This window comes from Chromobacterium sp. W521, from assembly GCF_052805975.1.
In genome coordinates, this window is the sequence record NZ_JBRBAF010000005.1 from 1 (window position 1) to 56,884 (window position 56,884).

Below are 56,884 nucleotides of genomic sequence, written 5' to 3' on the forward strand. Positions count from 1 at the left end.
ACAACTGCGGGCCGCGCAGGGCAAACCCTTGATGCGGCAACGAATATCCATAAAGGGTATTTACCAACCCCCGCCCCATGTCCCGACTATCCATGAAAAACGGACCGGCGAAACGCCGGCCCGTTGTTGGATATACGTGCTTCCTCTAGTTTTTCACGCTCTCCGCCGGCTTTAGGTAAGGCAAGAAAGCATTGACCACTTCAGGATCATCCGGCTTGGTCCGCGTGCCTATGCTGACAACCTTGCTTGCGCCGGGCAGGATCAAATACTTGTGGAAGTTCCATACCGGAGCGTCGTCGGTGGCCTTGATCAAAGCTTTGAAGAACGGCTGCGCATCGGCGCCGCGCACATGCCCTTTTACAGCCATCGGAAAGGTCACGCCATAATTGGCTTCGCAGAACGCGCCGATCTCCTTATCGCTGTCCAGTTCCTGAAAGAAGTCGTTGCTGGGAAAGCCGACCACCATCAGACCGCGCTGCCCATAGGTCTGATACAACGATTGCAGTTGCTTGAACTGCGGCGTGAAGCCGCAGTGGCTGGCGGTATTGACCACCAGCAGCGGCCGATCCGCGTATTGGCATAGATTAATCTGGCCGCCCATCAGGCCCGGCACTGTGTAGTTCAACAAAGCCGGGCAAGCCGCCAGCACCGCCTGACTGCAAAAAATCAGCATTGCGCCCCATCGTTTCATTCGCGTCTCCTCGCTGCGCCATGTATTGATGGCAGACAAAATGATAAGGCAATGCTTGAAGCATTGCCTTATCTATTGTCCCGAGCACCGCATGCGGGCGTCTGCTGTCATTCCTGCTGGCTGGCGATGTCGGCCCGCACCTTGTCCATATCCAGTTCCCGCAGACCTTGAATCAACTGCTCAAACTGAGCGGCCATCATCGCCCCAGCCTGGTTGAATACCATGATGCCATCCTTGATGGCGATCAGCGTGGGTATGGAGCGGATATTGAAGTGGGCGGCCAGATCTCGCTCGTCTTCAGTATTGATCTTGCCGAACACGATGTCGGCGTGCTTTTCCGATGCGGCTTCAAAAGTGGGACCGAACATTTTGCACGGACCGCACCACGGCGCCCAAAAGTCGAGAATGACCAAGCCTTCCTCTTTCATATGGGCGTTGAAGTTGTCGGCGCTGAGGTTGATGTAAGCCATGGGGGTGTCTTTCGCTGTCTGAAGCGCCCGCCAACGGCGGGCTGTTGCAGCAAAGATAGGTACGCGCCCGCGGCATTGCAAGGCTATCGCCCAGTTGAATTTATCAATCCAGACGATAGCCGCTGTCGCCGCGATGCTTAGCCTATGAAGGGCAGCGCGAGGTAGAGCTTGATCACGATGGCGTTGACGATGTCAATGAAGAAGGCGCCAACCATGGGCACGACCAGGAAGGCCAGGTGCGAGGGGCCGAAGCGTTCGGTCACCGCCTGCATATTGGCGATGGCGGTGGGCGTGGCGCCCAGGCCGAAGCCGCAGTGGCCGGCGGCCAGCACCGCCGCGTCGTAATTGCGCCCCATCACCCGGAAGGTGACGAAAATCGCATACATCGCCATCGCCGCGGTTTGCGCCAGCAGTAGCACGAAGATGGGCAGCGCCAAGGCCGCTAAATCCCACAAACGCAGGGACATCAAGGCTAGCGCCAGGAACAGCGACAGGCTGACGTTGCCCAGCACCGATACTTCGCGCTCGAAGATTTGATACCAGCCCAAAGCCGCTAGCCCGTTGCTGATCAACACGCCGACAAACAGCACGCAGACGAAGGTGGGCAATTCCAGCGGCGTGCCTTTAAGCAGGCCGCCGAGAAAGGTGCCGCCCAACAGACAGACGGCGATCAGCGCCAGCGTCTCGATAAAGGAATGCGGAGTGATCAGACGTTGTGCGTCCGGCTGTTCGAAAGCCAGCGGCGGATCGTCGGCATTGTGCTCGGCGCCCGGGGCTTTGACTTTTTTGACCAGAAAACGCGCCACCGGGCCGCCGATTAGGCCGCCCAGCACCAACCCGAAAGTGGCGCAAGCCAGCGCCAGTTCCGACGCGGAGGCCAAACCGTACTTGGATGCAAAGGTGCCTCCCCAGGCCGCGCCGGTGCCATGGCCGCCGGACAAGGTAATGGAGCCGGCCAGCAGGCCCATCAATGGATCCAGGCCCAGCAGGCTGGCCAGAGCGATGCCAAGTGTGTTCTGCACCAGCAGCAGGCCAACCACCACCGCCAGGAAAACGCCAACTGTCTTGCCGCCCTGCCTCAGGCTTTTCAAATTGGCATTGAGGCCGATGGAAGCGAAGAAGGCCAGCATGAGCGGGGTTTGCAGCGAAGCGTCGAAGCGAACCTCGTTACCGGTCAGTTGACGGAACAGCAACAGCAGGGCGGCAATCAGCAAGCCGCCAACTACCGGCTCGGGGATATTGTAGGTGCGCAGCGCGCCGACATGCGCCACTAGTTTGCGCCCGAGCAGCAAAACCAGCGACGCGGCCACCAAGGTGCCGTAGAAATCCAGTTGAATCATCGAGTCTCCCTATTGTTTGATGAGCGAAGGCGCGCTTGATTCAGACTAGCAGCTGTCGGAATGTTGTCGCGCCCTGCAATACGATAGGCAACCCGGGGATAAAGTTCGGCCCCTAATTAATAGAGGCCTTATAGAGTGAATATCAACCGCTAGTCGCGACGAATCCGCCAGCATTGATGAATGGCGCGGTTGCGGAAGTCTTCCGGCACCGATTGCGCGCTGATGTCGCTGATGAGGTAATCGTCGGACAGTCTCTCGTCCAACTTGAAGCTGCGGAGATTATTGGAGAAGTACAAGGTGCCGCCCGGAGCCAGCAGCGCCATTGCGTAGTCAATCAGCCAGACATGGTCGCGCTGCACGTCCAGAATGTCGCGCATCTTCTTGGAGTTGGAGAAGGTAGGCGGGTCCATAACGATCAGATCAAACTGCTTGCCGGCATCCACGGCGTCTTCCAGGTACTGAAACACATCCGCCCGCACCAGTTCGTGCCGGGCAAGGTCCAGGCCATTGAGTTCGAAGTTACGGCGCGACCAATCCTGATAGGTATTGGACATGTCCACGGTTTCGGAGCGGATCGCGCCGCCGCAGGCTGCGTAGACAGTGAAGCTTCCGGTGTAGGCGAACAGATTGAGGAAACGCTTGCCGGCGGCTTCTTCCCTCACCCGCTTGCGGGTGTTGCGATGGTCCAGGAACAGGCCGGTATCCAAGTAGGCTTCGAGATTAACAATAAAGCGCTGACCGAACTCGTTGACGATAAAGTCGCAGCCCTGTTGCCCCGCTTTCTCATACTGGCTCACGCCTTTCTGGCGACGACGGTTCTTTAGCGTCACCGCCTCATGCGCAAGGCCCGTCACCGCGCACAGGCTGTCCACCACCGCGTTGATCCATTCGCGGTAAGCGTCGTCCTCCATCTCCCACCTCGTGTCGTACTCCTGCAGGTGGATGCGCTCGCCGTACACGTCCACCGCGAACGGGAACTGCGGCACGTCCTTGTCGTAGACTCGCCAGGCGTCCAGCCCCTGGCGACGCGCCCATTTGGCGTAGTGCTTGAAATTCTTGGCCAGGCGATTGGCGAATGGGCTGACGTCCAGCATGAGTCCTCGATATTGGCGATGGGCAAAACACAAAACAAACGCGCCGCTGACTGCAGGCGGCGCGCGAACGGATATCCAATTCTATTACAGCCGCGGCTATTCGGACGAATACATCTCGATCAGCTTGCTGTAAACCGGTTCCGGCAAGTATTGGCGAATCACGCTTTCCCAGCCCCTCGGCCCCACCAGGCCCTTGACCATCGTGGACGACACTTCGGCGTACTCACGCGGCGGCAGCAGGAAAATAGTGGTGATGTCCGGGTGCAGATCGGAATTGATATAGCGCATGGTGCGCTCGTATTCATAATCGCTGGCGGTGCGGATGCCGCGGATGATGTAGTTTGCGCCTATGCTTTGCGCGTAATTAACCAGAAACTGATTCTCGAACACATCCACCCGCAGCTTGCTGAAGCCGCCAGTGACGGCGCGCAACAAAGCCACTCGTTCCTCGACACTGAAGGTACAGTGTTTTTCCGGGTTCACTCCGACCGCTACGATCAATTCGTCAAACAGCTCCACCGCTTCACGAATCATCCAGAGGTGACCATTGGTCACCGGGTCGAAGCTGCCCGCGTACACGGCTCGCTTCAATTCTCGTTTTCCTTTGACTGTATGATGTGCCATGGCGAATGTATCGTGGTCGTTGGGGGCGGGTAAAGCAATTTTTGTGCATTGCGCAAAATGTTTCGCTTCCACCTGGACTATCCGCGGCAGAATCTGTCCATTTCACTCATTATCGGCAAAGCACCGCCAAAAAAAAGCAGGCCGCGCATGGCGGCCCGCTTACGGTCAAATCCTACCCAATCAGGCGTTGATCTCCTCGGCGCGATGACAAGCGATCATGCGCTGATCCAGTTCGCGTAATTCCGGTACCTCCTCCGCGCAACGCTGATTCGCGTGGGGGCAGCGCTTGTGGAAGGCGCAGCCCGACGGCGGCTTCAAGGGGCTGGGCAGCTCGCCCTCGATCTTGATCTTGATACGACGCTGCTCCGGGTGGATGGACGGCGTCGCCGACAACAAAGCCTGGGTATAAGGATGCAGCGGCCGCTCATAGACACGGTTCTTTTCCCCCACCTCCACCGCGCGCCCCAAATACATCACCATCAAGTCGTCGGCCACATGCTCAACCACCGACAGGTTGTGAGAGATGAACACATAGGCGGTTTTGAACTCGTCCTGCAGATCCATGAACAGATTGAGCACCTGGGCCTGGATAGACACATCCAGCGCCGAGGTAGGCTCGTCCGCCACAACGATCTTGGGGTTCAGCATCATTGCGCGGGCAATGGCGATGCGCTGACGCTGACCGCCGGAGAACATATGCGGATAGCGGAAAAAGTGCTCCGGCCGCAAACCAACCCGCTGCATCATACCGCGCACCTTTTCTTCGCGCTCCTTGGCGCTCAGCGAGGTGTTGATCAGCAAGGGCTCGGCCAGCTGACTGCCGATTTTCTGGCGCGGATTCAAGGACGCGTACGGGTTTTGGAACACCATCTGCACCTTGGTGCGCATGGCTTTCAATTCGGCCTTGCCAGCCTGGGCCGCATCCTGGCCGTCCAGCAGCAGAGAGCCCGAGGTCGGCGCTTCGATCAGCGTCAGCTGCCGCGCCAGGGTGCTCTTGCCGCAGCCGGACTCGCCCACCACCGCCAAGGTCTTGCCGGCCCGCAGTTCGAAGGAGACGCCGTTGAGCGCCTTGACTTGCGCCGAGGGCTTGAGAAAGCCTTGGGACACGTCGTAGTAACGGGTCAGATCCCGCGCTTGCAATACGGTGCTCATTTCGCCTCCTTGTCCAGCAACGGGTAGTGGCAGCGCACGGCGCCGCCCTCCACCGGGGTCAGGCCTGGACGCTGGGTCCGGCAGTTGTCCTTGACATAGGGGCAACGCGGCGACAACAGGCAGCCGCCGGGGCGGTCGTACTGCCCCGGCACAATGCCGGGCAAGGTGTTCAGGCGATGCGCGCCTTTGCTGTGTTCCGGAATCGACGACAGCAGCGCTTCGGTGTACGGATGGGCGGGATGATTGAACACGCCCGGCACCGCGCCCATTTCAGCCACCTGGCCGGCGTACATCACCGCCAGCCGGTGCGCCACTTCGGCCACCACCGCCAGATCGTGGGTGATCATGATCAAGGCCATGTTCTGGCTCTTTTGCAAGCTGACCAGCAGCTCCATGATCTGCGCCTGGATGGTCACGTCCAAAGCCGTGGTCGGCTCGTCGGCGATCAAGAGCTTGGGGCTACAGGCGATGGCCATCGCAATCACCACCCGCTGGCTCATGCCACCGGACAACTGATGCGGATAGGCGTTGAGCCGCGAGGCCGGCGCCGGAATCTCCACCAGTTCCATCAGTTCCAGCGCGCGCCGCTTCAGGGCCCCGCCGCGCAGGCCTTGATGCAGCTTCAGCACTTCCATGATCTGGTAGCCGACGGTGTAGCTGGGGTTCAGCGAGGTCATCGGGTCCTGGAAGATCATGGCGATATCCTTGCCGACGATCTTGCGGCGTTCGCGCGCGGAGATGGTCAGCAGGTTCTTGCCGTCGAAGCTCAGTTCATCGGCCACGATGCGCCCCTGACCTTCCAGCAGCCCCATCATCGCCATCATGGTGACCGACTTGCCGGAACCGGATTCGCCGACGATGCCGACGATTTCGCCCTGATTCACCGTCAGGTCCAGCCCTTCCACCGCGCGGAAGGGATTCTTTTCCGAACCGAACTCCACCGAGAGGTTCTTGATTTGCAGCAAACTCATTTCCATCCCCTCAAGCCGCGCGCTTCAGTTTCGGGTCCAGCGCGTCGCGCAGGCCGTCGCCCATCAAATTGATGGCGAGCACCGACAGCAAAATGGTCAGGCCGGGCAAGGTGACCACCCACCAGGCGCTTTCAATGTAATCGCGGGCCGATGCCAGCATGGTGCCCCACTCTGGAGTCGGCGGCTGCACGCCCAGGCCGAGAAAGCCCAGCGCGGCGATTTCCAGGATGGCCGAGGAAAAGCTCATCGTTGCGTGCACGATCAAAGGCGCCATGCAGTTGGGCAACACGGTGACGAACATCAGCCGCGGCAGGCCCGCGCCGGCCACGCGCGAGGCCGTAACGTAGTCGCGGTTCAGTTCGGTCATCGCTGACGCGCGAGTCAGCCGCACATAGGCCGGCAAGGCCACGGTGGCGATGGCTATCATCGCGTTCATCAGGCCGGGTCCGAGAATGGCCATGATGGCCACCGCCAGCAGCAGCGAGGGCAAGGCCATCATGATGTCCATCAGCCGCATGATCGCGCCGCCGAGGACCTTGGGAAAGAAGGCGGCCAAGAGGCCGAGCACCACGCCCGGCAGCAAGGCCATCAGCACCGAGCACAGGCCGATGAACAAGGACAAGCGCGCGCCGTGGATCAACCTCGACAGGATGTCTCGCCCCAGTTCATCGGTGCCGAACAGGAATTGCGTCGAGCCGCCGTCCACCCATGCAGGAGGCGTCAGCAAATGGTCGCGATATTGCTCGATTGGGCTATAGGGCGCCACCAGCGGCGCCAGCAGCGCACAGGAGGTAACGATCAACATGAAGATCAGGCCGGCCACCGCACCCTTGTTGTGGGAAAAACCCTGCCAGAACTCCTTGAACGGCGAGGGATAGGCCTGCGCCAGGTCCGGGCCGGCGTTGACTTGCGTAGTCTGAGTCATAAATCCACCTAACTGGCTGTTACTTGGCGTGACGGATGCGCGGATTGGCGATGCCGTACAGGATGTCGACGATGAAGTTGGTGAGGATCACCAGCGTCGCCACCATCAGGATGCCGTTCTGCACCACCGGATAGTCTCGGCGACTGATCGCGTCGATCAGCCATTTGCCTATGCCCGGCCAGGAAAAGATGGTTTCAGTCAACACCGCCCCGCCCATCAGCGTGCCCACTTGCAGGCCGATCACGGTCAGCACTGGAATCAGCGCATTGCGCAGGGTGTGGATGAAGATCACACGCGCCGGCGACAAGCCCTTGGCGCGCGCGGTGCGCACATAGTCCTCGCGCAGCACTTCCAGCATCGACGAGCGCGTCATCCGCGCGATGACCGCCAACGGAATCGTGCCCAGCACGATGGCCGGCAGAATCAGGTGCATCAAAGCGTTCTTGAAGGCGCCGGCGTTCACGTCCGGATCCGCGGCTTCCGCCATCCAGGAATCGATCAGCATGAAACCGGTATGCGGCGCGATGTCGAAGGTGAGGTCGACGCGGCCGGACACCGGGGTCCAACCCAGCTTGACCGAGAAGAACATGATCAGGATCAGGCCCCACCAGAAGATGGGCATGGAGAAGCCGGTCAACGAGATGCCCATCACGCCATGGTCGAACAGCGAGCCGCGCTTGATGGCGGCGATGACGCCGGCCAGCAGACCCAGCACTGTAGCGAAGATCAAGGCTGAAATCGCCAATTCCAGCGTGGCGGGGAACAGGGTTTTGAACTCGGTCCAGACTCCGGTCTTGGTGACTAGGGACTCGCCCAGATCGCCGTGCAGCAAATTGACCACATAGTCGAAGTACTGAGCGTACAGCGGCTTGTCCAGACCCAGGCGATGCAAGGCTTCGGCGTGCATTTGCGGATCGAGCGCGCGCTCGCCCACCATCACCTCCACCGGATCGCCCGGAATCATGCGGATCAAGCCGAAGGTCAGCAGCGTGATGCCGAAGAAGGTTGGCACCAATAAGCCCAACCTTCGCAGAATAAAGGAAAACATGAGGACTTCTCCCTTGCGCCGGCCCCGCTGGGCGACTGGGCGCAATACTCAACTTGAGACCCAGAGCGACGACGCTTTGCATGGCAAACAGCGCGCGACGGCTCTATTGCGTTTGGGGAGACGTTACCGGAATAGAACGGAGAAGAAGCAAGGAAAACAACAATGAAGAGCGCCGGAGCGATGGCATGCAACTGAACCACCCACCCACATCAGCTGCGCCACCGCTACGGCAAGTGCAAGATAGCACTCCTCGCCGCAAACGAGCTTGACCCAGGTCAAGCCTGACGCACAGCCTCTCCACGCTGTGACTGACTACCCTCTAACACCACCCAGTAGACGTTCCGCCGCCATCGGGCCCGCCGCCTCTTTGTGCGACTGGAAACCCAAGGCTTAGAGTAGCCGACAAAACCCCGCGCCGCGTCCTGGCGCGCCGGCGGCAGCTGCCGCCCGGCAACACATGCCAGTTCGCATCAGGGATTTCGCCAGCCGTTCTTTAATCAGGCAAAACATCGGGGGAACCAGCCCCCGATGTCGCTGTTTTTTTATTGTATTCCGGCTTACTTGACGCTAACGCCGTAGAAGGAGTTCAGGCCGAAGGGGCTGACCTTGAAGCCCTGTACCGATTTCAGCATCGGCTGATTCACGGTGGAGTGGGCAATCGTGGTCATCGGCACTTGCTGTTTGACGATCTCCTGAGCCTTCATGTACAGCTTGGTGCGCTCTGCCACGTTGGCGGTGCGCTTGCCTTTCTGGATCAGGTCTTCAAACGGCTTGTAGCACCACTTGGAGAAGTTGTTGCCGTTCATCGCGTCGCAACCGAACAGCACACCCAGCCAGTTGTCCGGATCGCCGTTGTCGCCGGTCCAGCCAATCAGCATGGAATCATGCTCGCCGGCCTTCGCGCGCTTGATGTACTCGCCCCACTCGTAGGAAGTGATCTTGGCCTTGACGCCGATCTTGGCCCAGTCGGACTGCACCATTTCCGCCATCAGCTTGGCGTTGGGGTTGTACGGACGTTGCACCGGCATCGCCCACAGGCTCAGTTCGAAGCCGTTGGGATAGCCGGCCTTGGCCAACAGCGCCTTGGCCTTGGCCACATCGTAAGGCGCGTCTTTCAGGCTCTTGTTGTAAGACCACTGGGTCGGCGGCATCGGGTTGGTGGCCGGCTGGCCGGCGCCCTGGTACACCGCGTCGATGATGGCCTTCTTGTTGATCGCCATGTCCAGCGCCTGACGCACTTCCAACTTCTCCAGCGGCTTGTGCTTGACGTTGTAGGCCAGGTAGCCCAGGTTGAAGCCCGGCTGCGCGGTCACCGACAGCTTGGGGTCGGCCTTCATCGCGGCCAGGTCGGTCGGACGCGGGTTGACGGTGATCTGGCACTCGCCGGCCTTCAGCTTCTGATAACGAACCGAAGCGTCGGTGGTGATGGCGAACACCAGGTTGTCCACTTTCGGACCGTCAGCCTTGTTCCAGTATTCTTTGTTGGCGGCGAAGCGGATCTGCGCGTCTTTTTGATAGCGCTTGAAGATGAACGGGCCCGTGCCTACCGGCTGCTGATTGATCAACTGCGGCTTGCCGGCCTTGAGCAGTTTGTCGGCGTACTCGGCGGATTGCACCGAGGCGAAGCTCATCGCCAGGTTCTGCAGGAAAGCGGCATCCAGGCTCTTCAGCGTGAACTTGACGGTGTTGGCGTCGACTTTCTCGACCTTGACGATATTGGTGTCCAGACCCATATCCGTGAAATACGGGAATTCGGTCGGATAGGCTTTGCGGAACGGATGGTTCTTGTCGACCATGCGGCTGAAAGTGAATACCACATCGTCGGCGTTGAATTCGCGGGTCGGCTTGAAGTAGTCGGTGGTCTGGAACTTCACGCCCTTGCGCAGGTGGAAGGTGTAGCTCAGGCCATCTGCCGCCACGTCCCACTTTTCGGCCAGCGCCGGCACAACCTTGGTGCCGCCGCGCTGGAATTGCACCAGGCGGTTGAACACGGTTTCGGCGGACGCGTCGAAATCGGTGCCGGTAGTGTATTGGCCGGGATCGAAGCCGGCCGGGCTGCCTTCGGAGCAGTACACCAGGGTGCCTGCGGCCTGAGCGGCCATCGCGGTCCCGGCGATCAGGCCGGCTGCCAGCAGCGCTTTCTTGACAGTTTGCATCTTTATTTCCTTTCCCTTGTACAGACTCATCGGTCTTTCTTGTCAACGGGACCTAAGCCCGCCATGGGGGGATACATTATGCAGAGAGGACGCTTTTGACAAGCGTCCTCTGCTTTTTTCTGCCAAGGGCTCTCCGCGCTAGGACTATTTTTTCCGGCTTATCAGATTTTCCTCAGCACAACGCTGCCCACCGAATAGCCCGCGCCAAAAGATGAAATGACGCCAACATCTCCGCCCGCCAGATCGTCGGAATGCAGATGGAATGCAATAACGGAACCGGCGGAACTGGTGTTGGCGTAACGGTCCAGAATCACCGGCGCCTCATGGTCGCCTGCGTCGCGGCCCAACACGCGCCGGGAAATCAGCTGGTTCATCGCCAGGTTGGCCTGGTGCAGCCAGAAGCGCGCCACCTCGGCAGGCGCGATGCCCAGGCTCTCCAAATGCGCGGCGATATGATCGCCCACCATAGGGCAGACTTCCTTGAACACCTTGCGGCCCTGCTGTACGAAAAGCTTGTCCGGCTGGCCAATTCCCGCCTCGTCGCAACGATTGAGGAAACCGAAGTTGTTGCGGATATTATTGGAGAACACCGTGGCTAGCTTGCTGCCCAACACCTCGTAGCGCTGCGCCGAGCTTGCCGCATCGGCTCGCTCCAACACCACCGCGGTGCAGGCGTCGCCAAAAATGAAGTGGCTGTCTCTGTCGCGGAAATTCAGGTGTGCGGAACAGATTTCCGGGTTCACCATCAACACCGCGCGCGCCTGGCCGCTGGCAATGGCGTTGACTGCGGTTTGAATACCGAAGGTGGCGGATGAGCAAGCCACGTTCATGTCGAAAGCGTAGCCCTGAATACCCAGCGCCTGCTGCACCTCGATCGATACCGCCGGATACGGACGTTGCATATTGGAGCAAGCGACGATGACCATATCGATGTCCGCCGCGCTTCGGCCTGCGCGTTCCAGCGCCTGCCGCGCGGCGGCCACCGCCATTTCCGCCTGGACCGACAGCTCGTCGTTGCCGCGCTCCGGCAAGCGCGGCGCCATTCTCGCCGGGTCCAACACCCCGCTCTTGTCCATGAGGAAGCGCTGCTTGATGCCGGAGGCCTTTTCGATGAACTCGGAGCTGGACTCGGCCAGCGGCTCCATCTCCCCAGCGGCGATCCGGTCCGCGTGTTGCTGATTGTGAGCGTGTACAAAGGCATTGAAAGCCGCGACCAGTTCCTGATTACTGACCGCGTGCGGCGGCGTGAACAAGCCGGTTCCGCTAATGACGACCTTGTGCATGAATTGTCCTTTTAGCCCCCCGTAACCCGGGTAAGTGTAGATTTTTGTTGCGGCGACGACAGTCCTTGCTGCCCCGCCCAAGCGGAAATAGCCCGCCCTGTCTCGGCCCGTCCTCGGACGATCCTTTCCGTCGCCGGATTCTACACCAAGCCCTTCATCTGAAAGTAATAAAACCGCAAACGCCGTCGCAGCGCGGCCCGCGGCCCTTCCCTCCTCTCCACGGCATGCGCCAACGGCTTTAATCGCCCCTCCCGCCCAAGTGGCGGCGCCCCGCCGGCCCCGTCGGCAAAACTACCCCTCCAACTAAAAACCGAGTAAAATGATCGGCTTTGCGCAAGCCGCCTTCTCTTGGCCCCGCCGATAATAGTTGACTAAAACAGTCGGATATTAGGTATAATCGTCTGCATCAGGAATTCATCCTCCTCCAAATACCCACTCTTGGAGACCAGAGACATGCGTTTAACCACCAAAGGCCGCTTTGCCGTCACCGCAATGCTGGACTTGGCATTGCGCGAGAGCGGCGGCCCGGTCACGCTAGCCGGCATTAGCGAGCGCCAAGGCATCTCGCTCTCCTACCTGGAACAACTCTTCGGCAAGCTACGGCGCGCCGAACTGGTGGACAGCGTACGCGGCCCCGGCGGCGGCTATACCTTGGCCAAGGCGCCGATCGATATTTCCGTGGCGGACATCATCACCGCCGTGGACGAACCAGTGGACGCCACCCAGTGCGGCGGCCGCGAGAACTGTCGCGGCAATCAGCGCTGCATGACCCACGATTTGTGGACCAATCTGAACGTCACCATTTTCGACTACCTGTCCAAGGTCAGCCTCGCCAGTCTGGTTGAGCAGCAAAAGGCCAAGGAAAACACTGTATTGCAGGATAAGCGCGAATGCAGCGTGGTTCACGCTTCTGCCGCCTCCAGCGCCCTGTAAGGCGCGGACCCATCTTCTTGTGGAGAATATAAATGAGCCAGCTCAAGCTTCCGATCTACCTCGACTACTCGGCCACCACGCCGGTAGACCCGCGCGTTGCCGACAAGATGATTCCCTATCTCTACGAAAAGTTCGGCAACCCGGCTTCGCGCAGCCACAGCTTCGGCTGGGACGCGGAGGAAGCGGTGGAGAACGCGCGCGCTGAAGTGGCCAAGCTGATCAACGCCGACCCGAAGGAAATCGTCTGGACCTCTGGCGCCACCGAGTCCGACAACCTGGCGATCAAGGGCGCCGCCCACTTCTACAAGAGCAAGGGCAAGCACCTGATTACCGTCAAGACCGAGCACAAGGCGGTGCTGGACACCATGCGCGAGCTGGAACGCCAGGGCTTCGAAGTCACGTATCTGGGCGTGCAAGACAACGGCCTGCTGGACATTGAAGAATTCAAGGCCGCCATCCGCCCGGACACCATCGTCGCCTCCGTGATGTTCGTCAACAACGAAATCGGCGTGATTCAGGATATCGAACAATTGGGTGAGATCTGCCGCGCCAACGGCGTGATCTTCCACGTCGACGCCACCCAGGCCCCGGGCAAAGTGGTCATCGACATGGAAAAACAGAAAGTGGACCTGCTCAGCCTGTCCGCGCACAAAGTGTACGGCCCCAAGGGCATCGGCGCGCTGTACGTGCGCCGCAAACCGCGCGTTCGCCTGGAAGCGCAGATGCACGGCGGCGGTCATGAGCGCGGCTTCCGCTCCGGCACCCTGGCCACCCACCAGATCGTCGGCATGGGCGAAGCCTTCCGCATCGCCCGCGAAGAGATGGACAGCGAGCGCGAACGCATCCGCATGCTGCGCGACCGCCTGTGGAACGGCATCAAGAACATGGAAGAGGTCTACATCAACGGCGACATCGACCAACGCGTGCCGCACAACCTCAACGTCAGCTTCAACTTCGTCGAAGGCGAAAGCCTGATCATGGCGATCAAGGAGCTCGCCGTGTCCAGCGGGTCGGCTTGTACCTCGGCTTCGCTGGAGCCGTCCTACGTACTGCGCGCGCTGGGCCGCAACGACGAAATGGCACACAGCTCGATCCGCTTCACGCTGGGCCGCTTCACCACCGAGGAAGAAATCGACTTCGCGGTGAATCTGCTAAACCAAAAGATCGGCAAGCTGCGCGAACTGTCCCCCTTGTGGGAAATGTTCAAGGACGGCGTGGATCTGAATTCGGTTCAATGGGCCGCCCACTAAGGGCGACAGCAATATCCAGCGCCGAGCCGGCAAGACCGGAACGGCGCTGAAGGAGACAATCATGGCATACAGCGACAAGGTAATGGATCACTACGAAAACCCGCGCAACGTGGGCTCTTTCGAAAAAGGCGACGACAGCGTGGGCACCGGCATGGTGGGCGCGCCGGCCTGTGGCGATGTGATGAAGCTGCAAATCAAGGTGAGCGAGGACGGCGTGATTCAGGACGCCAAGTTCAAGACTTACGGCTGCGGCTCCGCCATCGCCTCCTCCTCACTGGTAACTGAGTGGGTCAAGGGCAAATCGCTGGACGAAGCGCTGGAGATCAAGAACACCGCCATCGCCGAAGAACTGGCTTTGCCGCCGGTGAAGATTCACTGCTCCATCCTGGCCGAAGACGCGATCAAGGCCGCGGTCAACGACTACAAGCAAAAGCACGGCAAATAATCAGCGGGGACATCATCATGGCTATCACCCTTTCCGAACGCGCCGCCGCCCACGTCAGCGCCTTCATCGCCAAGCGCGGCAAGGGCTTGGGCATTCGTCTGGGCGTTAAGACCTCCGGCTGCTCCGGCATGGCCTACAAGCTGGAGTTCGTCGACGTGGCCAGCGACGACGACGTGACCTTTGAAAGCCATGGCGTCACCGTGTTCACCGATGCCAAGAGCCTGGCTTACATCGATGGTACCGAACTGGATTACGCCAAGGAAGGCTTGAACGAGGGGTTTCAGTTCAACAACCCCAACGTCAAAAACGAGTGCGGCTGCGGCGAAAGCTTCAACGTCTGACCCCGGCAGGCGGGCGCGCTTCGGCGCGGCCCGCCCGTCGTCCAACTGTAAGCTAGGTTTTCCGGCCCCGTCCCTATGAGCACCGATTTCAGCCAAGACTTCTTCTCCCTGTTCAATCTGCCGCGCCGCTTCGCCATAGACGGCTCGGCTCTGGAGCACGCCTGGCGCACCGCCGCGGCCCAGGTCCATCCCGACCGCTACGCCAGCAGTTCCGACGCTGAAAAGCGCAGCGCGCTGATGCAGGCCACCCGAGTCAACGAAGCCTACCAAACGCTGAAGTCGCCGTTGAACCGCGCCCGCTACCTGCTGACGCTCTCCGGAGTCGACACTCAGGAAGACACCAACACCCAGATGCCGGCCGCCTTCCTGATGGCGCAGATGGAGTGGCGCGAGAACATAGAAGACGCCCGCGCCGGGCGCGAACTCGAACGCCTGGAAACACTGTCGCGCCAGCTGCGGGACGAGAGCCGCGCGCATCAGACCGAATTGGAACAAGCGCTGGATCAGCGCGCCGACTTGGACGCCGCCGCGCTTCTAGTGCGAAAATTGCGGTTTTTGGAAAAACTGGACCAGGAAATCGGCGATGCCATCGAGGCTTTGCTCGACTGAGCTCCCGGCCGCCGGCCCTTCCCCGTCGTGGGGATCGCGCACCGGCCTGTCCTCCATATCCGCCTCCGCCGCAGCAGGCGGCTTACCTCGAACTGATTTGAACTGAATATGGCCTTACTGCAAATCGCCGAACCCGGCCTCTCCGCCGCCCCTCACCAACACCGATTGGCGATCGGCATCGATCTGGGCACCACCAACTCGCTGGTGGCCTCGGTGCGCAGCGGATCCGCCGCCGTACTCAAGGACGAGCACGGCCGCAGCCTGCTGCCCTCGGTGGTGCGCTACGCCGACGAAGGCGCCGTCAGCGTCGGCTACGAAGCCCAGAAAGAACAGAACAAGGATCCGCACAACACCATCGTCTCGGTGAAACGCTTCATGGGCCGCGGCCTGGCCGACCTGCCGGACGTCCGCAACCTGCCCTACCGCTTCGTCGACGCGCCCGGCATGCTGCAGCTGGTGACCCGCGGCGGCATCAAGAGTCCGGTTGAAATTTCCGCCGACATCCTGCGCACCCTGAAGCAACGGGCCGAAGCCAGCTTGGGCGGCGAACTCACCGGCGCGGTGATCACGGTGCCGGCCTATTTCGACGACGCCCAGCGCCAGGCCACCAAGGACGCCGCGCGCCTGGCCGGCTTGAACGTGCTGCGCCTGCTGAACGAACCCACCGCCGCCGCCATCGCCTACGGGCTGGACAACGGCAGCGAAGGCATATACATCGTATATGACCTAGGGGGAGGCACTTTCGATGTTTCCATCCTGAAACTGAGCCGCGGCGTGTTCGAAGTGCTGGCCACCAGCGGCGACTCCGCATTGGGCGGCGACGACTTCGACCACCGCGTCTACTGCTGGATGCTTGAGCAGGCCGGCCTGTCCGGGCTGGGCGCTCAGGACACCCGGCTGCTGTTGACCCGCGCCCGCGAAGCCAAGGAAGCGCTGACCGAGCACGCGGAGACCCAAATCACCGCTCTGCTGTCCGACGGACAGACCCTGAACCTGACCTTGGATCAGGACACCTTCCGCGGCATCACCAAGAACCTGGTGGACAAGACCCTGCTGCCGGTGCGCAAGGCGCTGCGCGACGCGGGCGTCGCGACGGACGAGGTCAAGGGTGTGGTGATGGTGGGCGGCGCCACCCGCATGCCGCAGGTGCAAAAAGCCGTTGGCGACTTCTTCCGCCAAGAACCGCTGACTAATCTGGACCCGGACAAGGTCGTCGCCTTGGGCGCGGCGATCCAGGCCAACGTGCTGGCCGGCAACAAGGGCGAGGACGAGTGGCTGCTGCTGGACGTGATCCCGCTGTCGCTGGGCATCGAAACCATGGGCGGCCTGACCGAGAAGATCATCCCGCGCAACAGCACTATCCCGGTGGCGCGCGCGCAGGACTTCACCACCTTCAAGGACGGCCAGACCGCAATGTCCATTCACGTGCTGCAGGGCGAGCGCGAACTGGTGGCCGATTGCCGCTCGCTGGCCAAGTTCACCTTGAGCGGCATCCCGCCGATGGTGGCCGGCGCGGCGCGCATCCGCATCACCTTTCAGGTGGACGCCGACGGCCTGCTGGAAGTATCCGCCCGCGAACAGACCAGCGGCGTGGAAGCCCGCATCGAGGTCAAGCCCTCCTACGGCCTCAGCGACGAGGAAATCAGCCGCATGCTGACCGAGTCCATGACCCATGTGCATGAAGACATCGAGGCGCGCAAGCTGCGCGAAGCCGTTGTCGACGCCACCAGCCTCAGCGAAGCCTGTCGCGTCGCGCTAGCCAGCGACGGCGACCTGCTGGACGCCGACGAGCGCAACGCGGTGGAACAGGCGCTGGCCGCCGTGGACGCGGCCATCGCCGCGGCACAGGCCGCCCGCGAGGTCAACGAGGCCTCCGGCCATCTCAACCGCGCTACCGAAGAATTCGCCTCGCGCCGCATGGACCGCAATATCCGGCGCGCGCTCAAAGGCCACAACATTTCCGATTTGTAAGGATCCGCCATGCCGCGAATCATCGTACTGCCCCACGCCGACCTCTGCCCGGAAGGCGTGGTCATCGACAACGCCGAACCCGGCCAGAACATCTGCCAGATATTGCTGGACCACGACATCGAGATCGAGCACGCCTGCGAGATGTCCTGTGCCTGCACAACCTGCCATTGCATCGTCCGCGAAGGCGGCGACTCCCTGAACGAAGCCGACGAGCTTGAAGAAGACCTGCTGGACAAGGCCTGGGGACTGGAAGCCCAGTCCCGCCTGTCCTGCCAGGCGATTGTCGCCGATGAGGACTTGGTGATAGACATCCCACGGTACACGATCAACCACGCCCGCGAACACCACTAGGAACACGCCCTAAAATCCCTGTAGCCGCGTTGCGCCGCCTTGCCGTACCTCATGTACTGTCTGCGGCGGCGCGCCTTGCTACAGCCGCTGCGCTGGATTTTATGAACGGTTCCCCGCTCTGGAGACAAGAAGATGAAATGGACCGACGTGCTGGACATCGCCATCGAACTGGCGGAAGCCCACCCGGAAATCGACCCCAAAACCGTGCGCTTCGTCGACTTGCACAACTGGGTCGTCGCGCTGCCGGATTTTGACGACGACCATAGCCGCGGCGGCGAACGCGTGCTGGAAGCGATTCAACAAGCTTGGATCGACGAGGTGGAATAAGCCTGCTCGCCCCCCTGTTTCGGCAAGGCCGCGTCTCCTGACGCGGCCTTTTTGCCGCCTAGCCTCAAAAAACTCGCAGCCGCCGCATAGGAAAAGCCGTGCCGATGGCGGTATCATCGGACAAAGGCTGCGACAGCCCGCCGGCAGCCTCCTCTTTCGAAACGGAGCTCCCTGATGTTTACCCTCATCATCGGCAATAAAAACTATTCCTCTTGGTCCCTGCGCCCCTGGCTGGTGCTGAAAATGCTGGACGAGCCGTTTGAAGAGCAGCAAATCGATCTTTACCTGTCCGACACCAAGGCCCGCATCCTCGCCGCCAACCCGGCCGGCAAAGTGCCGGTGCTGATAGATCGCAAGCTGCGGGTCTGGGATTCGCTGGCGATCTGCGAATACCTGGCCGAGTGCTTCCCCGCCGCCAAGCTGTGGCCGGACGACGCCGGACTGCGCGCGGTCGCCCGCTCCATCGTCGCCGAGATCCACTCCGGCTTCTCCGCCCTGCGCGAACACCTGGCGATGAATCTGACGCTGCGCCATATCAATTACCAAAGCACGCCGGCGGTGGAGTTCGATATCGCCCGCATCATCTCGCTATGGGAAGAGCATCTGCCGCGCCATCAGGCCAACGGCGAATTCATCTTCGGCGGCTTCAGCATCGCCGACGCCTTCTTCGCGCCGATCGCCACCCGCTTTCACACTTACAACGTCAAATTGCCTGAGCAGTCTCAGGCTTACGTCAACCGCCTGCTGGCTTTGCCGGCCATGCGGGAGTGGTATGATGCCGCCCAGGCGGAAGGTCAGCGCGGCCAATAGCGTCCGATGTAGCAATTAGAGTGGAAGGACGCGCCATAACTCATTAGAATGGCGCGTTTTTTTATCATTTTTACGCGTAGAAGGATAGTTTCATGACCACCCCGTTCATCATCGGCGTTGCAGGCGGCAGCGGCAGCGGTAAAACCACGGTGACCAATCAAGTGCTGGAAACCATTGGCTCCGAGATGGCGGCTGTGATCATTCAAGACTATTACTACCGCGATCAGAGCCATCTGACCTTCGAACAGCGGCTGGCCACCAACTACGACCACCCGCAAGCCTTCGATTGGCCGCTGCTGATCGAGCACATCGACGATCTACGCAATGGCCGCGCCATCGAAATGCCGGTCTACGACTTCGCCAACCACACCCGCGCCGAGGAAACCATTACCATCCAGCCGGCGCCGGTCATCGTCATCGAGGGCCTGTTCCCGCTGTACGACGCCGCGCTGCGCGACATGATGTCCTTGAAAATCTTCGTCGACACTGATTCCGACGTGCGCTTCATCCGCCGTCTCAAGCGCGACATCACCGAGCGCGGCCGCACCACCGATAGCGTAATCGAGCAATACCTGACCACGGTGCGTCCGATGCACAACCAGTTCATCGAACCGACCAAGCGCTTCGCCGACGTGATTCTGCCTCACGGCGCCAATGATCCGGCGGTGGATATTATCACCACCAAGGTGGCCAGCCTGATGGTACGCTAAGAGCGGGTAACAAAACCCCTGATGCTGCGTTGCGCCGACTTGTCGTACTCAAGTACTGCCTGCGTCGGCGCGCCTTGCCTCAGGTGCTCTACGAGCTTTTGCGAACCGCTCAGACTTAATGCGGCGGCGTCCGCGCCGCCGTCTTCCGCCCGCTCTTCCCAGCGGGGGCCAAGCACAGGAGTACTCCATGCACACAATCAAACCGCGCAATCCGCACGCTTGCGCGCCCATCATGAAAAAAGGCGGCGCCCACGGGCGGAGCCGCTCCGGACAGCGCCAGGCCGGACGCCAGGCCATATTGGCCGAACTGGATCTTGATCTGGACTGGAACGAAGCGGACGCCTACCCGCCGCAGGCGCAAGCCGCTGCCGACGATGAGCCGGCGGTTTTTGGCGACGTTAAAAACAAAGAGCCGCGCATTGCGCGGCTCTTTGTTTTTAACGGTGCCCTGCCAGCGGCTACGCCCCCGACTTCAACTGCAGCAAATCCCAGCGGTTGCCATACAAATCCTCGAACACCACCACGGTGCCGTATTCCTCCTCCCGCGGCTGCTCGCTGAAGCTCACCCCCGCCGCCGCCATGCGGCGGTAATCGCGCCAGAAGTCGTCGGTATGCAGGAAGAAACCGACGCGACCGCCGGTTTGCGCGCCCACGACGGCTTGCTGCCGCGCATTGCTCGCCTTGGCCAGCAACAGCGCACACTCGCTCGCCCCGGGCGGCGCCACGCGCACCCAGCGCTTGTCCTCGCCCTGACGCTCATCCTCCAGCAGCACAAAACCCAGCTTGTCCACATACCAGGCGATGGCCTCGTCGTAATCGGCCACCACCAAGGCGACCGAACCCAAAAACTGTTTCATCTCACGCTCCAAACAAAAACGGCGTCCCCAAGGACGCCGTGACGCGCTGAGCCCGCTCAAGCCCCAAGAGCCAAGCCGACAGCGCTTACTTGCCGATATGCGGCGCCAGCATGTGCAGCAGTTGCGCCAGCACTTTCGGATTGGCGGCGACGATATCGCCGGACTCCAGCCAGCCCTGCTCGCCGGACAAATCGGTAACGATGCCGCCCGCTTCCTGCACGATCAGGCTGCCCGCCGCGATGTCCCAGGGCTTGAGATTCAGCTCCCAGAAGCCTTCCACGCGGCCGCAGGCCACATTGCACAGGTCCAGCGAGGCCGCGCCTTCGCGACGCACGCCAGCGCTCTTGGCCAGCACGTCCTTGAGCATGCCCAGGTATTGGTCGATATAGCTTTGGTCGGACACCGGGAAGCCGGTGGCGATCACGCACTCATTCATCATGAAGCGCTTGGATACGCGGATGCGGCGATCATTGAGGAAGGCGCCGACCCCGCGCGAGGCGGTGAACAGATCGTTGCGGTTGGGGTCGAAGACCACGGCTTGCTGCACCTGGCCCTTGTGCGCCAGCGCGATGGAAATCGCGTACTGCGGGTGGCCATGCAGGAAGTTGGTAGTGCCGTCGATGGGATCGATGATCCACTCGTATTCCGACGAACCGATGCCTTTCGCGCCGGACTCTTCTGCTAGAATCGCGTGCTTGGGATAAGCTTCCAGAATGGAAGCGATGATGGACTCTTCCGCGGCGCGGTCCACTTCGGTCACGAAGTCATTGTGTTTCTTGCGCTCTACGCGCACCGCGTCGAGATTCAGCGACGCGCGCTGGATGACACTGCCGGCGCGGCGAGCGGCTTTCACCGCGACATTGAGCATCGGATGCATTGACGGCCTCTACACTTTCAACCATGACAAACGTCCGCCACATGACGCGACGTCTGCTAGTAACAATCTGGGTTAAGGAACAAGAAAAACCCGGCGCAATCGGGCAAGGCGGCATGCCTGCCCATCCGGCAAGCGCTGGCCTTGCGCGCAAAACGGCGCGCGGGCTTTTTCGATAAGCCGGCTATTTTAATGTGAAACTGCTGATGAATAAACCCCAAGTACCTGATTTTCTGAAAAACATTCGCGTGGTGTTGGCTCGCCCCAACCACCCCGGCAATATCGGCTCCGCCGCCCGGGCAATGAAGACCATGGGCCTGAGCCGGCTCTATCTGGTTGAACCCAAAGTGTTTCCCAGCGACGAAGCCAATACGCTGGCCTCCGGGGCGGTGGATCTTCTCGAACACGCCACCGTGGTGCCCAGCCTGGCCGAGGCGCTGCAAGACGTCACCATCGCCTGCGCGCTGACCAGCCGCCGCCGCGAGCTGACCACCCCGCTGTCCACCCCACGCCAAACCACGCCTGAACTAGTGGCCCGCGCCCGCGACGGCGAACAAGTGGCCCTGGTGTTCGGCAACGAAACCTTCGGCCTGTCGATCGAAGAAGTCGAGCAGTGCAACCGTCTGGTCACCATCCCCGGCAATCCGGACTACTTCTCGCTGAATCTGGCGATGGCGGTGCAGGTCATGACCTACGAGCTGTTCAGTCACACCGGCGTGGACGTCGATTATCTGCGCGCCGACAGCGACGCGGCGGCGCTGGGCGAGGTGGAGGGCTTCTGCGGCCATCTGGAACAGACCATGGACAAGATCGGCTACTTCCGCCGCCGCAACAGCGAGCGGATGATGCGCCGGATGCGCACCCTGTTCAACCGCGCCGGCATGCTGCGCGAGGAGATCGACATCCTGCGCGGCTTCCTCAAACAGGTGCAGCGCGCTGCCGACGGCGAAGTCCGTCGCGACGCGCCCGGACCGAATGGCGAATAGGCCGCCATTCACCCTGCCCTACGCGCATCCGGCGGTGCGCGATCTGGCTTTTCTTCTCACCGCGCCCTCCCCCTGGAAAAGCGGCGCGGACATTCCGCCGCACCGGCTGCTGGGCCCCGACGGCCCGGCGCTGCTGCAAGCGCTGGACGCTCATCCCGACGAGCTGCGGCACTGGCTGGCGCGCCAGCCCACCCGCCGCCTGGGTCATTACGCCGAGCGCTTGCTGTCGTTCTGGTTCCGCTTGGCGCCGCACATCGAACTAGTCGCCAGCAATCTGCCTGTGCGCGGTCCAGACGGCCGCACCGTCGGAGAATTCGACTTCCTTTTGCGCCTGGACGGCCAACCGCTGCATCTGGAAGCCGCCAGCAAGTTCTACCTGCAGCTGGGCCGCAGCGCCGATACGCTGACCGGTCCCAGCCTGCGCGACGCCTGGGCGCTGAAAGCCCATAAGCTGCAGACCCAACTGCGTCTATCCCGCCACCCCGCGGCGCAAGCGACGCTGCCGGAAGGCTTTGCCGGCTGCGCGGTCGGCGCCCGGCTCAGCGGCTGGCTGTTCCACGCTCAAGACACCTCGCCGGAACCGCCGCCCGGCGCCCTGCCGCTATACGGGCAATACTGGCCGCTGCGCGGCGACTGGCCTGCGTTGAACGCGGACTCCCGCTGGGCCTGGCTGCCCAGGCTCAGTTGGCTGGCGCCTGCGCGCCTCTCGCGGGAACACACCGCCGATGCGGCGGAACTGCGCGCGCGGCTGGAACAGGCAGAGGCACCGCAATTGCTTGCCGAACTGCAACCCGGCCCGGACGGCGACTGGCATGAAGTGGCGCGAGGCTTCGCCGTTCCGCCGGGATGGCCTCAAGAAGCGCCGTTGTCGCGCTTGTTGCGGCAAATCGCGGACTGCGCGCCGCCGCAATGAAAAAGGCAAGCCTCATGGCTTGCCTAAGAGGCTGTTCATAATCTGCTGCGCTTCGTGATACGCCCCACGGTGAGTACCGCTTCGAAATGCTCATGTACCACTTGACCATTCCGCTTTCTCAGCGGTTTTCGCCTTGTCTCGCTCTTGCTCGCTAGATTTTGAACTGGCTCTAAGAACCTGTTTACGATCCGCTTTCTCAGCCGTTTTCGCCTGACCTCCTCTTGTATCGCGAGATCATAAACACGCCTTGCGTCTTTCGAGGCTCCGCAGAAGCGGCGGGATCAATGACCGTTGGCGTGAGCGCAGCCGGAAATCAGCGCCTTCAACTCATCCACCATCACCAACTGGATGTGCTTGTGATCGACCGTGATCCAGCCTTGCTGCTGGAACTTGGACAACGTGCGGCTGACGGTTTCCAGTTTCAAACCCAGGAAGCTGCCGATTTCCTCGCGGCTCATGCGCAGGATGAAATCATTGGCGGCGAAGCCGCGAGTGGACAGACGCTGGGACAAATTGAGCAGGAAGGCGGCCAGGCGTTCTTCCGCCTTCATGTTGCCCAATAGCAACATTACATTTTGATCGCGAACGATCTCGCGGCTCATCAGTCGGTAGAAGTGGTGCTGCAAGGTGGGAATTTCGCGGCCCAGGCTCTCCATGCGGCTGAACGGCAACTCGCACACCTCGCTGTCCTCCAGCGCGATGGCGTCGCAACCGTGAACATTGGCGGAAATACCGTCCAAGCCCATTAGTTCGCCGGACATGTGAAAGCCGGTCACCTGCTCGCGGCCGTCCTGACTGGCCACGCTGGTCTTGAAGAAGCCGGTGCGCACCGCGAACAGCGAGCGGAAGCCCTCGCCGCTGCGGAACAGGTACTCGCCGCGCTTCAAACGGCGGCTTTGACGGATCACTGCGTCAAGCTGGGTCAGTTCCTCGCGGTTGAGCCCCACTGGCAGACAGAGTTCCTTCAGGCTGCAGTTGGAGCAGGAGACCTTCAGGTTATGCAAAGAGATATGGTTCTGATCGGACATGGCATGTTTAGTACAAGCTTGCGACGAAGCTTGACCCTTATCAAAGCGAAATTCGCAGGATTTCCGCAAATTTACCAGTCCACCAGAGGTTTTGCCATCCAAATACGACATGAAGACCACCCACCCATTTTCTCCTGCCCATTTTGAATTCGACCGCGCTCTGATTGAACGCCTCGACGGGACAGGTCCTAGATATACGTCATACCCGACAGCAGATCGCTTTACGCCGGGTTTTGCCGAAAGAGACTACATCCACTGGCTACGGCAGCGCAGCATCGGCGCCAACCGGAAACCTTTATCATTGTACGCTCATATACCTTTTTGCAACACTATCTGCTACTACTGCGGTTGCAACAAGATCATCACCAAGGATAGCGGCAAAGCCGACTTGTATCTGGACTACCTGGAAAAGGAAGTCCAGATGGTCGCCTCCTGTCTGGGGCGCCGAGAGCAGGTGATACAGCTGCATTTCGGCGGCGGCACCCCGACTTTCCTGTCCGACGCGCAACTGGAACGATTGATGACCTTGCTCAAGACTCATTTCGAGTTCTTGAAGGAGGGGGAGTATTCCATAGAAATAGACCCGCGCAAAGTCAGTGCGGCTACAATTTTCAAGCTGGCCGAATTAGGCTTCAACCGCATCAGCGTCGGCATTCAGGACTTCGAGCCCGCGGTGCAGCAGGCGGTGAACCGCGTGCAGTCCGAAGCGGAAACTCTAGAGGTGATCCAGGCGGCGCGCGACGCCGGCTTCAAATCCGTCAGCGTCGACCTGATCTACGGCCTGCCCTTGCAGACCCGTGAATCGGTGCGTCGCACGCTGGACAAAGTGATCGCCATAGGACCGGACCGGCTGGCGCTGTACAACTACGCCCATTTGCCCACCGTGTTCATGCCGCAACGCCGCATCAACGAGGCCGATCTGCCGTCGCCGGAAACCAAGCTGGACATCCTGCAGGACTCGGTGCAACGCCTGGCCGACGCCGGCTATGTGTTCATCGGCATGGATCACTTCGCCAAGCCGGACGACGAACTGGCCTCCGCCTTGCGCCAGGGCCGGCTGCAGCGCAATTTCCAGGGTTATTCCACGCATGCGGACTGCGACATGATTGGCCTTGGCGTGTCCTCCATCGGCAAGGTCGGCCCCTGCTACAGTCAGAGCGCCAAAGATCTGGACAGCTACTACGCGGCGCTGGACAGCGGCCATCTGCCGGTGCTGCGCGGGCTGACGCTGGACAATGACGACATCCTGCGCCGCAGCATCATCCAGGGTCTGATGTGCCGTTTCTCGCTGTCCGTGGAAGCGCTGGAGGAAATTCACGGCATCAACTTCGCCGAGTACTTTGCGGAAGAGTTGCCGCAGATCCGCGAATATCAGCAACTGGGGCTGCTGTCCTTCGACGGCGACTTCATCATGGTGGAACCCAAGGGCCGTCTCCTGATCCGCAATATCGCGATGATCTTCGATAAGCACCTGCGCGAGCGCCGCACCCAGGCTCGCTACTCCAAAACCATTTAAGCCAATCCCATGACAAAACAGCCCGCGTCTAAACGCGGGCTGTTTATCGTTGGAGCCTGGCAAAGGCTTACCAGATGTCTTTTTCCACCTTGGCCGCCAGTTCCGGGTAATCCGCCACCTTGAACACAGGGGTGGACTCGCCTTGCTTCAGCTGACGCTCATAGTCCTTCAACACGATGAAGAAGTAACGCGACAACAACACAATGGCCACCAGATTAATCAAGGCCATCAAGCCCATGGCGAAGTCGGCCATGTCCCATACCAGCGGCAAGCTGGCCACCGCGCCGAACATCACCATCGCCAGCACGATCAGTCGGAACACCAACAAGATCCACTTGTTGCTACGAATGAATTCGACATTGCCCTCGGCGTAAGCGTAATTGCCGATGATGGTGGAAAAGGCGAACAGGAACATCGCCACCGCCAAGAAGGACGCCCCGATCGGGCCGAACTGGGCCTCGATGGCCTTCTGCGTCAGCGCCACCCCGCTCAAACCCTGATCATGCACGCCGGACAACAGAATGATGGCCGCCGTGGCGGTACAGATCACCATGGTGTCGATGAAGACGCCGAACATCTGGATCGCGCCCTGGCTTGCCGGATGGCGCGAGGTCGCCGTCGCGGCGGCGTTGGGAGCGGAACCCATGCCCGCCTCATTGGAAAACAGACCGCGCTTGATACCCAGCATCATCGCCTGGCTCACGGCGTATCCGGCAAAACCGCCCGCGGCCTGCTCCAGACCAAAAGCGCTCTTGACGATCAACACAATCAGACCGGGCAACTCGGCGGCATGCACCGCCAACACATAGAAGGTCATCAGCAAATAGACGGCCGCCATCACCGGCACCAGCCATTCGGCCACCCGCGCCACCGAACGCACGCCGCCAAAGATGATGGGCGCGCTCATCACCACCAGGGCGATGCCCACCATATAGCGGTTCCAGCCCCAGGCGCCCTCGGTGGCCGCCACGATGGAGTTGGCCTGCACCGCGTTGAACACCAAGCCGAAAGCCAGAATCAGGCACAAGGCGAAGATCACGCCCAGCCAGCGTTGCCCCAGGCCTTTCTGGATGTAGTAGGCCGGACCGCCGCGGAAGGTGTCGTCATGGTGATTGGTCTTGAACAGCTGCGCCAAGGTCGATTCGGCGAAAGCGCTGGCCATGCCCAGCATGGCGGTCAGCCACATCCAGAACACCGCGCCGGGTCCGCCGGCGGCAATGGCGATGGCCACGCCGGCGATGTTGCCGGTGCCCACACGGCTGGCGAGGCCGGTGGCGAAGGCCTGAAACGGCGAGATGTCGTCCTTGCTGCGGTGGCCACCGCGGCCGCCCATCATCTCGCGCCAGCCGCGCGCAAAAAGCCGCAACTGCAACAGGCCGGAGCGCAGCGAGAAATACAAGCCGACGGCCAATAACAGGCCAATCAGCACTTTGCCCCAAATCACATCATTGGCGGCATTGATAAACGAATGAAGCAAGTCCATGGATCCTCTATAAAGCTCTGAGCGTGGCAATCTGGAAAATAGGCGACGCGCGCCGGAAGGATTGCAGACAGGAAGGTTGTCCTCGCCGCGGTCTTGGCGCCGGGCTTGAAAATTGCAGTCTTGACGAAACCGTTCCCCGCGACCGTCGGGTCGCCTGGTTCAGGACACTGCTTCGTCAGACTGTTCGATGCAAAACCCGGCGAATTTAGCAAAATAGAGTGATTGCTGGCAATGCCGGGCAATCTTGGCCAAAGCCTCACAAACGTCCATTCCCCCGTTTCAAAGCACGCCTTTGTCATTGAATCGTTCCGAATAGCCGGACGCTGACCCAATGCCAAAACAATCCAAAGTCATTTTCGATGCCCCAGGCATTATTGCCGGTTATTCGCCCTAGCCAGACAAACCAAAGCTCAGACCCCTTAGCTAAACGAACTGATAAGCGCCTCATCCGACAAGCCATCGCATTTCATGCGGCAATCGCAGCCCGTGAAAATTGCCTATTCCGGAACTGGCGAAGCAGACGTCCACATTGCGTGCGTCTCCGCCACAGTCAGGAGCGAAATCATGACAACACCCGTGGTAAGGCTGATGCAGCGCTTGAGCTACCCCAGCCGCTTTGCGCTGATCGGCACGGTCTTTGCCGTCGCCTTACTGTACATGGTGTACGGTCTGTATCGAACCAATCAGGACAATATCGACTTTTCGCAAAAAGAAAGAGTCGGGGTGTCCTATATTCAGCCGCTGCAGCATTTGCTGGGCGCGCTGGAGCAAGCTCAGGACTTGGCCGTGCGCGCGGCTCAGGGCGAAGCCGCCGCCAAGGCCGCGCTTCCCGCGGCGCAGGCGCAGCTGGAACAAGGCTGGAACCAACTGCAAAGCGCTCACGAACGGTACGGCGGCATCTTGCAAACCGACGAAGCCTGGAAAACCGCCAGCGCCGCGCGAGGCACGCTGTCGCGGATCGGAGGCGCCCCGCCGCCCCAAGTCATCACCAGCTTTGACAGCACGGCGGACAAACTCAACGCCTTGCTAGGCGCCGCCAGCGACAACTCCAATCTGACGCTGGACCCGGACATAGACAGTTACTACCTGATGGACGCCGCAACCACCAAACTGCCCGCGCTCAGCAACTACATCGGCGAAGCGCTGGCCTGGGCCGCCAAGTCGGAGGCCGGCCAAACGCTGACACCAGCCGAGCGCGACCGCTTGGTGGAGCTGCGCCCGCTGATCAATGGCACGCTGGACGGCTTGAACAGCGATCTGGCCAAGGCGCTGGCCTACAATCCGTCGCTGAAAAACGCGCTGAGCGCAGAATCTCAGGCGCTCGCCGCCTTCCACCAAGGCCAGGCCGCGGCCATAGACAAAGCCATCACCGGCCAGACCGGCGCAGCCTTGGCCCTGAGCGGGATGGCGGCGAAAAACGCGGAGATCGGCTCCCGCTTCAGCGATGTCACGCTGAAAAACCTGGAGGCGTTGCTGCAAGCCCGCATCGACCGCATGCAGGCTCAGCGCAATCTTTACATCGGCATCGGCCTGGCCGCGATGCTGCTGGCCAGCTTCCTGTTTCATCAGCTCTACCTGTCCATCACCTTGCAACTGGGCGGCGAGCCTTTCTACGTGCAAAGCGTGGTCGAACAATTAGCCGCAGGCCAGCTGGGCACCCGGATCCAACTGCGCGAGCAGGACAGCAATAGCTTGCTGGCCTCCATTGGCAAGATGCGCGACCAATTGCGCGACACCGTGACGCAGTTGCTGGACACCTCGCGCGAAGTCAACGCGGCTGCGGACCAGATGGCTCAAAGCGCCCAGAACGTCTCCCATAGCAGCACCCGGCAAACCCAGGCCGCGGCCAGCATGGCGGCGGCGATCGAGCAACTGAGCACCAGCCTGATGGTCAGCGCCGAGCAATCGGAGCAAGCCAATCAGCTCTCGCGCGCCGCGGTCAGCCAATCCAGCGAGGGCAACGCCATCATCCACAACGCCAGCGCCAGCGCCAGCATGGACAGCATCGTGCGCGACGTGTCTTCTGCCTCGGAAACCATAGGAGCGCTGGGCCAGCAATCGGAGTCCATCGCCAGCATCGTCGATGTGATCCGCGATGTCGCAGACCAAACCAATCTGCTGGCGCTTAACGCCGCCATCGAAGCCGCGCGCGCCGGCGAACAAGGCCGCGGCTTCGCCGTAGTGGCCGACGAGGTGCGCAAGCTGGCGGAACGCACCGCGCAATCCACCACCGAGATCAGCACCATCGTTTCCGACATTCAGCGCACCTCGCAGCAGGCCATCACCAATATGCAAACCGGCATGAGCGCTATCATGAAAGGCCAGGAGAACACCCGCAACGCCGGCGCCAGCATCGCCTCCATCCGCCAATGCGTGGATCAGGTGCTGGACAGCATCCATCAAATCACTCAAGGCCTGAAGGAACAGAGCAGCGCCAGCCAGTCGCTGGCGCAAAACGTGGAAAGCGTGGCGCGGATGTCGGAAACCAACGCCAGCGCCGTCGAAGCCAGCGCGCAGACCGCCGGCGAACTGCAATCGGTGTCGCAACGGCTGGGGCAGCTCGCCGGCCGTTTCAGTGTCTAGACTACAATGCCGCGCCCGCTGATAAAGCTGATCGCGGCGTTGGCTTCGGCGCCCGCCGCGGCGGCCGGGCTGACCATTCTGGTCAGCCCTCAGCCTCCCATCATCGAAGTCTCCGCCGATCAGCAACACGTCTCCGGCGCCGCCATCGACTTGATGCGCGCGCTGTCCCTGCGCGCCGGCCTGCCGTTCAAGTTTACGCCCTACCCCACCGCCCGCGCCGTGCTGCTGGTCCAGCAAACCCCGGACGCCTGCTTGACCGCCGCCCGCTTTCCGGAACGCGAAACACTGTTCCGCTGGAGCGAGCCTGTCATCCGCCTGCGGCTGGTGCTGCTGGCGCGCCATGACGAAACCCGCGACTTCGGCGGCGTGGCGCAGGCCAGGCAATTCCATATCGGCGCCGTACGCGGCACCGCCGTGGCCAGCCGGCTAAAACAGCAGGGCTGGACACTGGACGAGAGCGCCGACGCGGCAAGCAGCCTGCGCAAGCTACAATTGGGCCGCATCGACTTGCTGGCCACGCTGGACGTGGGCATACAGGGCCTGGCCGACAAAATGAAAATGGCGACGCCGCGCGTCGCCCTGGTGGTGAATGAAACGGATATCTATTTCGCCTGTCATCCGCAGCTGAGCGACGACGCCATGCAGCGGCTGAACCAAGCCATCCTGGCGATGAAGGCGGACGGCAGCATCAAGGCTTTCAACCTGAAATAGGCCGCAGCAAATCCAAACGGTCGGTGCAGACGCTATCCACGCCCCAGGCCAGCAAACGTTCGGCATCGGCCGGATGATTCACCGTGTAGCACAGCAATTGAAAGCCCGCTTGCTTGACGCTGGCCGCCAAGGCCGCGTCCAAGCTCTGATAGTCGCAATGCAAGGCCACGCAGTCCAGATCGCGCAAGCGCGACAGCCAGTCCGCCGGCACCCGCTCCACCAGCCAGGCGCGCGTCAGAGCCGGCGCGGCTTCCCGCGCCGCGCGCAACGCCTCGGCGGAAAAAGACGACAGCAAGGGCTGCAACGCGGCGCCGGCCCACAACCGGGCGGCTTCCGCCGCCACCGCAGCGCCGGTTTCCGCCTCCCGTCCCGGGCAGGGCTTGATCTCGATGTTCAAGGCAATGCCGTGCGCAAGGCAGCAGGCGGCGACCGTGTCCAGCGTCGGCATGGGCTCGCCGGCAAAAGCCGCGCCCTTCCAGCCGCCGGCGTCCAGCCGCGCCAATTGCGCCATGCTCAGCGCCGCCGCCGCGCCGCGGCCGTTGCTGGTGCGCTCCACCGTGTCGTCATGCAGCAGAAAACAGACATTGTCGGCCGACAGCTTCACATCGCATTCGGCGCCTCGGTAGCCATAGCGCAAGCCTTCGCGAAAACCGGCCAGAGTATTTTCCGGCGCCAGAACGCCGCCGCCGCGATGAGCGATGAAGCGGGGATAAGGCCATTGCCGGCCGGGCGTGGAGTAAGACATGGGCGCTTCCTTGCAGACCTCGAACAAAACGCATCATTATCGCCGGCGAGGATTGCAGACGGATGACGCGCTCCCAGTATGGCAAAAGCCGCCTTCGCAGAGCAAAGACGGCTTGGTCAAACGCGGTGCCAGATACCGGCTTATTGGTAAGTCAGCGCATTGGCCTTGCCGTGGAACACCCGGTAGACAAAGGCGGTGTACAGCAGAATCACCGGCAGCACCACCGCCGCGCCCCAGAAGATCACCCACAAGGCCGCGGTGTCGCTGGCCGCCTGCCAGATATTCAGCCGGCCAATCACCACCTCGGGGAACACGCTATAAGTCAGGCCCCAGAACGACAGCAGCACGATGCCGACGGTGCAGGCGAACGGCGCCCAGCACCAATTATCATTGCCGGCGGCCTGACGCGCCGCCAAGCGCGGCAGGATCACCCACAGAGTGGTGAACAACACAATGCAGCCCAAGGGCAAGGGCAGCAGCAGCAAGAACTCCGGCAGGGCGAACCACTTTGCGGCGATATGGCTGCTGGCCAGCGGCGTGGCCGCCGACACCAGCAACACAGACAGACCGGCGCCGGCCAGGCTGCGCCGCGCCCAAGCCACCGCCTTGGCTTGCAAAGCGCCGCTGGTCTTCATGATCAGCCAACCGGCGCCCAGCAAAGTGTAAGCCGCCGCCAAGCCGATGCCGGCCAACAAGGCAAAGCCCCAGGCCAGCCAACCCTCGGCGAAGCCGGTCAGATAGCGTCCCAGCATCACACCCTGAGTCAGCGCCGCCAACAGCGAGCCACAGGCGAAAGCGACATTCCACCACGGCTTATGCGGCTCGCGCGCCTTGACGCGGAAGTCGAAGGCCACGCCGCGCACGATCAAGCCAGCCAGCATCAGTGCCACCGGCAGATAGAGCTCGCCCAGAATGATGCCGTGCGCCAGCGGAAAGCCCACTAGCAACAGGCCCACGCCCAGCACCAGCCAGGTTTCGTTGGCGTCCCAGAACGGGCCGATCGACGCGATCATCATGTCCTTCTCGTCGTCCTCGGCGAAGGGCAACAACAAGCCCACGCCCAGATCATAGCCATCCAGCACCACGTAAATCAGCATGGCCAGGGCCATCAGGCCGGCGAACACCACCGGCAACCAATACACAGCGCCACTCATGCCAGTTTCTCCTCAAGATGCGCGGCCTCGCCGCCGGACTGGCCGGCCGCCTTGCCCGCCATGTAGAACAAGACCGACACATAGGCGGTCAGCAACACCAAGTACAGGCCCAGATACATCGCCAGCGTAGACGCCACCATACCGCCGGTCGCCGGACCCGCCGCCTGCGCGGTGGTCAGCACGCCCTCCACCAGCCACGGCTGACGGCCGATCTCGGTCACGTACCAGCCTGCCAGGGTCGCGACCCAACCGGCGAAGGTCATGCCCACCAGCGCCCGCAGCATCAGCGGCGCCAACTGGCCGCGGCGACGCAGTTGCCAACAGGCCAGCCAAGACACCAGCAACATCAGCGCGCCCACGCCGGCCATCACGCGGAAGCTCCAGAACACCTTGCCCACAGGCGGATGCTGAGCGAACTCATTAAGACCGCGGATCTCGCCGTTGGGATCATGAGTGATGATCAGGCTGGCCAGCTTGGGAATGCCCACCGCCATATCGTTCTGACGGGTTTCCGCATTGGGTAGAGCGAACAGCAACAGCGGCGCGCCCTTCTCGGTATGCCAGATACCTTCAATCGCCGCCAGCTTGGCGGGTTGATGCTTGAAGGTGTTGAGGCCGTGCATGTCGCCCACGAAAATCTGCAGCGGAATCAGCAAGGCCGCGGTCACCACGCCGGTTTTCAGCGCCATCTTCGCGCCGTCACTGCGGTCGCCCTTCAGCCGGCGATAAGCGGACAGACCCGCCACCAGAAAGGCTGTGGTCAAGCCGGAGGCGATCAGCATATGGGTCAGCCGGTAGGGCAAAGAGGGATTAAAAATCACCTCCAGCCAACTGGTCACCACCGCCTTGCCGTCCACCATTTTGAAGCCGGTCGGGGTCTGCATCCAGGAATTCAAGGCCAGAATCCAGAACGCCGACACCGTATTGCCGAAGGCGACCAGGAAGGTGGCCCAGGTATGCACTCGCTCGGACACCCGCGAACGGCCGAACAGCATCACGCCCAGGAAGGTGGCCTCCAGGAAGAAAGCGGTCAGGATTTCATACGCCAGCAGCGGGCCGGCGATATTGCCCACCGTCTGCATATAGCCAGGCCAGTTGGTGCCGAACTGGAAGCTCATGGTCACGCCGCTGACCACGCCCAGGGCGAAGGACAAGGCGAAGATCTTCACCCAAAAGCCATAGGCGTCCATCCAGCCTTGCTGACCGGTTTTCAGGTAACGCAGCTTGAAGAACAGCAGCACCCAGCCCATCGCGATATTGATGGTGGGAAACAAGATGTGAAAGGAAATATTGGCGCCGAACTGAATGCGCGCCAATACCAGCGGGTCAAAGTCCATAGCTACTCCCTGTCGCCGTCGCGACTGGTCAGTTTCGAAAGCGAGTGGGTGAACTGCAGGATTTTCTGCACCTGCGAACCCAGTTTCATCAGGCGCTGCAAGGTCTCCACGTCCATGTGCTGGATATCGGAGAACCAGGTGGTCACCAGTTCGATCAACTGGTGCATCTCCTTCATCCGCGCTTGGGCATGGCGTTCAGCGTCGCTGGCCGGCATCTCCATGATCGCGCCGCGCAACATGGTCAGCGTAGGCTCCACCTCGCGCTTTTTGCGCTCCTCGGCCAGGGTTTTGAAAATGGCCCAGACATCGTCGGGCGTGGAGAAATATTCGCGGCGATCTCCGGGGAAATGCTGCAGCCTGACCAGCCGCCAGGACTCCAGCTCCTTGAGACCCATGCTGACGTTGGAGCGTGAAAAGCTCAGGCTCTCTGCGATTTCATCCGCGTTCAGCGGCTTCTCCGATACATAGAGCAGCGCGTAGATCTGCCCGACGGTGCGATTGATGCCCCAGCGGCTGCCCATTTCACCGAAATGCAGCACGAAAGACTGGACGAGTGGCGATAAATTCATGACGTTCTCAATTTTCAGGAATTTCTGAAACTTTGATATAAATCATAAATTCGCAACGAAACCAAGTCAATCACAACCATCATTGAGCCGCACGCTTGACAGAACCTCAAACCATGCATATCGCATCTTTGCAGTCTGTGCCTGCACGGCTGACGCCGCAGTCGGGCTGCGCTAAAATAGCGCCGACTCTCCAAAAGCCCCGCCGCGCGCGGGGTCGAAACATTAATCAGGGATGCTCTGGCGCCCGCGCGCCCTTGATCCGCGGGCAAAGGCCACGGCATCCTGTTGTCCATTCATAAGAGCCCACAGCCAATGAGCACGCCACAGCACACCCCGATGATGCAGCAATACCTAGCCATCAAACGCGAACACGCCGACAAGCTGGTTTTCTACCGCATGGGGGACTTCTACGAACTGTTCTATGAGGACGCGGAGAAGGCTGCGCGCTTGCTCGACATCACCCTGACCACCCGCGGCGCCAGCGGCGGCAACCCGATCAAGATGGCCGGCGTGCCCTATCACGCCGCCGAAGGCTATCTGGCGCGCCTGGTCAAAATGGGCGAGTCCGTCGCCATCGCCGAGCAAATTGGCGACCCGGCCTTGTCCAAAGGGCCGGTGGAACGCAAGGTGGTGCGCATCGTCACCCCCGGCACCCTGACCGACGCCGCTTTGCTGGACGACAAGCGCGACAACCTGGTGATGGCGGTGAACATGGTCAAGGGCGTGCTGGGCCTGGCCTGGCTATCGCTCGCCAGCGGCGAGTTCAAAGTATTGCAGACCCGGGTGGACGAGCTCCACAGCGAGCTGGAGCGCTTGAAACCCGCCGAACTGGTGATCCCGGACGACACCGGCCTCAATGTGTTCGAAACCGTGGCCACGCCCAAGAAAAAGCTGCCGCCGTGGCAGTTCGACATCGAGTCGGCGCAGATGACGCTGACCCGGCACTTCGGCACCCGCGACTTGGCCGGCTTCGGCGCCGACACCCTGCCAGTGGCGGTGGGCGCCGCCGGCGCGCTGCTGGAATACGTCAAGACCACTCAGAGCGTCAACCCGGCTCATATCGCCAATCTGGCGGTGGAGGACGCCGGCGAGTTGATCCGCATGGACGGCGCCACCCGCCGCAACCTGGAACTGACCGAAACCATACGCGGCGAGCCGTCTCCGACGCTGGCCTCGCTGCTGGACGGCTGCGCCACCAGCATGGGTAGCCGTCTGCTGCGCCATTGGCTGCATCACCCCATCCGCAGTCACGGCAAGCTGTCGCGCCGGCTGGAAGCGGTGCGCGCCTTGCTGCCGGCCTACGACGACGCCCACGCCCAGCTGCGCGAAGTGGCTGACATCGAACGCATCACCGCCCGCATCGCCCTGCGCAGCGCCCGCCCGCGCGACCTGGCCGCGCTGCGCGATTCGCTGAAGGCGTTGACCGGCGTCAAACGGCTGGCCGCCAATCTCGACGCAGAACTGCTGGGCGAACTGGCGCGCCTGCTGCCGGACGATTCCCCAGTGGAAACCATGCTCAGCCAGGCCATCCTGCCCGAGCCCTCCACCTTCCTTCGCGACGGCGGCGTGATCAATCACGGCCTCAACGCCACGCTGGACGAATTGCGCGCGATCCAGACCGACTGCGGCGCCTTTCTGCTGGCGCTGGAAGCCCGCGAAAAAGAACGCACCGGCATCCCCACCCTGAAAGTCGAGTTCAACCGCGTGCACGGCTTCTACATCGAAGTCACCAAGGCCCAAGGCGACAAGGTGCCGGACGACTACCGCCGCCGCCAGACGCTGAAGAACGCCGAGCGCTACATCACGCCTGAACTGAAGGAGTTCGAAGACAAGGCGCTGTCCGCGCAAGACCGCGCGCTGGCGCTGGAAAAGCAACTGTACGAAGACCTGCTGGATCAACTGGCGCCGCACATACCCGACCTGAAGCTGATAGCTCAAGCGGTGGCCGGACTAGACGTGCTGTCCGCCTTCGCCGAGCGCGCCAGCGTCAACAACTACGTGGAGCCGGAGTTCGTGGCCGAGCCTCGGCTGGAAATCATCGAAGGCCGCCACCCTGTGGTGGAGGCGGAAGTGGAACGCTTCATCGCCAACGACACCCGGCTGTCCGACACCCGCAAACTGCTGCTGATCACTGGCCCGAACATGGGCGGTAAATCCACCTATATGCGCCAGAACGCGCTGATTACGCTGATGGCGCACGTCGGCAGCTTCGTACCGGCCCAACGCGCGGTGATTGGACCGATAGACCGTATCTTCACCCGCATCGGCGCTTCCGACGACCTGGCCGGCGGCCGCTCCACCTTCATGGTGGAGATGACCGAAACCGCCAACATCCTCAACAACGCCTCCGAACACTCGTTGGTGCTGATGGATGAAGTGGGCCGCGGCACCTCCACTTTCGACGGCCTGGCGCTGGCCTGGGCCATCGCCAAGGCGCTGATAGAGAAAAGCCGCGCCTATACGCTGTTCGCCACCCATTATTTCGAGCTGACCAGCCTGGAAAGCGAGTACCCCAGCGTCGCCAACGTCCACCTGTCCGCCGTGGAGCACAAGGACCGCATCGTGTTTCTGCACCATGTGGAGGAAGGCCCGGCCAGCCAGAGCTATGGCTTGGCGGTGGCTCAGCTGGCCGGCGTGCCCGGCAAAGTGATCCGCGAGGCGCGTCGCTATCTGACTGAATTGGAGAACCACTCCGCCAGCCGCGTGCAGCCAGACCTATTTATCAGTTTACCCGCGACGACAACTGTGGAACCTGAAGCGAATCCGGCAGTCGAACGCCTTCTGGAGGTCGATCTAGACGATCTCTCGCCACGGGAAGCCCAGGCCCTGCTCTACGAATTAAAGAAACTGGCCAAATGACCAGGCCAGACCCGGGGACGTTTCCTATATTACTAGAAGGTAACATCCGAGACAGGAGCAACAACAATGTCGCTTGAAAACACTGCCACCGCCCCGGGCCTGGTCACACTGTTCAGTCAGGTCACGGACGATGGAAGCATTGCCCTTTCCTCCATCCGCGAGCGGGCCAACCTCGAATTGTCCAGCTTCGCCGAACTGGCGAGCCAACAATTGAAACAACTGGACATCAGCATGCCGCCTGCGATCAGTCTGATCAGCACGCCGGCCTGCCAGTTGGACTTGGAAAACAACCACCCGCATGCCGAGGAAATCCGGGCCTGGTTGCAGGGCAATGACAACATCACCCGAAAATTCAAGGAAGTGGAAGTGCTGTACGAGATCGTGCGCGCCGCGGAAAGCATAGGCGAAACCTTCCCGGAAAGCTCAACTTTCCACATCGGTTTAACCAGCGCCGGGCCGATCGCCTACTTCGAGGACAGCCATCGCGCTTAACGTCGGCACAACCAAGTTGGCCGCGTTCAACACCCAAAACGGGGAAGCTTTCGCTTCCCCGTTTTTCTTGCCCTAATCCTCCCTTGGCCAGGCCGCCCGCTCCAGCCGGTAAAACCGCGGATAAGCATTGATGAAACGCATCTCCTCCGGATAAGGGTAAAAATCTTCGATGTGGCCGGCGCGGATGCGGCGCTGGCGCAGCTGCCAAAACTCGGGACTCAGCAAATCCCGGTGATGGCGCAGAAAAACCTGCCTGACCTCGGGGTCGCCCAATAGAAAAACGCCGAACTCCTCGGGAAACACATCATTGCGCGCCACAGGGTACCAAACCTCGCCGGACATCTCCATTTCCGGGTTAGGCGCCTCCGGAATCGGCCGGAAATGGCAGTCGCTCAGGTATTCGATCTCGTCGTAGTCGTAGAAAATTACCCGCCCGTAACGCGTCACGCCAAAGTTCTTGAACAACATGTCGCCGGGGAAAATATTCGCCGCCGCCAGCTCCTTGATCGCCAGGCCGTAATCGCGCACCGCCCGCGCCTTCTCCGCCGGTTCGCAATTCATCAGGTAGAGATTCAACGGCTTCAGCCGCCGCTCGATGTACAAGTGCTTGATCACCACCTGCTCAGCGCCCTCCTCCATCATCGACGGCGCTTGCTCGCGCAACTCCCGCAGCAACTCTTCGGTGAAGCGCGCCTTGGGAAACGCCACATTGGAAAATTCCAGCGTATCCGCCAGCCGTCCCACCCGGTCATGGCGCTTCACCAGCTGGTACTTTGCCTTCACCGTGGCCCGGTCCACTTCCTTTGGTCCGCCGAACACGTCCTTGATCAGCTTGAACACATAGGGATAGGACGGCAGAGTGAATACCAGCATCACCAGGCCGCGGATGCCGGGCGCGATGACGAAACTGTCGTTGGAATGTTTCAGGTGCTGGATGAAGTCGCGGTAGAAGGTGTTCTTGCCCTGTTTCTGCAGCCCCAGCATGGTGTAGAGCTCAGCCTTGGTCTTGCCCGGCAGCATCCCTCGCAGGAACTGCACATAAGCGGACGGCACCTCCATATCCACCAGGAAGTAAGCGCGGCTGAAGGAGAACAGCACGCCGATGCGCCAGGGCTCCAGCAGCAAGGTATCCAGGTACAGCCCGCCCAGTGCGTCGTGCAATACCGGGACTGCGAATGGGTAATGCGCGCCGCCGTTGATTACCTTGCCGAACACATAAGCGGTCTTATTGCGGTAGAACGGCGACGACAGCACCTGTATCTGACAATTGGCCTCCGGCTGCGGCCAGCCCCCCTCCAGAAAGGACTCCGCCTGGCGCAACAGCAGGGCGATGTCCCGCCGCAGCCAGGTGAACGGCCGCCGCCAGCCAAAGTCCTCGACGATGCGACGCAATGCCTGCCGCAGGCCCTCGCGCGCGGGGTAATAGCTGCGGTAGGACGGCGGGTCTGACTCGATGTACTCGGTGGAGATCGCCGGCCGGATGAAGATGAAATCGTTGTTGAAGTAATCACGGTGCAAGATGCGGGTGAACACGGAATTGAAGAAGGTTTCCGCGCACTCCGGTTGCTTGTGATTGGCCAACAGGCCGATGAAGTAAAGCTTGGCCTGCTGCCAGATCTCGTCGTCCAGCAGATCGGCGTGGAATTCGCCATGCAGCCTCGCCACCGTTTCCGCCACCCGTTCGTCGTAGAACTGGATACGGTCGCGAACCGCCTTTTGCACCCCTTGCCAGTCCCCGGACTCGAACAAATCCTTGGCGCCGCGATTACACTCGCGGAACAGGCGGTAATGCTTGTCGAAACCGTCCACCAGCGCCTGTGCGATATCGCGCGCCACCGGGTTGTAGTACTCGGGAATCTGCATGCGCTCGCCCTCTGGAATCGCCAACGGCCGCGCCCTCACTCAGGGCTTGCGCGGGCCTCCGCGCCGGGCCCCGCCGGCGCCGCGCGGCTGCGCGCCGGGCTTGGCGATGCGCTGAGCATGCGACACCCTCGGCAAATCCGCAAGATCCACCTCCAGCTCGCGCATCTCCCCCGGCTGCAGGCCGTCCAGCGTCCACGGTCCTATCGCCGCCCGCACCAGGCGCAACGTCGGCAGCCCCACTTTGGCGGTCATGCGCCGCACCTGGCGGTTCTTGCCCTCGCTGATGACGATCTCCAGCCAGCCGTCCGGCACCGTCTTGCGAAAACGCACCGGCGGCGTGCGTTCCCACAGCGCGGGCGCGTCGATGCGCCGCGCCTGTGCCGGCTGGGTGGTGAAATCGCCCAGGTCGACGCCGCGGCGCAGTTGCTCCAGTTGTTCGTCGCGGATCTGTCCCTCCACCTGCACCCAATAGGTCTTGGGCAGCTTCCAGCGCGGATTGGCGATGCGGTGTTGCAATTCGCCGTCGCCCGTCAAAAGCAGCAGGCCTTCGCTGTCGGTGTCCAGCCTGCCCGCCGGGTACACGCCCGGCAACGGCACGCAGGACTTGAGCGTCGGATGCTTGGGATGCTCTGAAAACTGGCAGATGACGCCGTAGGGCTTGTTGAGCAGGATGAGTCGGGGCATGGCATGAAGAGCGGCGAGAAAAGAATGAGGCGAATGATACAAGAGCCTGCCGCCGCGCGCCGCAAGTTTGCCGGCGAAGACGCTCCAGGCGCGGCCTATAATTCGCATTCGAACCCCTGCCGCGCAGTTATCAAGCATAAAAGTTCAAATGCGCAGCGAGCCAAGCGCGCGCGGAGAGGTATAATTCGCTTTTGAAAATTACCCGAGAGTCTCCGGACCGTGTTCAGGCCGCGTCGCCTGAACCGCCATCCGCCTTTCCAAGGTCTTTCCATGCGCCGGCAGCGCCCTGCGCAACCGTTCTGTCGTCACAAGATAAAAGGAGATAGAGTAATGCCTTCGGAACAGCCCAAAATCATCTACACCCTGACCGACGAAGCGCCGGCGCTGGCCACCAGCGCCTTCCTGCCGGTCGTGCAAGCCTTCGCCGGCTCCGCCGGCATTGAAGTCGCCACTGCCGACATTTCGCTGGCCGCGCGCGTCCTGGCCGAATTCCCCGACTATCTGGCCGACGAACAGAAAGTGCCGAACACGCTGGCCGAACTGGGCAAACTGACCCAGCACCCCGACACCAACATCATCAAGCTGCCCAATATCAGCGCCTCCGTGGCCCAATTGATCGCCTGCGTCAAAGAATTGCAGGCCAAGGGCTACCCGCTGCCGGACTATCCGGAAAACCCGGCCTCCGACGCCGACAAAGCCATTAAGGACCGCTACGCCAAATGCCTCGGTTCCGCGGTGAACCCCGTGCTGCGCGAAGGCAATTCCGATCGTCGCGCGCCGCTGGCGGTGAAAAACTACGCCAAGAAGCATCCGCACTCGATGGGCGAATGGAAGCAGTGGTCGCAAACCCACGTCTCCCATATGCACCACGGCGACTTCTACCACGGCGAGAAGTCGATGACGCTGGACAAGGCGCGCGACGTGAAGATGGAACTGACCACCAAAAGCGGCCAGACCATCGTGCTCAAACCCAAAGTCGCGCTGCAGGCCGGAGAGATCATCGACTCCATGTTCATGAGCAAGAAGGCGCTGTGCGACTTCTACGAGCGCGAAATGGAAGACTGCCGCGAATCCGGCATCCTGTTCTCCCTGCACGTCAAAGCCACCATGATGAAGGTGTCCCACCCCATCGTGTTCGGCCACTGCGTCAAGATCTACTACAAGGAAGCCTTCGAAAAACACGGCAAGCTGTTCGAAGAGCTGGGCGTCAACGTCAACAACGGCATGGCCACCCTGTACGAGAAAATCGAAACCCTGCCGGCTTCCAAGCGTGAAGAAATCATCCGCGACCTGCACGCCTGCCAGGAGCACCGCCCGCGCCTGGCCATGGTGGATTCGGCCAAGGGCATCACCAACTTCCACTCGCCCAACGACGTGATCGTGGATGCCTCGATGCCGGCGATGATACGTGCTGGCGGCAAGATGTGGGGGGCCGACGGCAAACCTTACGACGCCAAGGCCGTCATGCCGGAGTCCACCTTCGCCCGCATTTATCAGGAGATGATCAACTTCTGCAAATGGCACGGCAATTTTGATCCCAAAACCATGGGCACCGTGCCCAACGTCGGCCTGATGGCTCAGAAGGCCGAAGAGTACGGCTCCCACGACAAGACTTTTGAAATCCAGGAAGATGGCGTCGCCAACATCGTCGACCTCGCCACCGGCGAAGTGCTGCTGTCGCAGAACGTCGAGCAAGGCGATATCTGGCGCATGTGCCAGGTGAAGGACGCGCCTATCCGCGACTGGGTCAAGCTGGCCGTCACCCGCGCCCGCAACTCCGGCATGCCGGCGGTGTTCTGGCTGGACCCGTACCGCCCGCACGAGAACGAACTGATCAAGAAGGTCCACGCCTACCTGAAGGATCACGACACCAGCGGCCTGGAAATCCACATCATGTCCCAGGTTCGCGCAATGCGTTACACCCTGGAGCGCGTGGCGCGCGGCCTGGACACCATCTCGGTGACCGGCAACATCCTGCGCGACTACCTGACCGACCTGTTCCCCATCATGGAACTGGGCACCTCGGCCAAAATGCTGTCCATCGTGCCCCTGATGGCAGGCGGCGGCATGTACGAGACCGGCGCAGGCGGTTCCGCGCCCAAGCACGTGCAACAGCTGCTGGAGGAAAACCATCTGCGTTGGGACAGCCTGGGCGAGTTCCTGGCGCTGGCGGTGTCCTTGGAAGAGCTGGGCATCAAGACAGGCAACGGCAAAGCCAAGATCTTGGCCAAGACGCTGGACCTCGCCACCGGCAAACTGCTGGACGAGAACAAGTCCCCGTCGCGCCGCACCGGCGAGCTGGACAACCGCGGCAGCCAGTTCTACCTGACCCTGTACTGGGCCCAGGCACTGGCGGAACAGTCCGAGGATAAAGAGCTGCAGGCCCGCTTCGCCCCGCTCGCCCAAAACCTGGCTAGCAACGAGCAGAAAATCCTGGACGAGTTGAAAGCCGTGCAGGGCAAAGCGGCCGACATCGGCGGCTATTACCATCCCGACGCGGCCAAGTGCGGCGCCGTGATGCGCCCAAGCGCCAGCTTCAATGCCGCGCTGGCCGCCGTGCTCGGCTAAACCCTTCCCAGTCCCCCCGGGAACTTCCCGTCCGACAAAACGCCAAGACCTATGTCTTGGCGTTTTTTTTGCGCCGTGTCAGCGACGCAGGCGGCAAGCTTTTCATGATTTTTCATAGATAATCAAAATACGAGCCTGCCCAGCGGCGTGCCGTTGCGCACCCCACCCTCAGGAGAGAAAGTATGAGCGTCACCCATATCAAGGTTCCGGCTAACGGCGAGAAGATCATCCCCGGCCAGCCGGCGCCCGACCATCCGATCATTCCTTTCATCGAAGGCGACGGCATAGGCGTGGACATCACCCCGGTAATGATCAAGGTGATAGACGCCGCGGTGACCAAAGCCTATGGCGGCAAGAAAAAGATTCATTGGATGGAAGTGTACGCCGGCGAAAAATCCACCCGGCTCTATGGCCCGGATGAATGGCTGCCGAAAGAAACCTTCGACGCATTGAAAACGTATTCGGTGTCCATCAAAGGACCGATGACCACCCCGGTGGGCGGCGGCATCCGTTCGCTCAACGTGGCGCTGCGCCAGGAGTTGGACCTGTACCAGTGCGTGCGTCCGGTGCGTTACTTCAAGGGCGTGCCCTCGCCGCTGAAACAGCCGGAACTGACCGATATGGTGATCTTCCGAGAGAATACCGAAGACATCTATGCCGGCATCGAATGGCAAGCGGGCAGCGACGCCGCCAAGAAAGTAATCGCCTTCCTTCAGGACGAAATGGGCGTGAAGAAGATTCGCTTTCCAGAATCCTCGGGCATCGGCATCAAGCCGGTGTCCAAAGACGGCACCGAACGCCTGGTGCGCGCAGCCATCCGCTACGCGATAGACAACGACCGCAAGAGCGTGACCATCGTGCACAAGGGCAACATCATGAAGTATACCGAGGGCGGCTTCCGCGACTGGGCCTACGCTCTGGCGAAGGACGAATTCGGCGCGACGCCTGTCGATGGCGGCCCGTGGTGTGCGTTCAAAAACCCGAAGACTGGCCGCGACATCATGATCAAGGACGCCATCGCCGACGCCTTCCTGCAGCAAATCCTGCTGCGCCCGGCGGAATACGACGTGGTGGCCACGCTGAACCTGAACGGCGACTACATCTCCGACGCGCTAGCCGCGCAGGTGGGCGGCATTGGCATCGCGCCCGGCGCCAACATTTCGGATCAATACGCGGTGTTTGAAGCCACCCACGGCACAGCGCCCAAATACGCGGGCCAGGACAAAGTCAATCCCGGTTCGCTGATCCTGTCCGCAGAAATGATGCTGCGCCACCTCGGTTGGAAGGAGGCCGCCGATCTGGTGATCAAGGCGATGGAAGCCGCCATCGCCGACAAGCAGGTGACTTACGACTTCGCCCGCCTGATGGACGGGGCCGTCGAAGTCAGTTGCTCCGCCTTTGGCGACGCGATGATCGCGCGAATGTAAAAAATCGCGGCGACACAAAAAGCCCGCGTTGCCGCGGGCTTTTTGAATTGGAGACCCTGCCGGCCTCAACGCCGCAGGTAATCGACGAAGGCGTAAGCCAGGCCATCGGCGCTGACGTGCGCCTCGCGGCGGTCCTCGCGCCAGAGTTCGGCGGACACCTCGGGGAAATGGGCGTCGCCCGGATACTCTCCGGCGATCTCGGTCAGCCGCAGGCAGTCCGCGCTGGAGATCGCCTGGCGGTACAGCTCGGCGCCGCCGATCAAACACACCTCTTCCACCGCGCCGGCCAAAGCCAGCGCCTGCTCCAGCGAATGCGCGGCCTCCGCGCCGTCGGCGCTCCAATCCGCTTGGCGCGTCACCACGATGTTGCGGCGGTCCGGCAAGGGCCGGCCGATCGAATCCCAGGTCTTGCGGCCCATGATCACCGGCTTGCCCAGCGTCACCGCCTTGAAATGCTTGAGATCCTCCGGCAAATGCCAAGGCAAGCGGTTGTCTATGCCTATCACCCGCTTGGCCGCCATCGCCGCCACCAGGGTCAAGCGCGGCCTTCCCGCCGCCGTCATACCGCCACCGCCGCTTTGATATGCGGATGCGGATCGTAGCCTTCCAGTTCGAAATCCTCGAACTTGAAGCCGAAGATATCCTTGACCTGCGGATTGAGTTTGAGCGTCGGCAAGGCGCGCGGCTCGCGGGACAGTTGCAGCTCGGCCTGCTCCAGATGGTTGCTGTACAGGTGCGCATCGCCCAGGGTATGCACAAACTCGCCCGCTTGCAGCCCGCACACTTGCGCCATCATCATGGTCAGCAAGGCGTAACTGGCGATATTGAAGGGCACCCCCAGGAAGATATCGGCGGAGCGCTGATAGAGCTGGCAGGACAGCTTGCCGTCGGCCACGTAGAACTGGAACAGGCTGTGGCAGGGGGGCAGCGCCATCTCATCCACCAGCGCCGGGTTCCAGGCCGACACGATCAAGCGGCGCGAATCCGGATTGTTCTTGATCATCGCCACCACATTGGCGATCTGGTCGATGTGACGGCCGTCCGGCGCAGGCCAGCTGCGCCACTGGTAGCCGTAGACCGGCCCCAAATCGCCGTTTTCGTCTGCCCACTCATCCCAGATCGACACGCCGTTTTCCTTCAGATAGCGGATATTGGTGTCGCCGGACAGGAACCACAGCAGTTCGTGGATGATGGAACGCAGATGGCATTTCTTGGTGGTGATCAGCGGAAAACCCTGTTGCAGGTCGAAGCGCATCTGGTGGCCGAATACCGAACGGGTGCCGGTGCCGGTGCGGTCGGACTTGTCGTGGCCATGTTCCAGCACATGGCGCATCAGGTCGAGATACTGTCGCATTGTGTTCATTCCATCGTTGACGCCGCCATTGTACCCGACTTGAAGCCGCCTCGGAAAAGCTGGCCCGGCCTCGCCGCTTCGGCTACCATTCTCTTTAAAATCAAGACAGAAGCATGAAACACCGGACATGGCTGAAGATTCCGACCTCGAACGCACCGAACCCGCCACCGCGAAACGGCTGGGCCTCGCCCGCGAAGACGGCAACATCCCCCGCTCGCGGGAACTGACCACCTTCGCCATCACCATGGCCGGCGTGGCGCTGCTGATGGCCCAGGGCGGCCATATCGCCGCCAATCTGGCGCAGACCATGCGCGCCCTGCTCACCTTCGACCAGACCACGGTGCGCAATGTGGAGCCGGCGCTGCTCCGCTTCAAGGAAACCATTTTCAGCGCGCTGTGGAGCCTGGCTCCGCTGCTGACCGGCCTTGCGCTGGTGGCGCTGTTCGTGCCCATGCTGGTGGGCGGCTGGAACCTCACTTTCAAAGCGATCGAACCCAAATTCAGCAAACTCAACCCGCTGCCCGGCATCAAGCGCATGTTCTCCGTCAACGCCGCCACCGAGGCCGTCAAGGCTATTCTCAAAAGCGTGCTGATCGGCGGCATCGCCACCTGGTTCATCTGGCGCGAACGCACTGAGATCATAGGCTTGATTTCCATGCCCCTGCCTACCGGCATCGCCAAGATGACCGATATGATCATCACCACCTTCTTCGTGGTGACTTCGGCGATGATTCTGCTGGTGGCCATCGACGTGCCGTTTCAGCTGTGGAGCTATCACAAGAAACTGCGCATGACCAAGGAAGAGGTCAAGCAGGAATACAAGGAAGCCGAAGGCTCGCCCGAGGTCAAAGGCCGCATCCGCCAAATGCAGCGCGAAGCCGCCCGCAAACGCATGATGCAGGAGATCCCCAGCGCCAACGTCATCGTCACCAACCCTACCCACTACGCGGTGGCGATCAAGTACGACGACGGCATGCGCGCGCCGCAAGTGGTGGCCAAGGGCTCGCTTAAGCTGGCGGAAAAAATCATAGACACCGGCAAAGAGCACCGCGTCATCGTCATGCGCTCGCCCAGCTTCGCCCGCGCGCTGTACTTCCACGCCGAGCTAGGCGACGACATCCCCGCCAAGCTCTACGCCGCCGCCGCCCAAGTGCTGGCCTATGTGTTCCAGCTCAAGAGCTACCAGGACAACGGCGGCCTGGCCCCGGTGTTCCCGGACCAGTTGGACGTGCCCGCCGAACTTGACCCGCAAAGCAAACGCCAGCAAGATGCGACGCCACCATAATGATAAGGTCGACGAACCGATTCGACCGGCTTGAGCCATAAATCCAGCATGGACTCCATACTAGACATACTGAAGCGCTTCAAAGTCACCCAGTTGGCCGGCCCCGTGCTCATCATCCTGATTCTGGCGATGATGGTGCTGCCGCTGCCTCCGGTGCTGCTGGACATTTTCTTCACTTTCAACATCGCCGTCTCGGTGATTGTGTTGCTGGTGGGGATCAACGTGCGCAAACCGCTGGACTTTTCCGCCTTCCCCACCGTGCTGCTGGTCACCACCCTGCTGCGGCTGTCGCTGAACGTAGCCTCCAGCCGGGTGATCCTGCTGGAGGGGCACTCCGGTCCGGACGCCGCCGGCAAGGTGATCGAATCCTTCGCCCACTTCCTGATCGGCGACAACGTCGCCATCGGCATCGTAGTGTTCGTCATCATCACCATCATCAACTTCGTGGTGATCACCAAGGGCGCCGGCCGCATCGCCGAAGTGAGCGCCCGCTTCACGCTGGACGCGATGCCCGGCAAACAGATGGCGATCGACGCCGACCTCAACGCCGGCCTGATCGGCGAGGACGAAGCGCGCACGCGCCGCTCCACCATCGCGGAGGAAGCCAACTTCTTCGGCGCGATGGACGGTGCCTCCAAGTTCGTGCGCGGCGACGCCATGGCCGGCATCCTGATCATCGTCATCAATATCTTGGGCGGTCTGATCGTCGGCATGGTCCAGCATGATCTGGACGCCGGCGTCGCCGCCAAGACCTATACTCTGCTGACCATCGGCGACGGTCTGGTGGCGCAAATCCCCGCCCTCATCATCTCCACCGCCGCCGGCATCGTGGTGTCGCGCGTGGGCACCGACAAGGACATGTCCGAGCAATTCCTCGGCCAGATGTTCACCAAGCCGCAAGTGCTGTATATCACCGCCGCGGTGATAGGCATGGTCGGCCTGATTCCCAATATGCCCCACTTCTCCTTCCTGCTGATCGCCGGCAGCCTGGGCCTGCTGGGCCGGGTGATGGAGAAGCGCCAGAAAGCCGAGGCGCTGCAGGCCGAACAGCAGCAACAGGCCGCGCCGCCGCCGGAACACACCACGACGGAGGTGAGCTGGAACGATGTGCAGCACGTGGACCAGCTGGGCATGGAGGTGGGTTACCGGCTGATTCCGCTGGTGGACCGCAGCCAAGACGGGGAGCTGCTACGCCGCATCCGCGGCATCCGCAAAAAAATTGCGCAGGAGCTGGGCTTTCTGGTGCCGCCGGTCCATATCCGCGACAATCTGGAAATCAAGCCCAACGCCTACCGCATCCTGCTCAAGGGCGTGGAGCTGGGCACCGGCGAAGCCTTCATCGGCCAATACCTGGCCATCAATCCAGGCCGGGTCAACGGCGAACTCACCGGCACTCCCACCACCGATCCGGCCTTCGGCCTGCCGGCGATCTGGATAGACGCCGGCAAGCGCGAAGAGGCGCAGAGCCTGGGCTACACCGTGGTGGACGCCAGCACCGTGGTGGCCACCCACATCTCCAACTTGCTGCAGACCCACGCGGCGGAGCTGCTGGGCCGTGAGGAAGTGCAGGCCTTGATTGATCACCAGGCCAAGGAGTCGCCCAAGCTGATCGAAGACCTGGTGCCCAAGGTGGTGCCGGTGGGCACGCTGCAAAAAGTGCTGCAGCAGTTGTTGACCGAAGGCATCCACATCCGCGATTTCCGCACCATACTGGAAACGCTGGCCGATCACGTGACCACCACCCAGGACATCGACGAGCTGACCAACATCGTCCGCACCGCCTTGTCCCGCGTCATCGTCCAGCAATTATTCCCCGGCGAGCAAGAATTACCCTTGATGACCCTGGAACCGACATTGGAAAATGTGCTGATGCAGGCGGTCCAGTCCAAGACCGGAGGCGGCCTGGAACCCGGCCTGGCGGAAAATCTGCTGGCCAGCGCCGCCCAGGAAACCGAACAAGTGGAAATTCAAGGGTACAATCCGGTACTCTTGACCGCGCCGGGCCTGCGGCCCTTGCTCGCGCGCTTCTTGCGCCGCGCGCTGCCGCAGCTGCGTGTTATTTCTCATAATGAGATACCGGACAATAAATCAATTCGTATAATTGCTGTAATTGGGGGAAGCAAGGGCTAATCGAACATGGTGGTGAAAAAGTTTTTCGGCAAAACCACGCGTGACGCGCTCAGACAAGTTCGAGAAGAACTGGGCGCGGACGCCCTGATTTTGTCCAACCGCCCCACCATGGGCGGAGGGGTGGAAATCATGGCGGTGGCGGACGCCGACGTCGCCAACCTCGCCACCAACCTGGCCACCTCCTCCAGCAAGCACCCGCCGCGCAACGCGCCGCCGGTGGTCAACCGCGCGCCCTCGCCGCTGCCCACCCCGACGGGAGCGGCGGTCAACCGCGCCATTGCCCGCACTTACGCGATGCCGGTTGAGCCGCTGGACAGCCCGCCGCCGCCGCGCATCGAGGCGCAACAGCCGCGCCAGCGCATCGAACCGGCCTTTGCGCCGGAACCCCAGGCCGCGCCCCGGCCGGTCCAGCCCTCCTATACGCCACAGCAATACGCGCAAGCCGCGCCTCAAGCCGCCGCCGCGCCGCGCGCGCAAGCGCCGGCTCCAAGCGCCCCGCCGCCGCGCCCCGCTGTGCCTCCCGTCGCAACCAACGGCGAGGAGCCGGAGGTGATGGCTCAGGAACTCAAGCAGATCGGCGACGAGATCAAACTGCTGCGCAGCCTGCTGCAAAGCCAGTTGGCCAGCTTCGCCTGGTCCGATATGGAAGGCAAGGCGCCCAATCGCCTAGAATTGTTCAAGCACCTGCTGGCCATGGGTTTTTCCGCCCACCTGATCCGCCAACTGATCGAAAAGATGCCGGCTCAGTACGAGGCCGAGGTCGCGGTCAAATGGGCGCGCTCGGCGCTGATGCACAACCTGAAGTGCGCGGACTCCGACAAGGAAATCATGGACCGCGGCGGCATCTACGCGCTGGTCGGCCCCACCGGCGTGGGCAAAACCACCACCGTGGCCAAGCTGGCGGCGCGCGCCACCATGCGCTTCGGCGCCCAGCATGTGGCTTTGATCACCACCGACAGCTACCGGATCGGCGCTCAGGACCAATTGCGCATTTACGGCAAGATTCTCGGCATCCCGGTGTTCTCCATCCAGAACGAGGGCGATCTGCAGCTAACGCTGGCGGATCTTTCCAACCGCCACATCGTCTTCATCGACACCGTGGGCATGGGCCAGCGCGACGCCCGCGTACTGGCGCAGATTGAAATGTTCCGCACCGCCGGCCGGCCGATAGAGCGGCTGCTGCTGCTGGCCTCCAACGCCGACGGTCAGACGCTGGAAGACGTGGTGTGCCGCTATCGCGGCGACGGCCTCACCGGCTGCGTCTTGTCCAAAATAGACGAATCCGTGGCGATGGGCCCCAGCTTGGACGTAATCATCCGCAACCGGCTGCGTCTGTTCTACATCACCAACGGACAGCGCGTGCCGGAAGACCTGCACGCCGCCCACGCCGGCTTCCTAGTGGACCGCGCGATGCGCTCGCAGCAGCAGCATTCCCCCTTCACCCTTCAGGCCGACGAACTGCCCATCATGAACGCGGCCCAGGCCGGATGGCTGTAAGCGCGATGCAGGATCAAGCCGCCAGCCTCCGCCTGCTCAGCGCCCGGTCCGCGCGCGCGCCCAGCTTCGCCTTCATCGGTTCCGCCAGCGCCGGCGCCAGCACTCTGGCCACCGAACTGGCGCTGGGCCTGGCCTACGCCGGCCAGCGGCCGCTGCTGGTGGACTGCACGCTGGGCCAAGTGCAGGCGCGCCGGCTGGGCGTGCCCACCACCGCCACGCTGGAAAGCCAGGTGCTGACCCTGGGCGGGCTGGATGAGATGATGGTGAGCTCGCGCCAAGGCATTCAGTTGATCAATCTCTACGCGCGCCCGGAAGAGCGCGCGCTGTTCTCCGCCCAGTTATGGCTGCGCTTGGGCAGCGAGTTCGCCGCGCTGGAGCGCGACGCCTCGGTGTTATTGGTTGACGCCCCCAGCCCCGCTCACGACCCGGTGCCCGCCAGCGTGGCGGACAATTTGGTATTAGTACTCACGCCGGCGGCGGAGTCGCTGACAACGGCCTACGCTAATATCAAGAGGTTGTCCGGCAGCTACGGCCGCCAGCGCTTCAATGTGCTGATCAACCGCGCGCGCCATCTGGAGGAAGCTCGCGAACTGTTCACCCGGCTGTCCGCCGCCACCGGCGAATTCTTGTCGGTGTCGCTGCGCTGGGTAGGCTTTGTGCCGATGGACAACGCGGTGCGCCGCAGCCAGACGCTGCGCCGGCCGCTGATGGAGGCGTTTCCGGACAGCGAGGCCGCGATGGCCTTCTCTCAGCTAGCCGCGGTGCTGCCGCAGTGGGACACCCAGGAAACGCCGCGCAGCGGCACCGGATTCATGGATTTGTTGATTGCCGCCTCGCGCGACTGGGCCGAGGCGGATGGAGTCAAACCGCTATGACCTTGCCGTCCTTACGCCGAACCGGCTACGTCGCCGCCTCGCCCCCCGTCGAGATCGACGTGGAGGCTTACGCGCCGCTGGTCAAGAAGCTGGCCGGCATGATGATCGCCCGCCTGCCGGCCTCGGTCGACATCGACGACCTGATTCAGGTCGGCGTCATCGGCCTGATCGAGGCCGCGCGCCAGTTCGATCCGGCCCAGGGCGTCATGTTCGAAACCTTCGCCAGCCAACGCGTGCGCGGCGCGATGCTGGACGAACTGCGCCGCGAGGACTGGATGCCGCGCCAAGCCCGCCGCCACTCGCGCCAGATCGAGGACGCCGTCCGCCAGCTAGAACATCAGCTGGGCCGCTCGCCTCTGGAGTCGGAAATCGCGGCCCAGATGGGACTGGAGCTGGAGCAATACCAGGACATGCTTGGCGATTGCCGCGGCATGACCTTGCTGCATTTCGAGGATTTTTCCAACGACGACGGGGACGCGCTGCCGGACGCGGTGGCTAATGTCGCCGACGAGGACTCTCCGGACCCGTTCGCCGCGCTGGCCGACGGCGGCTTCCGCCAAGCGCTGATAGATGGCATCAAACTACTGCCGGAACGCGACCAGCTGGTGATGTCCTTGTACTATGAGCAGGAGTTGAACCTGAAGGAAATCGGCGCGGTATTGGGTGTCTCCGAATCGCGGGTCAGCCAACTGCACAGCCAGGCCATCGCCCGGCTGCGCGCGCGCATCAAGGACTGGCTCTGAACCTCCGCGCCCTGACGCGGCATAACATTAAAAACCGGAACTTCGCGTGGACAAAATAAGCATTGTAGCCATTCTGATGGGCCTGACCGCCATTATCGCGGGACAGGCGCTGGAAGGCGGCAACATCGGCTCCCTGATGCAGCTGACCGCCTTCATGATCGTCATCGGCGGCACGATCAGCGCGGTGATGCTGCAAAGCACGCCCAAACAATTCGCCGCCGGCGTGCGCATGCTCAAATGGATTTTCCAGCCGCCGGTGCTGGACCACGACAAAATGATCCGCGAGATCATCAACTGGAGCCAGACCGCGCGCAAGGGCGGCCTGCTGGCTTTGGAAGGCTACATCAACCTTCAGAAAGATCCCTTCATCAAGAAGGCGCTGCAAATGCTGGTGGACGGCGCGGAGCCGGACACCTTGCGTTCAGTGATGGACGTGGAGATCTCCATGTTCGAACACGCGCGCAAACAAGCGGCGCGGATCTGGGAATCCGCCGGCGGCTACGCGCCGACCATGGGCATTCTGGGCGCGGTACTAGGCCTGATCCACGTAATGGAAAACCTGTCGGACCCATCCAAACTGGGCGCCGGGATCGCCGTGGCCTTCGTCGCCACCGTCTACGGCGTCGGCTCCGCCAACTTGCTGTTCCTGCCCATCGCCAACAAGCTCAAGCACCTGATCGCCTCGGAAGTCGCCTTGAAAGAGCTGGTGGTGGAAGGCCTGGTCTCCATCGCCAACGGCGAAAACCCGCGCATTATTGAAAGCCGGCTCAAGGGCTTCCTGGCGATGCACGAATAAGCCGTCTCTTAGAACGTGTTTACGATCTCGCGAGCTAAGGCGAGACAAGGCGAAAATGGCTGAGAAAGCGGAATGTACGTGTGGTACATGAGCATTTCGAAGCCGTTTTCAACGCCGTATCGCCGACGTGCAGCAGATCGTAAACAGGTTCTTAGCTTGACAACGGCCGACGGCGTCCAGCGCATGCTGAGTGTCGTCGGCCGTTCGCTATTGAAAGAACTGCTGCAGATAATCGACAAAAGCCCGGACCTTGCCCGGCACGTGCCGCCGCGCCGGGTACACCGCCGACAGGTCCAGGCAATGCCAGTCGTAATCGCTGAGCAGCGGCACCAGCGTGCCCTCGGCCAAGCCCTGCTCCACCAGAAAGCGCGGCTGCAGAATCACCCCCATGCCGTGGATGGCGGCGTCCGTCAGGATGTCGCCGTTGTTGGCTCGCAGCATGCCCTTGACCTTGACCCGGCCGCTGCTGCCGTCCGGCGCGGTGAAATCCCATAAATTGGGCTGTGTCGTCAGCGCGTACAACAGGCATTGATGCTCGGCCAGATCCGCCGGCGTCGCCGGCGTGCCGCAGCGCTGCAGATAGCTGGGCGCGGCGACGACCAGGTCGCGTATCCGCGCCAGCCGGCGCGCCACCAGGGAGGAGTCGGACAGATTCGACACCCTCAACCCCAGGTCGAAGCCTTCCTCCACCAAGTCCACCCGCCTGTCGTTCAAATTGAGCTCCACTTCGATCTGCGGATACTGCTGATGAAAACCGGCCACCACGCGTCCCAGATAGCGCATGCCGAAGGAAACCGGCGCGGACACCCGCAAGCGGCCCACCGGACTGCTGGCGCCCTGCGATAAACGGGCGTCCAGATCGTCAAGCTCGGCCAACAGTCCGCCAGCCTGGCCCAGATAAGTCTCGCCCGCCTCGGTCAGCGACAAACGCCGCGTGGTGCGATGCATGAGCCGCACCCCCAAACGCCCTTCCAGACTGGACACCAGCTTGGTCACCATCGCTCGCGACAGCTCCAGCCGCTCCGCGGCGGCGGCAAAACTGCCCAACTCCGCCACGCAAACGAAGGCGCGGATTTCCGAAAAGCGGTCCATGATAATTTCCTATAAGTAAACAATATTTTTATTAATAGCGGATTTATTGAGTTTTCTCTACATGGTCAAATGCACTCCATCGCAAACTTGATTGGACCCCACCATGAACCGCTTCCAGAACCCCGCCCTCGGCACCTTGATCCTGCGTCTGTCGCTGGGTCTGATGTACTTGTCCCACGGCCTGCTCAAACTGCTGGTGTTCACCCCGGCCGGCACCGCCGGCTACTTCGCCAGCCTGGGCCTGCCCGGCTTTGTCGGCTACCTGGCCATCCTGGCCGAAGTCGGCGGCGGCCTGCTGCTGCTGTCCGGTTTCTTCGCCCGCTGGGTGGCATTGGCGCTGACCCCTCTGCTGCTCGGCACCATCGTGCTGGTGCACGGCGCCCACGGCTGGATGTTCGCCAACGAAGGCGGCGGCTGGGAATACCCGGCCTTCCTGATCGCCGGCTCGCTGGCCTTGTTCTTCCTCGGCGACAACAAGCGCCAGGCTTGAAACGTCGGCGCCTCCGGCGCGCGGCAAGGCGGCGGCCCCCAACGGGCCGCCGTTTTTCATTTCAGGCATAACAAAAATGCAACAGCCGCCCCGTTGCCGCGCTCGCGGCCAAGGCGGCTTCTTTTCCACGCAAAATCAATATCCGCCGCCACCGCTTCCCTCCCTCCACCGCCGACAAGGCGCGAACTAGTGCAAATACGTGAATTCCTACTTGCGCAATTTCTTGATTGCCATCAAGCTGCACCGTTATTTCGATGTAGTTAAACTACAATATTGGCATCATATCGCCAGTTGGACAGTAAGCGTCTGTACTGTTGCTGCGCCATGAATGTCACAGCGCCATCGAATCAAGACAGGCCTTTCCGTACGGTGTACCCTATCCGGCACGCCAATGCGGAACCGCTCATGAAGAAGCCGGCCGACGCTCGTAATAAAACAACTGATAAATTCCCGATCTGAGGAGTTACATATGAGCACACCCTTGCCAAGACTGAAGATCCTCGCCCCCCTCTCCGGGTGGCTGGTCGCCCTGGACACCGTCCCGGATCCGGTGTTCGCCGGCAAGATGGTGGGAGACGGCATCTCGCTGGACCCTACCTCCTGCAGTCTGCTCGCGCCGGTCTCCGGCGTTGTCAGCAACCTCCATTCCGCGCACCACGCGCTCACCATCACTTCGCCCGAAGGGGTTGAAGTCATGGTGCACATCGGCATCGACACCGTCATGCTCAAAGGCCAGGGTTTCCAGCCGCTGGTGGAACAAGGGCAGAGCGTCAACGCCGGTCAGGCGCTGATCGACTTCAATCTGGATTTGGTAGCGCGCAACGCGCAAAGCCTGCTGACCCAGATCATCATCACCAACGGCGACGAAACCGTCAGCGCCATGCACCGCGCGAGCGGCCTCGCCGAGGCCGGCAAGACAGCGGTGCTGGAACTGGAACTGGCCGGCGCGGCCGCCGCGGCGGCGCCAGCGGCAGGCGGAGCCAAACTGCTTTCGCCGGAAATCGAAATCACCAATCCCGCCGGCCTTCACGCTCGCCCGGCCGCCGTGTTCGCCAGCAAGGCGAAAAGCTTCCAGTCAGACATCCACTTGCTGTTGGACGAACAGTCCGCCAACGCCAAGTCCGTAGTTGGCGTGATGGGCCTGTCCACCCGCAAGGGCGACAAAGTGCGCATCGAAGCCTCCGGCGCGGACGCGGAACAGGCGCTGGCCGAACTCACCCAACTGCTGCTGGACCGCTGCGGCGAGGCCGAAGACGAAGCGCCGGCAGCGCCCGCGCCCATCGCCGCCGTGGCCCAACAACAGGAAAGCGCGGAGCTGCTGGTCGGCGTCGGCGCCTCGCCCGGCCTGGCCATCGGCCGCGTCTACCATCACCGGCTGCAGGAATTCGACGTGCCGGAGTTCGGCCAAGGCGCCAGCCTGGAGCAGCAACACTTCGCCCGCGCTACTGAAGAAGCGGCCCAGCAGATAGACGCGGTCAAAAACCAGCTGACCGACAAAGCCAAACAGGCCATCCTGTCCATGCACCAGGAACTGCTGCAAGATCCGGACCTGCTGGCGCAAACCTACGCCGGCCTGGCGGACGGCAAATCCGCCGCCTGGTCCTGGCGCGCCGCCTTCAGTTCCTACTCCGCGCGCCTGGAAGCGCAAGACAACGCGCTGCTGCGAGAGCGCGCCAACGACATCCGCGACGTGGGCCGCCGGGTGCTGGCCTTGCTGGCAGGCATCAAACAGGCCAGCCTGGACGTGCCGGCCGGCTCCATTCTGATCGCGGAAGACCTGGCGCCGTCCGACACCGCCGCGCTGGACCCCAAAAAAGTGCTGGGTTTCTGTACCCGCACCGGCGGCGCCACCAGCCACGTGGCCATCCTGGCCCGTTCGCTGGGCATCCCGGCGATCTGCGGCATCTCCCAAGCCGCGCTGGCCCTGCCCGACAGCGAACAAGTCATCATCGACGGCGGCCGCGGCACGCTGCGCATCTCGCCGAACGCCGAGCAACTGGCCACCGCCGAGGCGGAGATCGCGCAGATCGCGGAACGCCGAGCAGCCGAGGCGGCGATGTCGCAGCGGGAAGCCCGCACCAGCGACGGCGTCCGCATCGAAGTGGTGGCCAATATCCGCAACGCCGCCGACGCGCGCGAAGCGGTGGCCATGGGCGCCGAGGGCGTCGGCCTGCTGCGTTCGGAGTTCCTGTTCGACAACCGCGACACCCCGCCCAGCGAGCAGGAACAAGCTGATGAATACTGTGCGGTGGCCCGCGCGCTGGGCACGGAACGCCCATTGGTGGTGCGCACGCTGGACGTGGGCGGCGACAAGCCCTTGTCTTACCTGCCCCTGCCCAAGGAAGACAACCCCTTCCTGGGCTTGCGCGGCATCCGCGTCAGCCTGGAACGTCCGGACCTGCTGCGCACCCAGTTGCGCGCCATCTTGCAGGCCACGCCGCTGACCCGCTTGCACATCATGTTCCCGATGGT

51 protein-coding genes (1 of these 51 cut by a window edge) are annotated in these 56,884 nt (G+C 61.9%); 27 read left to right on the top strand and 24 right to left on the bottom strand.

What is annotated here, in order from left to right; translation table 11 throughout:
• Positions 1-145: 145 nt before the first annotated feature.
• The 11 genes from ACUXV1_RS08485 to ACUXV1_RS08535 form a co-directional block, all read right to left on the bottom strand.
• On the bottom strand, positions 146-691 hold the full coding sequence (locus ACUXV1_RS08485) for a glutathione peroxidase (RefSeq protein ID WP_039756336.1): 546 nt from the start codon (positions 689-691) through the stop codon (positions 146-148).
• Positions 692-798: 107 nt separating this feature from the next.
• On the bottom strand, positions 799-1,161 hold the full coding sequence (trxA, locus tag ACUXV1_RS08490) for a thioredoxin (protein WP_043590839.1): 363 nt from the start codon (positions 1,159-1,161) through the stop codon (positions 799-801).
• Between the two features lie 137 nt (positions 1,162-1,298).
• Positions 1,299-2,501, bottom strand: coding sequence for a sodium/glutamate symporter (gene gltS, locus ACUXV1_RS08495; protein ID WP_019103841.1), 1,203 nt, complete (start codon positions 2,499-2,501; stop codon positions 1,299-1,301).
• 149 nt (positions 2,502-2,650) lie between these two features.
• Positions 2,651-3,595: a class I SAM-dependent methyltransferase gene (locus ACUXV1_RS08500; RefSeq protein WP_446015137.1), complete on the bottom strand. Its 945-nt coding sequence runs from the start codon at positions 3,593-3,595 to the stop codon at positions 2,651-2,653.
• A 96-nt stretch (positions 3,596-3,691) separates the two neighbouring features.
• Complete coding sequence (coaD, locus tag ACUXV1_RS08505) at positions 3,692-4,219, bottom strand: pantetheine-phosphate adenylyltransferase (protein ID WP_043590836.1); 528 nt, start codon at positions 4,217-4,219, stop codon at positions 3,692-3,694.
• A 180-nt stretch (positions 4,220-4,399) separates the two neighbouring features.
• Complete coding sequence (locus tag ACUXV1_RS08510; RefSeq protein ID WP_043641146.1) at positions 4,400-5,371, bottom strand: peptide ABC transporter ATP-binding protein; 972 nt, start codon at positions 5,369-5,371, stop codon at positions 4,400-4,402.
• The gene (locus ACUXV1_RS08515; RefSeq protein ID WP_043590845.1) at positions 5,368-6,342 is read right to left on the bottom strand and encodes an ABC transporter ATP-binding protein; all 975 of its coding nucleotides are present in this window, start codon (positions 6,340-6,342) and stop codon (positions 5,368-5,370) included. Before ACUXV1_RS08515 ends, ACUXV1_RS08510 begins: the two co-directional genes overlap by 4 nt.
• A 10-nt stretch (positions 6,343-6,352) precedes the next feature.
• A complete protein-coding gene (locus ACUXV1_RS08520; RefSeq protein WP_446015138.1) occupies positions 6,353-7,267 on the bottom strand; it encodes an ABC transporter permease subunit in 915 nt (304 codons plus the stop codon).
• Between the two features lie 19 nt (positions 7,268-7,286).
• Positions 7,287-8,315 carry an ABC transporter permease subunit gene (locus ACUXV1_RS08525; protein ID WP_043590832.1) on the bottom strand — a complete coding sequence of 343 codons (1,029 nt, stop codon included), beginning with the start codon at positions 8,313-8,315 and terminating at the stop codon, positions 7,287-7,289.
• 557 nt (positions 8,316-8,872) lie between these two features.
• Entirely contained in the window at positions 8,873-10,471 is a 1,599-nt protein-coding gene (locus ACUXV1_RS08530) for an ABC transporter substrate-binding protein (RefSeq protein WP_043641141.1), read from the bottom strand.
• 161 nt (positions 10,472-10,632) lie between these two features.
• Positions 10,633-11,754, bottom strand: coding sequence for a beta-ketoacyl-ACP synthase III (locus ACUXV1_RS08535; protein ID WP_446015140.1), 1,122 nt, complete (start codon positions 11,752-11,754; stop codon positions 10,633-10,635).
• A gap of 453 nt (positions 11,755-12,207) precedes the next feature.
• Between ACUXV1_RS08535 and iscR the strand changes: the two genes are divergently transcribed.
• From iscR to udk, 10 genes are all read left to right on the top strand, one after another.
• On the top strand, positions 12,208-12,687 hold the full coding sequence (gene iscR / locus ACUXV1_RS08540) for a Fe-S cluster assembly transcriptional regulator IscR (RefSeq protein ID WP_043641136.1): 480 nt from the start codon (positions 12,208-12,210) through the stop codon (positions 12,685-12,687).
• Between the two features lie 32 nt (positions 12,688-12,719).
• Positions 12,720-13,937: an IscS subfamily cysteine desulfurase gene (locus tag ACUXV1_RS08545; protein WP_043641133.1), complete on the top strand. Its 1,218-nt coding sequence runs from the start codon at positions 12,720-12,722 to the stop codon at positions 13,935-13,937.
• 61 nt (positions 13,938-13,998) lie between these two features.
• Entirely contained in the window at positions 13,999-14,382 is a 384-nt protein-coding gene (iscU, locus tag ACUXV1_RS08550) for a Fe-S cluster assembly scaffold IscU (protein WP_019102783.1), read from the top strand.
• Positions 14,383-14,399: 17 nt separating this feature from the next.
• The gene (gene iscA / locus ACUXV1_RS08555) at positions 14,400-14,723 is read left to right on the top strand and encodes an iron-sulfur cluster assembly protein IscA (RefSeq protein WP_019102784.1); all 324 of its coding nucleotides are present in this window, start codon (positions 14,400-14,402) and stop codon (positions 14,721-14,723) included.
• Positions 14,724-14,798: 75 nt separating this feature from the next.
• The gene (gene hscB / locus ACUXV1_RS08560) at positions 14,799-15,332 is read left to right on the top strand and encodes a Fe-S protein assembly co-chaperone HscB (protein ID WP_081554847.1); all 534 of its coding nucleotides are present in this window, start codon (positions 14,799-14,801) and stop codon (positions 15,330-15,332) included.
• A gap of 108 nt (positions 15,333-15,440) precedes the next feature.
• Positions 15,441-17,303: a Fe-S protein assembly chaperone HscA gene (gene hscA, locus ACUXV1_RS08565; RefSeq protein ID WP_446015141.1), complete on the top strand. Its 1,863-nt coding sequence runs from the start codon at positions 15,441-15,443 to the stop codon at positions 17,301-17,303.
• A 9-nt stretch (positions 17,304-17,312) separates the two neighbouring features.
• Positions 17,313-17,654: an ISC system 2Fe-2S type ferredoxin gene (gene fdx, locus ACUXV1_RS08570; RefSeq protein WP_043590826.1), complete on the top strand. Its 342-nt coding sequence runs from the start codon at positions 17,313-17,315 to the stop codon at positions 17,652-17,654.
• A 132-nt stretch (positions 17,655-17,786) separates the two neighbouring features.
• The gene (iscX, locus tag ACUXV1_RS08575) at positions 17,787-17,981 is read left to right on the top strand and encodes a Fe-S cluster assembly protein IscX (RefSeq protein ID WP_043641128.1); all 195 of its coding nucleotides are present in this window, start codon (positions 17,787-17,789) and stop codon (positions 17,979-17,981) included.
• Positions 17,982-18,155: 174 nt separating this feature from the next.
• Positions 18,156-18,791, top strand: coding sequence for a glutathione S-transferase family protein (locus ACUXV1_RS08580; protein ID WP_019102789.1), 636 nt, complete (start codon positions 18,156-18,158; stop codon positions 18,789-18,791).
• A gap of 92 nt (positions 18,792-18,883) precedes the next feature.
• Positions 18,884-19,501: a uridine kinase gene (udk, locus tag ACUXV1_RS08585; RefSeq protein WP_043590824.1), complete on the top strand. Its 618-nt coding sequence runs from the start codon at positions 18,884-18,886 to the stop codon at positions 19,499-19,501.
• Between the two features lie 458 nt (positions 19,502-19,959).
• Here the strand turns inward: udk and ACUXV1_RS08590 are convergent, their stop codons facing one another.
• Together ACUXV1_RS08590 and ACUXV1_RS08595 are read right to left on the bottom strand one after the other, a co-directional pair.
• Positions 19,960-20,358, bottom strand: a complete 399-nt coding sequence (locus ACUXV1_RS08590) for a VOC family protein (protein ID WP_081574276.1) — start codon at positions 20,356-20,358, stop codon at positions 19,960-19,962.
• 85 nt (positions 20,359-20,443) lie between these two features.
• On the bottom strand, positions 20,444-21,235 hold the full coding sequence (locus ACUXV1_RS08595) for an inositol monophosphatase family protein (protein WP_019102792.1): 792 nt from the start codon (positions 21,233-21,235) through the stop codon (positions 20,444-20,446).
• A 203-nt stretch (positions 21,236-21,438) separates the two neighbouring features.
• Between ACUXV1_RS08595 and ACUXV1_RS08600 the strand changes: the two genes are divergently transcribed.
• Positions 21,439-22,218, top strand: coding sequence for an RNA methyltransferase (locus ACUXV1_RS08600; protein ID WP_043641119.1), 780 nt, complete (start codon positions 21,439-21,441; stop codon positions 22,216-22,218).
• Positions 22,208-23,131, top strand: coding sequence for a DUF1853 family protein (locus tag ACUXV1_RS08605; RefSeq protein ID WP_114153036.1), 924 nt, complete (start codon positions 22,208-22,210; stop codon positions 23,129-23,131). The genes ACUXV1_RS08600 and ACUXV1_RS08605 overlap by 11 nt, the downstream gene beginning before the upstream one ends.
• A 281-nt stretch (positions 23,132-23,412) precedes the next feature.
• Here the strand turns inward: ACUXV1_RS08605 and fnr are convergent, their stop codons facing one another.
• Positions 23,413-24,159, bottom strand: a complete 747-nt coding sequence (gene fnr / locus ACUXV1_RS08610; RefSeq protein ID WP_043590811.1) for a fumarate/nitrate reduction transcriptional regulator Fnr — start codon at positions 24,157-24,159, stop codon at positions 23,413-23,415.
• Positions 24,160-24,268: 109 nt separating this feature from the next.
• On the opposite strand from fnr, the gene hemN reads away from it, so the two are divergent.
• Entirely contained in the window at positions 24,269-25,675 is a 1,407-nt protein-coding gene (gene hemN / locus ACUXV1_RS08615; protein ID WP_043590809.1) for an oxygen-independent coproporphyrinogen III oxidase, read from the top strand.
• A gap of 67 nt (positions 25,676-25,742) precedes the next feature.
• Here hemN and ACUXV1_RS08620 read toward each other — a convergent pair whose 3' ends face one another.
• Entirely contained in the window at positions 25,743-27,158 is a 1,416-nt protein-coding gene (locus tag ACUXV1_RS08620) for an alanine/glycine:cation symporter family protein (protein WP_019101096.1), read from the bottom strand.
• 564 nt (positions 27,159-27,722) lie between these two features.
• Here ACUXV1_RS08620 and ACUXV1_RS08625 point away from each other — a divergent pair.
• Positions 27,723-29,741: a methyl-accepting chemotaxis protein gene (locus ACUXV1_RS08625; RefSeq protein ID WP_446015144.1), complete on the top strand. Its 2,019-nt coding sequence runs from the start codon at positions 27,723-27,725 to the stop codon at positions 29,739-29,741.
• A gap of 6 nt (positions 29,742-29,747) precedes the next feature.
• Positions 29,748-30,452, top strand: coding sequence for a substrate-binding periplasmic protein (locus tag ACUXV1_RS08630; protein ID WP_446015145.1), 705 nt, complete (start codon positions 29,748-29,750; stop codon positions 30,450-30,452).
• On the opposite strand, the gene ugpQ is transcribed toward ACUXV1_RS08630, so the two are convergent.
• The 4 genes from ugpQ to ACUXV1_RS08650 form a co-directional block, all read right to left on the bottom strand.
• Entirely contained in the window at positions 30,439-31,197 is a 759-nt protein-coding gene (ugpQ, locus tag ACUXV1_RS08635; protein ID WP_446015146.1) for a glycerophosphodiester phosphodiesterase, read from the bottom strand. The two genes, ACUXV1_RS08630 and ugpQ, sit on opposite strands and share 14 nt — an antisense overlap.
• A gap of 140 nt (positions 31,198-31,337) precedes the next feature.
• Entirely contained in the window at positions 31,338-32,351 is a 1,014-nt protein-coding gene (locus tag ACUXV1_RS08640) for a cytochrome d ubiquinol oxidase subunit II (protein WP_081574271.1), read from the bottom strand.
• The gene (locus ACUXV1_RS08645) at positions 32,348-33,688 is read right to left on the bottom strand and encodes a cytochrome ubiquinol oxidase subunit I (protein WP_107731545.1); all 1,341 of its coding nucleotides are present in this window, start codon (positions 33,686-33,688) and stop codon (positions 32,348-32,350) included. Before ACUXV1_RS08645 ends, ACUXV1_RS08640 begins: the two co-directional genes overlap by 4 nt.
• Before the next feature lie 2 nt (positions 33,689-33,690).
• Positions 33,691-34,257: a GbsR/MarR family transcriptional regulator gene (locus tag ACUXV1_RS08650; RefSeq protein WP_114153030.1), complete on the bottom strand. Its 567-nt coding sequence runs from the start codon at positions 34,255-34,257 to the stop codon at positions 33,691-33,693.
• Between the two features lie 312 nt (positions 34,258-34,569).
• Between ACUXV1_RS08650 and mutS the strand changes: the two genes are divergently transcribed.
• Both mutS and ACUXV1_RS08660 read left to right on the top strand, forming a co-directional pair.
• Positions 34,570-37,116 carry a DNA mismatch repair protein MutS gene (gene mutS, locus ACUXV1_RS08655; RefSeq protein ID WP_107731544.1) on the top strand — a complete coding sequence of 849 codons (2,547 nt, stop codon included), beginning with the start codon at positions 34,570-34,572 and terminating at the stop codon, positions 37,114-37,116.
• 66 nt (positions 37,117-37,182) lie between these two features.
• Positions 37,183-37,608: a hypothetical protein gene (locus tag ACUXV1_RS08660; protein ID WP_043642250.1), complete on the top strand. Its 426-nt coding sequence runs from the start codon at positions 37,183-37,185 to the stop codon at positions 37,606-37,608.
• A 72-nt stretch (positions 37,609-37,680) separates the two neighbouring features.
• On the opposite strand, the gene aceK is transcribed toward ACUXV1_RS08660, so the two are convergent.
• A complete protein-coding gene (aceK, locus tag ACUXV1_RS08665; protein WP_446015148.1) occupies positions 37,681-39,471 on the bottom strand; it encodes a bifunctional isocitrate dehydrogenase kinase/phosphatase in 1,791 nt (596 codons plus the stop codon).
• A 39-nt stretch (positions 39,472-39,510) separates the two neighbouring features.
• On the bottom strand, positions 39,511-40,155 hold the full coding sequence (locus tag ACUXV1_RS08670) for a pseudouridine synthase (RefSeq protein WP_446015150.1): 645 nt from the start codon (positions 40,153-40,155) through the stop codon (positions 39,511-39,513).
• Positions 40,156-40,485: 330 nt separating this feature from the next.
• Here ACUXV1_RS08670 and ACUXV1_RS08675 point away from each other — a divergent pair, with 330 nt between their 5' ends.
• Together ACUXV1_RS08675 and icd are read left to right on the top strand one after the other, a co-directional pair.
• Complete coding sequence (locus ACUXV1_RS08675) at positions 40,486-42,723, top strand: NADP-dependent isocitrate dehydrogenase (protein ID WP_081554835.1); 2,238 nt, start codon at positions 40,486-40,488, stop codon at positions 42,721-42,723.
• A gap of 182 nt (positions 42,724-42,905) precedes the next feature.
• Positions 42,906-44,150: an NADP-dependent isocitrate dehydrogenase gene (gene icd / locus ACUXV1_RS08680; protein WP_446015152.1), complete on the top strand. Its 1,245-nt coding sequence runs from the start codon at positions 42,906-42,908 to the stop codon at positions 44,148-44,150.
• Positions 44,151-44,215: 65 nt separating this feature from the next.
• Here the strand turns inward: icd and ACUXV1_RS08685 are convergent, their stop codons facing one another.
• Together ACUXV1_RS08685 and ACUXV1_RS08690 are read right to left on the bottom strand one after the other, a co-directional pair.
• A complete protein-coding gene (locus ACUXV1_RS08685) occupies positions 44,216-44,713 on the bottom strand; it encodes a dihydrofolate reductase (RefSeq protein WP_446015154.1) in 498 nt (165 codons plus the stop codon).
• Entirely contained in the window at positions 44,710-45,504 is a 795-nt protein-coding gene (locus ACUXV1_RS08690) for a thymidylate synthase (protein ID WP_043642239.1), read from the bottom strand. Before ACUXV1_RS08690 ends, ACUXV1_RS08685 begins: the two co-directional genes overlap by 4 nt.
• Before the next feature lie 127 nt (positions 45,505-45,631).
• Between ACUXV1_RS08690 and flhB the strand changes: the two genes are divergently transcribed.
• The 6 genes from flhB to ACUXV1_RS08720 are packed head-to-tail and all read left to right on the top strand — an operon-like array spanning position 45,632 to position 52,830.
• A complete protein-coding gene (gene flhB, locus ACUXV1_RS08695) occupies positions 45,632-46,789 on the top strand; it encodes a flagellar biosynthesis protein FlhB (RefSeq protein ID WP_043590786.1) in 1,158 nt (385 codons plus the stop codon).
• Positions 46,790-46,837: 48 nt separating this feature from the next.
• Positions 46,838-48,919 (top strand): flagellar biosynthesis protein FlhA, encoded by a 2,082-nt coding sequence (gene flhA / locus ACUXV1_RS08700; protein ID WP_446015155.1) that lies wholly within the window; start codon positions 46,838-46,840, stop codon positions 48,917-48,919.
• A 6-nt stretch (positions 48,920-48,925) separates the two neighbouring features.
• Complete coding sequence (flhF, locus tag ACUXV1_RS08705; protein ID WP_446015156.1) at positions 48,926-50,416, top strand: flagellar biosynthesis protein FlhF; 1,491 nt, start codon at positions 48,926-48,928, stop codon at positions 50,414-50,416.
• Between the two features lie 5 nt (positions 50,417-50,421).
• On the top strand, positions 50,422-51,291 hold the full coding sequence (locus tag ACUXV1_RS08710) for a MinD/ParA family ATP-binding protein (protein WP_043642233.1): 870 nt from the start codon (positions 50,422-50,424) through the stop codon (positions 51,289-51,291).
• Positions 51,288-52,034 carry an RNA polymerase sigma factor FliA gene (locus tag ACUXV1_RS08715; protein WP_081554832.1) on the top strand — a complete coding sequence of 249 codons (747 nt, stop codon included), beginning with the start codon at positions 51,288-51,290 and terminating at the stop codon, positions 52,032-52,034. Before ACUXV1_RS08710 ends, ACUXV1_RS08715 begins: the two co-directional genes overlap by 4 nt.
• A gap of 46 nt (positions 52,035-52,080) precedes the next feature.
• Complete coding sequence (locus ACUXV1_RS08720; protein WP_043642231.1) at positions 52,081-52,830, top strand: flagellar motor protein; 750 nt, start codon at positions 52,081-52,083, stop codon at positions 52,828-52,830.
• Positions 52,831-53,037: 207 nt separating this feature from the next.
• Here the strand turns inward: ACUXV1_RS08720 and ACUXV1_RS08725 are convergent, their stop codons facing one another.
• Positions 53,038-53,922: a LysR family transcriptional regulator gene (locus ACUXV1_RS08725; protein WP_043642229.1), complete on the bottom strand. Its 885-nt coding sequence runs from the start codon at positions 53,920-53,922 to the stop codon at positions 53,038-53,040.
• 103 nt (positions 53,923-54,025) lie between these two features.
• On the opposite strand from ACUXV1_RS08725, the gene ACUXV1_RS08730 reads away from it, so the two are divergent.
• Together ACUXV1_RS08730 and ptsP are read left to right on the top strand one after the other, a co-directional pair.
• Positions 54,026-54,412: a DoxX family protein gene (locus tag ACUXV1_RS08730; protein ID WP_019103721.1), complete on the top strand. Its 387-nt coding sequence runs from the start codon at positions 54,026-54,028 to the stop codon at positions 54,410-54,412.
• A 469-nt stretch (positions 54,413-54,881) separates the two neighbouring features.
• On the top strand, positions 54,882-56,884 hold the 5' portion of the coding sequence (gene ptsP / locus ACUXV1_RS08735; protein ID WP_446015157.1) for a phosphoenolpyruvate--protein phosphotransferase. Its footprint extends 517 nt past the window's final position; only the first 2,003 of its 2,520 coding nucleotides appear in the window; the start codon lies at positions 54,882-54,884; its stop codon lies beyond the right edge, outside the window.

What these genes read in the sequence shown, in the direction of transcription:
- ACUXV1_RS08485 (WP_039756336.1), bottom strand. Translation starts at nt 691, where the DNA reads ATGAAACGATGGGGCGCAATGCTGATTTTTTGCAGTCAGGCGGTGCTG.
- trxA (WP_043590839.1), bottom strand. Translation starts at nt 1,161, where the DNA reads ATGGCTTACATCAACCTCAGCGCCGACAACTTCAACGCCCATATGAAA.
- gltS (WP_019103841.1), bottom strand. Translation starts at nt 2,501, where the DNA reads ATGATTCAACTGGATTTCTACGGCACCTTGGTGGCCGCGTCGCTGGTT.
- ACUXV1_RS08500 (WP_446015137.1), bottom strand. Translation starts at nt 3,595, where the DNA reads ATGCTGGACGTCAGCCCATTCGCCAATCGCCTGGCCAAGAATTTCAAG.
- coaD (WP_043590836.1), bottom strand. Translation starts at nt 4,219, where the DNA reads ATGGCACATCATACAGTCAAAGGAAAACGAGAATTGAAGCGAGCCGTG.
- ACUXV1_RS08510 (WP_043641146.1), bottom strand. Translation starts at nt 5,371, where the DNA reads ATGAGCACCGTATTGCAAGCGCGGGATCTGACCCGTTACTACGACGTG.
- ACUXV1_RS08515 (WP_043590845.1), bottom strand. Translation starts at nt 6,342, where the DNA reads ATGAGTTTGCTGCAAATCAAGAACCTCTCGGTGGAGTTCGGTTCGGAA.
- ACUXV1_RS08520 (WP_446015138.1), bottom strand. Translation starts at nt 7,267, where the DNA reads ATGACTCAGACTACGCAAGTCAACGCCGGCCCGGACCTGGCGCAGGCC.
- ACUXV1_RS08525 (WP_043590832.1), bottom strand. Translation starts at nt 8,315, where the DNA reads ATGTTTTCCTTTATTCTGCGAAGGTTGGGCTTATTGGTGCCAACCTTC.
- ACUXV1_RS08530 (WP_043641141.1), bottom strand. Translation starts at nt 10,471, where the DNA reads ATGCAAACTGTCAAGAAAGCGCTGCTGGCAGCCGGCCTGATCGCCGGG.
- ACUXV1_RS08535 (WP_446015140.1), bottom strand. Translation starts at nt 11,754, where the DNA reads ATGCACAAGGTCGTCATTAGCGGAACCGGCTTGTTCACGCCGCCGCAC.
- iscR (WP_043641136.1), top strand. Translation starts at nt 12,208, where the DNA reads ATGCGTTTAACCACCAAAGGCCGCTTTGCCGTCACCGCAATGCTGGAC.
- ACUXV1_RS08545 (WP_043641133.1), top strand. Translation starts at nt 12,720, where the DNA reads ATGAGCCAGCTCAAGCTTCCGATCTACCTCGACTACTCGGCCACCACG.
- iscU (WP_019102783.1), top strand. Translation starts at nt 13,999, where the DNA reads ATGGCATACAGCGACAAGGTAATGGATCACTACGAAAACCCGCGCAAC.
- iscA (WP_019102784.1), top strand. Translation starts at nt 14,400, where the DNA reads ATGGCTATCACCCTTTCCGAACGCGCCGCCGCCCACGTCAGCGCCTTC.
- hscB (WP_081554847.1), top strand. Translation starts at nt 14,799, where the DNA reads ATGAGCACCGATTTCAGCCAAGACTTCTTCTCCCTGTTCAATCTGCCG.
- hscA (WP_446015141.1), top strand. Translation starts at nt 15,441, where the DNA reads ATGGCCTTACTGCAAATCGCCGAACCCGGCCTCTCCGCCGCCCCTCAC.
- fdx (WP_043590826.1), top strand. Translation starts at nt 17,313, where the DNA reads ATGCCGCGAATCATCGTACTGCCCCACGCCGACCTCTGCCCGGAAGGC.
- iscX (WP_043641128.1), top strand. Translation starts at nt 17,787, where the DNA reads ATGAAATGGACCGACGTGCTGGACATCGCCATCGAACTGGCGGAAGCC.
- ACUXV1_RS08580 (WP_019102789.1), top strand. Translation starts at nt 18,156, where the DNA reads ATGTTTACCCTCATCATCGGCAATAAAAACTATTCCTCTTGGTCCCTG.
- udk (WP_043590824.1), top strand. Translation starts at nt 18,884, where the DNA reads ATGACCACCCCGTTCATCATCGGCGTTGCAGGCGGCAGCGGCAGCGGT.
- ACUXV1_RS08590 (WP_081574276.1), bottom strand. Translation starts at nt 20,358, where the DNA reads ATGAAACAGTTTTTGGGTTCGGTCGCCTTGGTGGTGGCCGATTACGAC.
- ACUXV1_RS08595 (WP_019102792.1), bottom strand. Translation starts at nt 21,235, where the DNA reads ATGCATCCGATGCTCAATGTCGCGGTGAAAGCCGCTCGCCGCGCCGGC.
- ACUXV1_RS08600 (WP_043641119.1), top strand. Translation starts at nt 21,439, where the DNA reads ATGAATAAACCCCAAGTACCTGATTTTCTGAAAAACATTCGCGTGGTG.
- ACUXV1_RS08605 (WP_114153036.1), top strand. Translation starts at nt 22,208, where the DNA reads ATGGCGAATAGGCCGCCATTCACCCTGCCCTACGCGCATCCGGCGGTG.
- fnr (WP_043590811.1), bottom strand. Translation starts at nt 24,159, where the DNA reads ATGTCCGATCAGAACCATATCTCTTTGCATAACCTGAAGGTCTCCTGC.
- hemN (WP_043590809.1), top strand. Translation starts at nt 24,269, where the DNA reads ATGAAGACCACCCACCCATTTTCTCCTGCCCATTTTGAATTCGACCGC.
- ACUXV1_RS08620 (WP_019101096.1), bottom strand. Translation starts at nt 27,158, where the DNA reads ATGGACTTGCTTCATTCGTTTATCAATGCCGCCAATGATGTGATTTGG.
- ACUXV1_RS08625 (WP_446015144.1), top strand. Translation starts at nt 27,723, where the DNA reads ATGACAACACCCGTGGTAAGGCTGATGCAGCGCTTGAGCTACCCCAGC.
- ACUXV1_RS08630 (WP_446015145.1), top strand. Translation starts at nt 29,748, where the DNA reads ATGCCGCGCCCGCTGATAAAGCTGATCGCGGCGTTGGCTTCGGCGCCC.
- ugpQ (WP_446015146.1), bottom strand. Translation starts at nt 31,197, where the DNA reads ATGTCTTACTCCACGCCCGGCCGGCAATGGCCTTATCCCCGCTTCATC.
- ACUXV1_RS08640 (WP_081574271.1), bottom strand. Translation starts at nt 32,351, where the DNA reads ATGAGTGGCGCTGTGTATTGGTTGCCGGTGGTGTTCGCCGGCCTGATG.
- ACUXV1_RS08645 (WP_107731545.1), bottom strand. Translation starts at nt 33,688, where the DNA reads ATGGACTTTGACCCGCTGGTATTGGCGCGCATTCAGTTCGGCGCCAAT.
- ACUXV1_RS08650 (WP_114153030.1), bottom strand. Translation starts at nt 34,257, where the DNA reads ATGAATTTATCGCCACTCGTCCAGTCTTTCGTGCTGCATTTCGGTGAA.
- mutS (WP_107731544.1), top strand. Translation starts at nt 34,570, where the DNA reads ATGAGCACGCCACAGCACACCCCGATGATGCAGCAATACCTAGCCATC.
- ACUXV1_RS08660 (WP_043642250.1), top strand. Translation starts at nt 37,183, where the DNA reads ATGTCGCTTGAAAACACTGCCACCGCCCCGGGCCTGGTCACACTGTTC.
- aceK (WP_446015148.1), bottom strand. Translation starts at nt 39,471, where the DNA reads ATGCAGATTCCCGAGTACTACAACCCGGTGGCGCGCGATATCGCACAG.
- ACUXV1_RS08670 (WP_446015150.1), bottom strand. Translation starts at nt 40,155, where the DNA reads ATGCCCCGACTCATCCTGCTCAACAAGCCCTACGGCGTCATCTGCCAG.
- ACUXV1_RS08675 (WP_081554835.1), top strand. Translation starts at nt 40,486, where the DNA reads ATGCCTTCGGAACAGCCCAAAATCATCTACACCCTGACCGACGAAGCG.
- icd (WP_446015152.1), top strand. Translation starts at nt 42,906, where the DNA reads ATGAGCGTCACCCATATCAAGGTTCCGGCTAACGGCGAGAAGATCATC.
- ACUXV1_RS08685 (WP_446015154.1), bottom strand. Translation starts at nt 44,713, where the DNA reads ATGACGGCGGCGGGAAGGCCGCGCTTGACCCTGGTGGCGGCGATGGCG.
- ACUXV1_RS08690 (WP_043642239.1), bottom strand. Translation starts at nt 45,504, where the DNA reads ATGCGACAGTATCTCGACCTGATGCGCCATGTGCTGGAACATGGCCAC.
- flhB (WP_043590786.1), top strand. Translation starts at nt 45,632, where the DNA reads ATGGCTGAAGATTCCGACCTCGAACGCACCGAACCCGCCACCGCGAAA.
- flhA (WP_446015155.1), top strand. Translation starts at nt 46,838, where the DNA reads ATGGACTCCATACTAGACATACTGAAGCGCTTCAAAGTCACCCAGTTG.
- flhF (WP_446015156.1), top strand. Translation starts at nt 48,926, where the DNA reads ATGGTGGTGAAAAAGTTTTTCGGCAAAACCACGCGTGACGCGCTCAGA.
- ACUXV1_RS08710 (WP_043642233.1), top strand. Translation starts at nt 50,422, where the DNA reads ATGCAGGATCAAGCCGCCAGCCTCCGCCTGCTCAGCGCCCGGTCCGCG.
- ACUXV1_RS08715 (WP_081554832.1), top strand. Translation starts at nt 51,288, where the DNA reads ATGACCTTGCCGTCCTTACGCCGAACCGGCTACGTCGCCGCCTCGCCC.
- ACUXV1_RS08725 (WP_043642229.1), bottom strand. Translation starts at nt 53,922, where the DNA reads ATGGACCGCTTTTCGGAAATCCGCGCCTTCGTTTGCGTGGCGGAGTTG.
- ACUXV1_RS08730 (WP_019103721.1), top strand. Translation starts at nt 54,026, where the DNA reads ATGAACCGCTTCCAGAACCCCGCCCTCGGCACCTTGATCCTGCGTCTG.